The sequence below is a fragment of the Microcella sp. genome (assembly GCF_046293215.1).
In the GTDB taxonomy this organism is placed as follows: Bacteria; Actinomycetota; Actinomycetes; order Actinomycetales; family Microbacteriaceae; genus Microcella.
Genome location: NZ_JBKBPI010000010.1, coordinates 1 through 55,415 on the forward strand (window position 1 = coordinate 1; position 55,415 = coordinate 55,415).

Annotated in this window: 54 protein-coding genes (1 of these 54 running past the window's edge); 25 read left to right on the plus strand and 29 right to left on the minus strand. The window is 69.7% G+C overall.

Annotation, left to right across the window (positions count from 1 at the left end):
* Positions 1 to 78: 78 nt before the first annotated feature.
* Positions 79 to 1,032, minus strand: coding sequence for a prephenate dehydratase (gene pheA / locus ACK4SC_RS09550; RefSeq protein ID WP_409617409.1), 954 nt, complete (start codon positions 1,030 to 1,032; stop codon positions 79 to 81).
* Positions 1,033 to 1,171: 139 nt separating this feature from the next.
* On the opposite strand from pheA, the gene pgm reads away from it, so the two are divergent.
* Complete coding sequence (pgm, locus tag ACK4SC_RS09555) at positions 1,172 to 2,791, plus strand: phosphoglucomutase (alpha-D-glucose-1,6-bisphosphate-dependent) (protein ID WP_409617411.1); 1,620 nt, start codon at positions 1,172 to 1,174, stop codon at positions 2,789 to 2,791.
* 2 nt (positions 2,792 to 2,793) lie between these two features.
* Positions 2,794 to 4,011, plus strand: coding sequence for a MalY/PatB family protein (locus ACK4SC_RS09560; RefSeq protein ID WP_409617413.1), 1,218 nt, complete (start codon positions 2,794 to 2,796; stop codon positions 4,009 to 4,011).
* Here ACK4SC_RS09560 and ACK4SC_RS09565 read toward each other — a convergent pair.
* Positions 3,999 to 4,802 (minus strand): D-alanyl-D-alanine carboxypeptidase family protein, encoded by an 804-nt coding sequence (locus tag ACK4SC_RS09565; RefSeq protein WP_409617415.1) that lies wholly within the window; start codon positions 4,800 to 4,802, stop codon positions 3,999 to 4,001. The genes ACK4SC_RS09560 and ACK4SC_RS09565 overlap by 13 nt on opposite strands.
* 224 nt (positions 4,803 to 5,026) lie before the next feature.
* Here ACK4SC_RS09565 and ACK4SC_RS09570 point away from each other — a divergent pair, with 224 nt between their 5' ends.
* From ACK4SC_RS09570 to ACK4SC_RS09600, 7 genes are all read left to right on the plus strand, one after another.
* On the plus strand, positions 5,027 to 6,322 hold the full coding sequence (locus tag ACK4SC_RS09570; protein WP_409617417.1) for an ABC transporter substrate-binding protein: 1,296 nt from the start codon (positions 5,027 to 5,029) through the stop codon (positions 6,320 to 6,322).
* Positions 6,323 to 6,428: 106 nt separating this feature from the next.
* Positions 6,429 to 7,454: a carbohydrate ABC transporter permease gene (locus ACK4SC_RS09575; protein WP_409617419.1), complete on the plus strand. Its 1,026-nt coding sequence runs from the start codon at positions 6,429 to 6,431 to the stop codon at positions 7,452 to 7,454.
* Positions 7,451 to 8,410, plus strand: a complete 960-nt coding sequence (locus ACK4SC_RS09580; protein WP_409617421.1) for a carbohydrate ABC transporter permease — start codon at positions 7,451 to 7,453, stop codon at positions 8,408 to 8,410. Before ACK4SC_RS09575 ends, ACK4SC_RS09580 begins: the two co-directional genes overlap by 4 nt.
* Positions 8,407 to 9,858 carry a GH1 family beta-glucosidase gene (locus ACK4SC_RS09585; RefSeq protein ID WP_409617423.1) on the plus strand — a complete coding sequence of 484 codons (1,452 nt, stop codon included), beginning with the start codon at positions 8,407 to 8,409 and terminating at the stop codon, positions 9,856 to 9,858. The genes ACK4SC_RS09580 and ACK4SC_RS09585 overlap by 4 nt, the downstream gene beginning before the upstream one ends.
* Before the next feature lie 30 nt (positions 9,859 to 9,888).
* The gene (locus ACK4SC_RS09590; RefSeq protein WP_409617425.1) at positions 9,889 to 10,911 is read left to right on the plus strand and encodes a LacI family DNA-binding transcriptional regulator; all 1,023 of its coding nucleotides are present in this window, start codon (positions 9,889 to 9,891) and stop codon (positions 10,909 to 10,911) included.
* 15 nt (positions 10,912 to 10,926) lie between these two features.
* A complete protein-coding gene (locus ACK4SC_RS09595) occupies positions 10,927 to 11,478 on the plus strand; it encodes an HdeD family acid-resistance protein (protein ID WP_409617427.1) in 552 nt (183 codons plus the stop codon).
* A gap of 23 nt (positions 11,479 to 11,501) precedes the next feature.
* On the plus strand, positions 11,502 to 11,786 hold the full coding sequence (locus ACK4SC_RS09600; RefSeq protein ID WP_409617429.1) for a GNAT family N-acetyltransferase: 285 nt from the start codon (positions 11,502 to 11,504) through the stop codon (positions 11,784 to 11,786).
* A 9-nt stretch (positions 11,787 to 11,795) separates the two neighbouring features.
* Here ACK4SC_RS09600 and ACK4SC_RS09605 read toward each other — a convergent pair whose 3' ends face one another.
* The 4 genes from ACK4SC_RS09605 to ACK4SC_RS09620 are packed head-to-tail and all read right to left on the minus strand — an operon-like array spanning position 11,796 to position 15,577.
* Positions 11,796 to 12,626 carry a heme ABC transporter ATP-binding protein gene (locus ACK4SC_RS09605; protein WP_409617431.1) on the minus strand — a complete coding sequence of 277 codons (831 nt, stop codon included), beginning with the start codon at positions 12,624 to 12,626 and terminating at the stop codon, positions 11,796 to 11,798.
* A complete protein-coding gene (locus ACK4SC_RS09610; protein ID WP_409617618.1) occupies positions 12,626 to 13,684 on the minus strand; it encodes a FecCD family ABC transporter permease in 1,059 nt (352 codons plus the stop codon). The genes ACK4SC_RS09605 and ACK4SC_RS09610 overlap by 1 nt, the downstream gene beginning before the upstream one ends.
* A complete protein-coding gene (locus tag ACK4SC_RS09615; protein ID WP_409617620.1) occupies positions 13,663 to 14,712 on the minus strand; it encodes a lipoyl protein ligase domain-containing protein in 1,050 nt (349 codons plus the stop codon). Before ACK4SC_RS09615 ends, ACK4SC_RS09610 begins: the two co-directional genes overlap by 22 nt.
* 28 nt (positions 14,713 to 14,740) lie before the next feature.
* Positions 14,741 to 15,577 carry a sulfurtransferase gene (locus tag ACK4SC_RS09620; RefSeq protein ID WP_409617433.1) on the minus strand — a complete coding sequence of 279 codons (837 nt, stop codon included), beginning with the start codon at positions 15,575 to 15,577 and terminating at the stop codon, positions 14,741 to 14,743.
* 22 nt (positions 15,578 to 15,599) lie between these two features.
* Between ACK4SC_RS09620 and ACK4SC_RS09625 the strand changes: the two genes are divergently transcribed.
* Complete coding sequence (locus tag ACK4SC_RS09625; RefSeq protein ID WP_409617435.1) at positions 15,600 to 15,944, plus strand: cupin; 345 nt, start codon at positions 15,600 to 15,602, stop codon at positions 15,942 to 15,944.
* On the opposite strand, the gene ACK4SC_RS09630 is transcribed toward ACK4SC_RS09625, so the two are convergent.
* A complete protein-coding gene (locus ACK4SC_RS09630; protein ID WP_409617437.1) occupies positions 15,933 to 16,862 on the minus strand; it encodes an alpha/beta fold hydrolase in 930 nt (309 codons plus the stop codon). The two genes, ACK4SC_RS09625 and ACK4SC_RS09630, sit on opposite strands and share 12 nt — an antisense overlap.
* 74 nt (positions 16,863 to 16,936) lie before the next feature.
* Here ACK4SC_RS09630 and ACK4SC_RS09635 point away from each other — a divergent pair, with 74 nt between their 5' ends.
* Both ACK4SC_RS09635 and ACK4SC_RS09640 read left to right on the plus strand, forming a co-directional pair.
* Complete coding sequence (locus ACK4SC_RS09635; RefSeq protein ID WP_409617439.1) at positions 16,937 to 17,362, plus strand: MarR family winged helix-turn-helix transcriptional regulator; 426 nt, start codon at positions 16,937 to 16,939, stop codon at positions 17,360 to 17,362.
* A 5-nt stretch (positions 17,363 to 17,367) separates the two neighbouring features.
* Complete coding sequence (locus ACK4SC_RS09640; RefSeq protein WP_409617441.1) at positions 17,368 to 18,696, plus strand: MFS transporter; 1,329 nt, start codon at positions 17,368 to 17,370, stop codon at positions 18,694 to 18,696.
* Here ACK4SC_RS09640 and ACK4SC_RS09645 read toward each other — a convergent pair.
* From ACK4SC_RS09645 to xylA, 3 genes are all read right to left on the minus strand, one after another.
* Positions 18,693 to 19,487: an alpha-E domain-containing protein gene (locus ACK4SC_RS09645; protein WP_409617443.1), complete on the minus strand. Its 795-nt coding sequence runs from the start codon at positions 19,485 to 19,487 to the stop codon at positions 18,693 to 18,695. The genes ACK4SC_RS09640 and ACK4SC_RS09645 overlap by 4 nt on opposite strands.
* A 52-nt stretch (positions 19,488 to 19,539) precedes the next feature.
* Positions 19,540 to 21,090 carry a xylulokinase gene (locus ACK4SC_RS09650; protein ID WP_409617445.1) on the minus strand — a complete coding sequence of 517 codons (1,551 nt, stop codon included), beginning with the start codon at positions 21,088 to 21,090 and terminating at the stop codon, positions 19,540 to 19,542.
* A gap of 98 nt (positions 21,091 to 21,188) precedes the next feature.
* Positions 21,189 to 22,379, minus strand: coding sequence for a xylose isomerase (gene xylA, locus ACK4SC_RS09655; protein WP_409617621.1), 1,191 nt, complete (start codon positions 22,377 to 22,379; stop codon positions 21,189 to 21,191).
* Positions 22,380 to 22,488: 109 nt separating this feature from the next.
* On the opposite strand from xylA, the gene ACK4SC_RS09660 reads away from it, so the two are divergent.
* From ACK4SC_RS09660 to ACK4SC_RS09675, 4 genes are read left to right on the plus strand one after another with little or no spacing between them, the layout of a single operon-like run.
* The gene (locus tag ACK4SC_RS09660; protein ID WP_409617447.1) at positions 22,489 to 23,703 is read left to right on the plus strand and encodes an ROK family protein; all 1,215 of its coding nucleotides are present in this window, start codon (positions 22,489 to 22,491) and stop codon (positions 23,701 to 23,703) included.
* A gap of 23 nt (positions 23,704 to 23,726) precedes the next feature.
* Complete coding sequence (locus ACK4SC_RS09665) at positions 23,727 to 24,758, plus strand: LacI family DNA-binding transcriptional regulator (protein WP_409617449.1); 1,032 nt, start codon at positions 23,727 to 23,729, stop codon at positions 24,756 to 24,758.
* A gap of 22 nt (positions 24,759 to 24,780) precedes the next feature.
* A complete protein-coding gene (locus ACK4SC_RS09670; RefSeq protein ID WP_409617451.1) occupies positions 24,781 to 25,755 on the plus strand; it encodes a hypothetical protein in 975 nt (324 codons plus the stop codon).
* A gap of 44 nt (positions 25,756 to 25,799) precedes the next feature.
* Positions 25,800 to 26,645, plus strand: coding sequence for a class I SAM-dependent methyltransferase (locus tag ACK4SC_RS09675; RefSeq protein WP_409617453.1), 846 nt, complete (start codon positions 25,800 to 25,802; stop codon positions 26,643 to 26,645).
* A gap of 9 nt (positions 26,646 to 26,654) precedes the next feature.
* Here ACK4SC_RS09675 and ACK4SC_RS09680 read toward each other — a convergent pair whose 3' ends face one another.
* The 8 genes from ACK4SC_RS09680 to ACK4SC_RS09715 form a co-directional block, all read right to left on the minus strand.
* On the minus strand, positions 26,655 to 27,896 hold the full coding sequence (locus tag ACK4SC_RS09680; RefSeq protein WP_409617455.1) for an endo-1,4-beta-xylanase: 1,242 nt from the start codon (positions 27,894 to 27,896) through the stop codon (positions 26,655 to 26,657).
* Positions 27,893 to 30,268 (minus strand): beta-glucosidase, encoded by a 2,376-nt coding sequence (locus ACK4SC_RS09685; RefSeq protein ID WP_409617456.1) that lies wholly within the window; start codon positions 30,266 to 30,268, stop codon positions 27,893 to 27,895. Before ACK4SC_RS09685 ends, ACK4SC_RS09680 begins: the two co-directional genes overlap by 4 nt.
* Positions 30,265 to 31,179, minus strand: coding sequence for a carbohydrate ABC transporter permease (locus ACK4SC_RS09690; RefSeq protein WP_409617458.1), 915 nt, complete (start codon positions 31,177 to 31,179; stop codon positions 30,265 to 30,267). Before ACK4SC_RS09690 ends, ACK4SC_RS09685 begins: the two co-directional genes overlap by 4 nt.
* Before the next feature lie 4 nt (positions 31,180 to 31,183).
* Positions 31,184 to 32,167: a carbohydrate ABC transporter permease gene (locus tag ACK4SC_RS09695; protein WP_409617459.1), complete on the minus strand. Its 984-nt coding sequence runs from the start codon at positions 32,165 to 32,167 to the stop codon at positions 31,184 to 31,186.
* A 5-nt stretch (positions 32,168 to 32,172) separates the two neighbouring features.
* Positions 32,173 to 33,504, minus strand: a complete 1,332-nt coding sequence (locus ACK4SC_RS09700) for an ABC transporter substrate-binding protein (protein WP_409617460.1) — start codon at positions 33,502 to 33,504, stop codon at positions 32,173 to 32,175.
* Positions 33,505 to 33,711: 207 nt separating this feature from the next.
* Entirely contained in the window at positions 33,712 to 34,662 is a 951-nt protein-coding gene (locus ACK4SC_RS09705) for a 1-phosphofructokinase family hexose kinase (RefSeq protein WP_409617461.1), read from the minus strand.
* Between the two features lie 58 nt (positions 34,663 to 34,720).
* On the minus strand, positions 34,721 to 35,599 hold the full coding sequence (locus ACK4SC_RS09710) for an aldo/keto reductase (protein WP_409617463.1): 879 nt from the start codon (positions 35,597 to 35,599) through the stop codon (positions 34,721 to 34,723).
* An 86-nt stretch (positions 35,600 to 35,685) separates the two neighbouring features.
* A complete protein-coding gene (locus tag ACK4SC_RS09715; protein WP_409617465.1) occupies positions 35,686 to 36,651 on the minus strand; it encodes an SDR family NAD(P)-dependent oxidoreductase in 966 nt (321 codons plus the stop codon).
* A gap of 50 nt (positions 36,652 to 36,701) precedes the next feature.
* Between ACK4SC_RS09715 and ACK4SC_RS09720 the strand changes: the two genes are divergently transcribed.
* Positions 36,702 to 37,295: a TetR/AcrR family transcriptional regulator gene (locus tag ACK4SC_RS09720; protein WP_409617467.1), complete on the plus strand. Its 594-nt coding sequence runs from the start codon at positions 36,702 to 36,704 to the stop codon at positions 37,293 to 37,295.
* A gap of 177 nt (positions 37,296 to 37,472) precedes the next feature.
* Entirely contained in the window at positions 37,473 to 38,483 is a 1,011-nt protein-coding gene (locus ACK4SC_RS09725) for an isopenicillin N synthase family dioxygenase (RefSeq protein WP_409617469.1), read from the plus strand.
* A gap of 4 nt (positions 38,484 to 38,487) precedes the next feature.
* Here the strand turns inward: ACK4SC_RS09725 and ACK4SC_RS09730 are convergent, their stop codons facing one another.
* The 3 genes from ACK4SC_RS09730 to ACK4SC_RS09740 are packed head-to-tail and all read right to left on the minus strand — an operon-like array spanning position 38,488 to position 40,597.
* The gene (locus ACK4SC_RS09730; protein WP_409617470.1) at positions 38,488 to 38,934 is read right to left on the minus strand and encodes a MarR family winged helix-turn-helix transcriptional regulator; all 447 of its coding nucleotides are present in this window, start codon (positions 38,932 to 38,934) and stop codon (positions 38,488 to 38,490) included.
* 12 nt (positions 38,935 to 38,946) lie between these two features.
* On the minus strand, positions 38,947 to 39,579 hold the full coding sequence (locus ACK4SC_RS09735) for an NAD(P)-dependent oxidoreductase (protein WP_409617472.1): 633 nt from the start codon (positions 39,577 to 39,579) through the stop codon (positions 38,947 to 38,949).
* A gap of 55 nt (positions 39,580 to 39,634) precedes the next feature.
* Positions 39,635 to 40,597 (minus strand): sodium-dependent bicarbonate transport family permease, encoded by a 963-nt coding sequence (locus ACK4SC_RS09740; RefSeq protein ID WP_409617474.1) that lies wholly within the window; start codon positions 40,595 to 40,597, stop codon positions 39,635 to 39,637.
* A 161-nt stretch (positions 40,598 to 40,758) separates the two neighbouring features.
* Here ACK4SC_RS09740 and ACK4SC_RS09745 point away from each other — a divergent pair, with 161 nt between their 5' ends.
* The gene (locus ACK4SC_RS09745; RefSeq protein ID WP_409617476.1) at positions 40,759 to 41,739 is read left to right on the plus strand and encodes a serine hydrolase domain-containing protein; all 981 of its coding nucleotides are present in this window, start codon (positions 40,759 to 40,761) and stop codon (positions 41,737 to 41,739) included.
* Here the strand turns inward: ACK4SC_RS09745 and ACK4SC_RS09750 are convergent.
* Genes ACK4SC_RS09750 through ACK4SC_RS09760 form a run of 3 tightly spaced genes read right to left on the minus strand, consistent with a single transcriptional unit; the run spans position 41,720 to position 44,626 of the window.
* Positions 41,720 to 42,523, minus strand: coding sequence for a hypothetical protein (locus tag ACK4SC_RS09750; protein ID WP_409617478.1), 804 nt, complete (start codon positions 42,521 to 42,523; stop codon positions 41,720 to 41,722). The two genes, ACK4SC_RS09745 and ACK4SC_RS09750, sit on opposite strands and share 20 nt — an antisense overlap.
* Position 42,524: 1 nt before the next feature.
* On the minus strand, positions 42,525 to 43,418 hold the full coding sequence (locus ACK4SC_RS09755; protein WP_409617480.1) for an alpha/beta fold hydrolase: 894 nt from the start codon (positions 43,416 to 43,418) through the stop codon (positions 42,525 to 42,527).
* Positions 43,419 to 43,423: 5 nt separating this feature from the next.
* Positions 43,424 to 44,626: an acyl-CoA dehydrogenase family protein gene (locus tag ACK4SC_RS09760; protein ID WP_409617481.1), complete on the minus strand. Its 1,203-nt coding sequence runs from the start codon at positions 44,624 to 44,626 to the stop codon at positions 43,424 to 43,426.
* 104 nt (positions 44,627 to 44,730) lie between these two features.
* On the opposite strand from ACK4SC_RS09760, the gene ACK4SC_RS09765 reads away from it, so the two are divergent.
* Positions 44,731 to 45,714, plus strand: a complete 984-nt coding sequence (locus tag ACK4SC_RS09765) for an ATP-binding cassette domain-containing protein (protein WP_409617483.1) — start codon at positions 44,731 to 44,733, stop codon at positions 45,712 to 45,714.
* Between the two features lie 140 nt (positions 45,715 to 45,854).
* A complete protein-coding gene (locus ACK4SC_RS09770; protein WP_409617623.1) occupies positions 45,855 to 46,598 on the plus strand; it encodes an ABC transporter permease in 744 nt (247 codons plus the stop codon).
* 19 nt (positions 46,599 to 46,617) lie between these two features.
* On the opposite strand, the gene ACK4SC_RS09775 is transcribed toward ACK4SC_RS09770, so the two are convergent.
* The 4 genes from ACK4SC_RS09775 to ACK4SC_RS09790 are packed head-to-tail and all read right to left on the minus strand — an operon-like array spanning position 46,618 to position 50,951.
* Complete coding sequence (locus ACK4SC_RS09775) at positions 46,618 to 47,526, minus strand: carbohydrate ABC transporter permease (protein WP_409617485.1); 909 nt, start codon at positions 47,524 to 47,526, stop codon at positions 46,618 to 46,620.
* Positions 47,523 to 48,623, minus strand: a complete 1,101-nt coding sequence (locus ACK4SC_RS09780; protein WP_409617487.1) for a carbohydrate ABC transporter permease — start codon at positions 48,621 to 48,623, stop codon at positions 47,523 to 47,525. The genes ACK4SC_RS09775 and ACK4SC_RS09780 overlap by 4 nt, the downstream gene beginning before the upstream one ends.
* Entirely contained in the window at positions 48,623 to 49,870 is a 1,248-nt protein-coding gene (locus ACK4SC_RS09785) for an extracellular solute-binding protein (RefSeq protein ID WP_409617488.1), read from the minus strand. Before ACK4SC_RS09785 ends, ACK4SC_RS09780 begins: the two co-directional genes overlap by 1 nt.
* Before the next feature lie 34 nt (positions 49,871 to 49,904).
* On the minus strand, positions 49,905 to 50,951 hold the full coding sequence (locus tag ACK4SC_RS09790; protein ID WP_409617625.1) for a LacI family DNA-binding transcriptional regulator: 1,047 nt from the start codon (positions 50,949 to 50,951) through the stop codon (positions 49,905 to 49,907).
* Positions 50,952 to 51,150: 199 nt separating this feature from the next.
* On the opposite strand from ACK4SC_RS09790, the gene ACK4SC_RS09795 reads away from it, so the two are divergent.
* From ACK4SC_RS09795 to ACK4SC_RS09805, 3 genes are all read left to right on the plus strand, one after another.
* Entirely contained in the window at positions 51,151 to 53,172 is a 2,022-nt protein-coding gene (locus ACK4SC_RS09795; protein WP_409617490.1) for a glycogen debranching N-terminal domain-containing protein, read from the plus strand.
* 116 nt (positions 53,173 to 53,288) lie between these two features.
* Complete coding sequence (locus ACK4SC_RS09800; protein ID WP_409617492.1) at positions 53,289 to 53,582, plus strand: hypothetical protein; 294 nt, start codon at positions 53,289 to 53,291, stop codon at positions 53,580 to 53,582.
* Between the two features lie 49 nt (positions 53,583 to 53,631).
* Positions 53,632 to 53,889 (plus strand): hypothetical protein, encoded by a 258-nt coding sequence (locus ACK4SC_RS09805; RefSeq protein ID WP_409617494.1) that lies wholly within the window; start codon positions 53,632 to 53,634, stop codon positions 53,887 to 53,889.
* A gap of 37 nt (positions 53,890 to 53,926) precedes the next feature.
* Here ACK4SC_RS09805 and ACK4SC_RS09810 read toward each other — a convergent pair whose 3' ends face one another.
* Positions 53,927 to 55,141, minus strand: coding sequence for a kynureninase (locus ACK4SC_RS09810; RefSeq protein WP_409617496.1), 1,215 nt, complete (start codon positions 55,139 to 55,141; stop codon positions 53,927 to 53,929).
* Between the two features lie 77 nt (positions 55,142 to 55,218).
* On the opposite strand from ACK4SC_RS09810, the gene ACK4SC_RS09815 reads away from it, so the two are divergent.
* Positions 55,219 to 55,415: the 5' end (the start) of a glycoside hydrolase family 36 protein gene (locus tag ACK4SC_RS09815; protein WP_409617498.1), read on the plus strand. Its footprint extends 1,618 nt past the window's final position; the window shows 197 of its 1,815 coding nt (coding positions 1-197); the start codon lies at positions 55,219 to 55,221; the stop codon falls past the right edge of the window.

Consider the following 55,415-nt stretch of genomic DNA (forward strand, 5'->3'; position numbering starts at 1 on the left):
CTTCGATGGCGTTAGACACCACTCAGAATGAAGGCCTTCTCCTCAACTACGTGTCACCAACCTGCTGACCGAGTACACCTAGGCGAGCGGCGGCTCGCCCGACAGGATGCCGCGAAGCCAGTCGCGAGCATCCGTGAAGACGTCGTCCGAGTACTGCGGCACAAACTCAACCGGCCGCTTGTCGGCGCGCGGGTAGGAGCCGAGGAAGATCACGTTGGGACTGAAACGACGCAGGCCAAGCAACGCATCGGCCACCCGCTCGTCGTGAATGTGGCCATCGAGATCGATGACGAAGCGATAGCGCCCCAGAGCGTCACCGATCGGACGCGACTCAATCAGGCTCATGTTGACGCCGCGGGTGGCGAACTGCTCGAGCATCTCGAGCAAACGACCGGGCGCATCATCGGGCAGCTCCGCGATGATGCTGGTCTTGTCAGCGCCTGTGCGTTCGGGAAGTCCGAGCGTGCGGCTCACCAGCACGAAGCGGGTTACGGCATTGGGGTTGTCGCCGATGCTCTCGGCGAGCACCGTCAGCTCGTGGTGCTCGGTAATGTTCGGCGGCGCGATCGCCGCGTCGGCGAGGGTCGATTCGAGCAGCCCGGCGGCGGCGGCGACGTTCGAGGCGGAGGGGATGTGTCCGTGGCTCGGCAGCTGCGCCTCCAAGAACCGGCGACACTGCGCGTACGCCACGGGATGCGCGGAGACGGTGCGCACATCGGCGAGCGTTGTACCCGGTCGCGCGACGAGCACGAAGTTGACCGGCACCAGGTACTCACCGACGATGCGCAGCCCCGGCACGGTCGCAAGCGCGTCTTGCGTGGCGCTCACCCCGCCCTCGACGGAGTTCTCGATCGCGATCATGGCGCCAACGCTGCGGCCGCCCACGACGTCGTCGAGCGCTTCGCCGACGTTGGACACGCTGCGCCACGTCGCGCCGGCCGCCTCGGGCACCTGGCGCAGCGCCTCCCAGGTGAACGTGCCGACCGGCCCGAGGTACGAGTACGTCGGCGTCTCGGGCGCGGTGTCGCTCATAGGGCGAGTCTATTGCGGGCGGGATGCGTGACGTTTCTCAGGAGTAGACGGGCGATGGTGCGCCTCCTGCCCGTTGCTTTCGGGGTGAATTCGCCCACACTCCTGAGAAACGTGATGCCCCCGGTGGTTGGATGGGCGCATGACGTCTCGCGCCGGAACCCCCGCCCAGCCGCACGATCTGATCGACGTCGAGGCGCTCGTCGCCGCGTACGCCGACCGCTCCCCCGACATGGACGACCCCGCGCAGCGGGTCGCGTTCGGCACGAGCGGCCACCGCGGGTCGAGCCTCGACGGCGCCTTCACCGACACCCACATCGCCGCGATCACGCAGGCGATCGTGGAGTACCGCGCCCAGGCAGGCACGAGCGGCCCGGTCTTCGTCGGTGCCGACACCCATGCCCTGTCGGCCCCGGCGCAGCGCACGGCACTCGAGGTGCTCGCGGGCAACGGCGTGACCGCGCTCGTCGATGCGCGCGCCGACTACGTTCCGACGCCCGCTCTCAGCCACGCGATCATCCGTCACAACCGCGACACCGGCAGCGCGCAGGCGGATGGAATCGTCATCACGCCGAGCCACAATCCCCCTCGGGATGGCGGCTTCAAGTACAACCCGCCGCACGGCGGCCCGGCCGACTCCGACGCAACGGGCTGGATCGCCGACCGCGCCAACGCGATCATCCGCGGCGGAAACGCCGAGGTTAAGCGCTCGACGGTCGTCGATACGCAGAGCTACGACTACCGCAAGCACTACGTCGACGACCTGCGCCACATCGTGAACCTGGGCGCCGTGCGCGACGCCGGGCTGCGCATCGGTGCTGACCCGCTCGGCGGCGCGTCGGTGGACTACTGGGCGGCGATCGCCGACACGTACGGCATCGACCTGACCGTCGTGAATCCGGCCGTCGATCCGACCTGGGCGTTCATGACGCTCGACTGGGACGAGAAGATCCGCATGGATCCGTCAAGCCAGAGCGCGATGGCGAGCGTGCTCGCCCACCGCGATGACTTCGCCCTCCTGACGGGCAACGACGCCGACGCCGACCGGCACGGCATCGTGACTCCGGATGGCGGGCTGATGAATCCCAACCACTATCTGGCCGTCGCGATCGAATACCTCGCCACGCACCGCCCGCAGTGGCGACCGGACGCCGCGATCGGCAAGACCCTCGTGTCGTCGACCATGATCGACCGCGTCGTCGAAAGCCTCGGCCGACGGCTGTGGGAGGTGCCGGTCGGCTTCAAGTGGTTCGTCCCCGGCCTGATCGACGGCTCGGTGGCCTTCGGCGGCGAGGAGAGCGCGGGCGCGAGTTTCGTGCGCCACGACGGCACGGTGTGGACGACCGACAAGGACGGAATCCTCCTCGCCCTCCTCGCGAGCGAGATCGCGTCGGTGACCGGCAGCAGTCCCTCCGAGCTGTATCGCGCGCAGACCGAGCGCTTCGGCTCACCGGCGTACGAGCGCATCGATGCGGCGGCGACGCCCGAGCAGAAGGCGGCGCTGTCGAAGCTGTCGGGCGATGCCATCACGGCCGACACCCTCGCCGGTGAGGCGATCACCGCGCGTCTGAGCGAGGCGCCCGGCAACGGCGCCGCGATTGGCGGAGTGAAGGTCACGACCGAGAACGCGTGGTTCGCCGCCCGCCCGAGCGGTACCGAGAACGTCTACAAGATCTACGCAGAGTCGTTCCGTGGCGAGTCGCACCTGCGCGAGGTGCAGGCCGCGGCGAAGGCTATCGTCGACGCCGCCCTCGCTGGCTAGCCGTGGCCATCCCGATCGACACGGCGGCCCTCCACGCCGCCTGGGATGCGGTCACCGCCGACGAGCTTCATGCACGTGGGGGCATGAAGTGGTCGGCAAACCCGGGCGCGCTGGGCGCCTGGGTGGCCGAGAGCGATCTGGGCACGGCACCGGCCGTGACCGAGGCGCTGCACGTGGCCGTCGATCAGGCGCAGTTCGGCTACCTGCCGCGGCCCCTCGCCGCCGAGCTGCGCGAGGCAACAGCGGCGTGGATGCGCGAACGGTTCGGGTGGGAGGTGCCGCCCGCGCGCGTCCACCACCTGCCCGACGTGATTCACGGCCTCGAGGTCGCCATCGATCTCTTCACGCCGGAGGGCTCTGCGGTCATCGTGCCGACTCCGGCATATATGCCGTTTCTCACGGTTCCACCTCGACACGGACGCACCGTCATCGAAGTGCCGAACCTCGTGGATGCGCGTGGCCGCTGGTCGCTCGACCTCGCGGCGATCGACGCGGCGCTGACCGCCGGCGCCCGCCTTGTCGTGCTGTGCAACCCGCACAACCCTGGGGGCAGGGTCGTCGAGCGCGACGAGCTCGCAGCCCTGGCCGAGGTGGTCGCGCGCCACGACGGCGCGCGCGTGTTCGCCGACGAAGTGCACGCTCCCCTGCTGCTGGGTGACGCGCCCCACGTGCCGTACGCCACCGTGAGCGAGGCCGCCGCCCAGCAGGCGCTGACCGCCACCTCCGCTTCGAAGGCATTCACGCTGCCCGGTCTCAAGTGCGCACAGCTGATCGTCTCGAACGACGATGACCACCGCGTCGTTGCTGACCAGGGTCCGCTGTTCGGCCACGGCACGAGCACCCTGGGAGCTGTCGCCAACATTGCGGCCTACCGCGAGGGCGGCCCGTGGCTGGACGCGTTCGTCGACTACCTGCGCGGCACGGTTGCGGCGGTCGCAGACCGACTCGCAACGAGCATCCCGAACGCTCGATTCGTCGCGCCGGAGGGCAGCTATATCGGGTGGATCGACCTTCGCGACGTGGTGTTCCCCGGCGGAATCGACCCGCGCGAGACCGATCTTGGGCAGTGGTTCCGCCGCGAGGCCGCCGTCGCCCTGACCGACGGTCGCGCGTGCGGCGAGGCGGGTGCCGGTGGGGTACGGGTCATCCTCGCGACGCCGCGTCCGATCGCACTCGACATTGTCGACCGCATGGCCGACGCGCTCGCTCAGTCGACGTAGTCGGGAGCCGCCGGCAGGTCGAAAAACTCTTCGAGCGTCGCGACGCCCTGGGCCTGCATCTCTGTCGCGAGCTCGACACCGATGTACCGGAAGTGCCAGGGCTCGTAGTCGAAGCCGACGATCGGCTGCGCACCCTCGGGGTAGCGCAGCAGGAAACCGAAGCGGTGGGCGTTCTCGGCGAGCCAGATTCCCGCCGGCAACTCGCCGAAGCAGGCATCGAAGGCGCACTGCCCGCTCGGCACGCCCAGGTCGACGGCGAGCCCGGTCTGGTGCTCACTGTGGCCGGGCCGGGCGCTGAATCGGTCGGTGAACTCGACTCCGTTCGCGGCCACTCCGCTGTCGTAGATGGTGCGCTGAGTCGCGAGACTGCGGTAGGCGCTGAGTGACTGCAGCTCGATGCCCGCCTCACTCTGCGCCGCTGCGAACAGGGCAACGAGTGCCTCTGCCACCTCGGCGCGCACGGTCGCGGGGTTGGTGGCCGCGACGTCGGCCGTCACGAGGTCGGCGGGCGAGTAGTCGATGGGGTTGAGTGGCCGCAACTTGTTCACCACCACCCAGATGCTTGCGGGGTCGTCGATGGACCGCGCAGCGCGGTCGAATTCGGTGTCGTCCCCCGGGTCGCTACTGGGGCTCGCGGTGGGCGCGCTCGACGGCGACGGCGCGGCCGAGGGGATGCTCCCATCGCGATCTTCGGCGCGATCCACGCCGCCTGCACACCCGGCGACGAAAACGGCCACTACCGCGACCAGCGCAGCAGCGCGCGCGGTGCGTTGATACGCCGGAGTGCCCACGGACCGAGCCTAAGCGATGCCGGATCGCCGTCGAGAAACACCGCTCTGACCAGGGGTTTCACATTTTCTGTGGAATGTTGCTTGACAGTGCCACTCCGAGAGGCGTACGGTCGCGGCAAGTGTGAGAGCGCTCTCACGCCTCGCGAATGAGAGCGCTCTCACCCCGAGCCCCGCTCGCGCTCCACCCCGGAGCACCACCACATCCCACGCACAAAGGAGTGACCGTGAAGCTTTCACGCCGCACCACCGCGACGACCGCCGTTGCTGGCGCCGCCGCATTTGCCCTACTCGCCGCAGGTTGCGCCTCCGGCACCGGCAGCAACACGTCGACCGGTGAGCCCGCCTCGCCCGACAACCCGATCACGCTGACCGTCGCCACGTTCAACGACTTCGGCTACGCGGACGAGATGTTCCGCCAGTACGAGGCAGACAACCCCGGCATCACGATCGTGCACAACCGTGCCGCCACCTCGAACGAGGCCCGCGACAACTTCTTCACGAAGCTCGGCGCAGGCTCGGGCCTTGCCGACGTCGAGGCCGTCGAGGTCGACTGGTTCGCCGAGATGATGCAGTACAGCGACCGCCTCGCTGACCTGAGCGACCCGGCCGTCGAGGGCCGCTGGGTCGACTGGAAGACCGCCGCCGCCACCGACGCCGAGGGCCGCCTGGTGGCCTACGGCACCGACATCGGCCCCGAGGCCGTCTGCTACCGCGCCGACCTCTTCGAGGCGGCGGGCCTACCCACCGACCGCGACGAGGTTGCCGCCCTGCTTGAGGGCGACTGGGACCGCTACTTCGAGGTCGGCCAGCAGTACGTCGACGCGACCGGCGACGCCTGGTTCGACTCGGCCGGCGCCACCTACCAGGGCTGGATCAACCAGGTCGAGTTCGCGTACGAGCAGGCCGACGGCACCGTCATCGCCACCGAGAACGCTGAGGTTGAGGCCATCTACACCTCGGTGCTGGAGGCCAGCTCGACCCTCTCGGCCAAGCTCGGCCAGTGGAGCGACGACTGGTTCGCAGGGCTCGCCAACGGCGCTTTCGCCACCATGCTCTGCCCCGGCTGGATGCTCGGTGTGATCTCGGGCAACGCCCCCGACGTTGACGGCTGGGACGTGGCGAACGTCTTCCCCGGTGGCGGCGGCAACTGGGGCGGCTCGTACCTGACCGTTCCCGCCCAGGGCGCCAACATCGAGGAAGCGAAGAAGCTCGCCGCGTGGCTGACCGCGCCCGAGCAGCAGCTCACGGCCTTCGCCAACGCCGGCACCTTCCCGAGCCAGGTCGACGCGTACAGCGACGAGCTGCTCACCGGCGCCACCAACGAGTACTTCAACGACGCTCCCGTCGGCCAGATCCTGATCGACCGCTCGCAGGCGATCACGGTCGCGCCGTTCAAGAGCGTGAAGTACTTCCCCATCAATGACGCCATGCAGCGCGCTCTCACCCGTGTCGACGTCGACCAGACGCACACGGTCGAGCAGTCGTGGCAGCAGTGGGTCGACGAGGTGAACTCGCTCTAGCGAGCCGCCCCGAGCATCCGCTCATACCGGGGTGCTGCGCGCGAACGTGTGCCGCGCGCAGCACCCCACCCCCTTCGTTACCCGCCGCATCCACCCTGGAGCCCTCATGACCACCGCCGTTCGCGATGAGCGCCGCGAGACGAAGCAGGCCGAACGCCAGATTCGTCGCGTCGCGTTCTCGCAAAAGCTCTCGCGCTGGGACGTCAAGGTCTCGCCGTACCTCTACATCTCGCCGTTCTTCATCCTGTTCGCCATCACGGGCCTCTTCCCCCTCGTCTACACCGCGTGGGTGAGCGTCCACGAATGGAACCTCATCGGCGGTCAGGGCGACTTCGTCGGCTTCGACAACTTCGCCTTCGTGCTGAACCAGACACCGTTCTGGATCGCCCTGCGCAACACCTTCTCGATCTTCGTCATCTCGGCCGTGCCGCAGGTGGCCTTCGCCCTCGTGGTCGCCGCCGTGCTCGACCAGAACCTGCGCGCCAAGACGTTCTGGCGCATGGGTGTGCTGCTGCCCTTCGTCGTCGCCCCCGTCGCCGTGACGCTGATCTTCAGCAACATGTTCGGCGACCAGTACGGCCTCATCAACACGCTGCTCGGCAACGTCGGCATCGACCCCATCGGCTGGCACAGCGACGTGCTGGCGAGCCACATCGCGATCGCGACCATGGTGAACTTCCGCTGGACCGGCTACACCGCGCTGATCCTGCTCGCGGCGATGCAGGCGATTCCGCGCGACTACTACGAGGCCGCCGCCATCGACGGGGCGGGCCCTGTGCGCCGCTTCTTCTCGATCACGATTCCGCAGCTGCGCCCGACCCTGATCTTCGTCGTCGTCACCTCGACCATCGGTGGTCTGCAGATCTTCGACGAGCCGCGCCTCTACGACCAGTTCGGCCAGGGCGGCGCCAACAGCCAGTGGATGACCATCACGCTCTACCTCTACAACCTCGGCTGGGGCCAGCTGAACTTCGGCCGTGCCGCCGCGGTCGCCTGGCTGCTCTTCCTCATCATCGTGATCGTCGGTCTCATCAACCTGGCGATCACCCGCACCATCGCCAGCTCGTCGAGCATCACCGCCGCCCAGAAGCGCGCGGTGAAGCGAGCATCCCGTTCGGGGGCCCCCGCATGAGCGCGCCTGTCCTTCCCGTCGCCCCCGCCCCCGAGGCGGCGGCAGACACGATCACCCAGGATGCTCGCCCCGGCTCGCCATGGAACGCGCGCCTGAAAGAGGCGAACCGTCGCCGCCGGCGTGCCCAGGTCACGGGGCAGCGCCCGGGCTGGTTCAGCTACACGTTCCTGATCGTGGTGCTGCTGGCCTCGATGTTCCCGCTCTACTGGTCGTTCCTCATCGGCTCGGGCGACGCGTCGACGATCACCCGCCGCGAGATCGTGTGGTGGCCGGGCGGCAACTTCCTGTCGAACGCCGCCGCGGTGCTGAACGACCCGAGCGTCAACTTCTGGCGCGCGATCCGCAACTCGATCATCGTGTCGACCGTCGTCGCCGCGAGCGTGGTCTGGTTTTCGACGCTCGCCGGCTTCGCGTTCGCCAAGCTGCGCTTTCGCGGCAAGAACGGCCTGCTGATCTTCGTCATCGCCACGATGGCCGTGCCGACGCAGCTCGGCGTCGTGCCGCTGTTCATCGCGATGAGCGAGCTGCGCCTCGCCGGCACGCTCGGTGCCGTCATCCTGCCCGCCATCGTCAGTGCGTTCGGAGTGTTCTGGATGACGCAGTACCTGTCACAGGCGCTGCCCTACGAGCTCATCGAGGCCGCCCGCGTTGACGGCGCCAGCATGATCCGCACCTTCTGGTCGGTGGCGCTTCCCGCAGCCCGACCCGCCGCCGCCATGCTCGGCCTGTTCATCTTCATCGCCACGTGGACGAACTTCTTCTGGCCGTTCATCGTGCTCGACCGTCAAGACCCGACGCTGCCCGTGGCCCTGTCACTGCTGCAGAGCAACTGGTTCGTCGACTACTCGATCGTCATGGCCGGCGTGCTGCTGTCCACGACTCCGCTACTGATTCTGTTCGCCGTCGCCGGCCGCCACCTGGTCAGCGGCATCATGCAGGGAGCTGTCAAGGGATGACCCTCATCACCCCCGCGCCACACGGCGCGACCTCAACCATGCGCGCATTCCCGGCCGGCTTCCGGTTCGGGGTCGCCACCGCCGCCTACCAGATTGAGGGAGCCAGCGACCGCGACGGTCGACGCGACGCGATCTGGGATGCGTTCGCGCGCATCCCCGGGGCCGTCGTCGGCGGCGACGACGGGTCGCGCGCCTGCGAGCACTACGACCGCTACCGCGAGGACGTCGCGCTCATGAAGGAACTCGGCGTCGACACCTACCGCTTCTCGACGTCGTGGGCGCGGGTGCAGCCCGATGGACAGTCGACGAACGCGGCGGGCCTCGACTTCTACTCGCGCCTCGTCGACGAGCTGCTCGGCGCCGGCATCACCCCGTGGCTGACGCTGTACCACTGGGACCTGCCGCAGGCGCTCGAAGAGCGGGGCGGCTGGCCGGCGCGCGACACCGCGCTGCGCTTCGTCGACTATGCGCTCGCGGTGCATGACGTGCTCGGCGACCGCATCGAGCACTGGACGACGCTCAACGAACCGTGGTGCTCGGCATTCCTCGGCTACCTGTCGGGCGAGCACGCCCCCGGCCGGCAGGACCCGCAGGCGGCGCTCGATGCCGCCCACCACCTGTTGCTTGGCCATGGTCTGACCATTCAGGCCCTGCGCGAGCGGGATGCGTTGCTGAAGCTCGGGGTGACGCTCAACATGACCGTGCCTGATCCGGTCGACCCGAGCCACCCGGGAGACGTCGACGCAGCCCGCCGCATCGACGCGCAGCACAACCGCCTGTTCATCGACCCGATCGTGCGGGGCTCCTATCCGAGCGACCTGCTCGACGACCTCGCCGTGGCCGGGCTGTCGCTGCCGGTGCAGGACGGCGATCTTCGGGCCATCAGTGCGCCCATCGACGCGCTGGGCATCAACTACTACCACGGCGGTGCGCTCAGCGATCGGCCCGATCCGAGCGCGGGGCTGTCGACAGCGGCACCGTCGGAGCGGCCGAAGCTCTCCCCCTTCCCCGTCGCCGACGGCGTCTACTGGCACTCGCGCCAGCTGCCGACGACGGCCATGGGCTGGGAGGTACAGCCGGAAGGACTCACGCGTCTGCTCGTGCGCGTGCACGAGGAGTACACGCGCGATGCGGGCATCGACCTCTACGTCACCGAGAACGGCGCGGCCTACACCGACGTGGTCTCACCCGACGGCAGCGTCGACGACCCCGAGCGCGCGGCGTTCCTCGAGCAGCACCTCACCGCGGTGCTCGACGCTATCGACGCCGGTGCGCCCGTGCACGGTTACTTCTACTGGTCGCTCATGGACAACTACGAGTGGGCGTGGGGCTACGACAAGCGCTTCGGGCTCGTCCGGGTCGACTACGACACACAGGTGCGCACCGTGAAGACGAGCGGTCGCCGGTATCAGCGAGTGATCGCGGACCGCGCGATCGCGCTCGGCTGAGCCGCGCATCCCGCACCGTAAACTGCGCTCATGACCTCCGCCCCCACGACACCGCGCGTTGCGCCGACCCTCGAGATGGTGGCGGCCGAGGCCGGCGTCTCGCGGGCGACGGTGTCGCGCGTCGTGAACGGCTCGCCCAAGGTGAGCCCCGAGGTCATCGAAAGCGTGCAGGCCGCGATCGCCCGGCTCGGGTACACCCCGAACCGGGCGGCCCGGTCGCTCGCCAACCGGCGCTCGATGGTGATCGCGCTCGTCGTGCCCGAAGACACGTCGCGCCTGTTCGGTGACCCGTACTTCGCGGCGATCGTGAAGGGCATCACCGACGAGCTCGACGCGTCGGACTACGTGCTGAACCTGCACCTTGCGCGCTCTGAGGCGGCCCAGAAGACACTCGCATACCTGACCGGCGGCAACGTCGACGGAGCCCTCGTCGTCTCGCACCACGTGGGTGACGATTTCCTGTCGACCCTCGGGCGCCACCTGCCGGTCGTGTTCGGTGGTCGCCCCATCGACCCCAACGCCGCCGACAGCGTCTTCGTCGACATCGACAACGTGGCGGCCGCCGCAGACGGCACGCGCTATCTCATTGATGCGGGATGCACGCGGATCGCCTCGATCACCGGCCCACTCGACATGCCCGCCGGCATCGACCGTCTGGCCGGATTCCAGCAGGCGATGGCCGCTGCCGGGCTCGACGCCTCGCTCGTCGAGGACGGCGACTTCACCATGACCGGTGGGGCCCGGGCCGCCCGGGCACTCCTCGACCGCGGCGAGCGCTTCGACGGGCTGTTTGTCGCGAGCGACCTGATGGCCGTGGGCGCCGTCACGGCGCTGCGCGAGCGTGGGCTGCGGATTCCTGCCGACGTGCGCGTGATGGGCTTTGATGACAGCCCAGCCGCCCTGACCAGCGAGGTCGAGTTGACGACCGTTCGGCAGCCGTCAGAGGAACAGGGTCGCCTGCTCGCCCGCACCCTGCTGCACATTCTGCGGGGAGACGAGCCCGCGCGGCGCATCATTATGCCGACCGATATCGTTGTGCGCGCGTCGGCCTAGGAGGATGATGGCGCCATGAGCGCTATCTCCACCCCCACACCGTCTCCCGTCGTTCTCGAGCGTGGATTCGTGCTCGCCTCCGCGATCACCGCCATCGTCATGGGTGTCATCGCCCTGTTCTGGCCGGGCGTCACCCTGCTCACCGTGGCACTGCTGTTCGGCGCGTACCTCATCGTCGCGGGCGTGTTCCGCCTTGTACTGGCGATCACCTCGACCGCGCTTGGCACGGGTGCCCGCTGGTTCATCGGCATCTTGGGCGTTCTCGTCCTGGTCGCGGGTGTCATCGCGCTCGCGAACCCCGCCGAGTCGCTCGTCGTGCTCGCCCTCGTCATCGGTATCGGATGGATCGTCGATGGCATCGCCTCGGTCGTCGCCGGGTTCACCGGACGTACGGCGCTGCCCCGCTGGCTCGCCGTCGTCACGGGCGTCGTCTCCGTGATCGGTGGCATCGTGATCTTCACCCTGCCGGGCCTGGCCATCGCCACGTTCGTGCTCATCGGTGGATGGATCCTCATCGCCATCGGCGTGGCGACGCTGTTCTCGCTGCCGCCGAAGTCAGCCGCCTAGCTCAGCCGGGTAGGGTGCCCGGCATGAGCCTCACCGTGACCCACGAGCCCGATGCCTCCCGCTACTCCGTGCACCGCGGCGACGAATTGCAGGGCTGGATCGACTACGACGTCGCCGGCGGCACCCTGCGCTTGTTGCACGCCGAAGTGCCCCCGCTCATGCGCAACAAGGGCGTGGGCGGCGAGGTCGTGCAGGCGATCCTCGACGAGGTGCGCGACTCACGCGCCGAACCGGTGCAGCCGGTGTGCGGATTCGTACGTATGTGGATGCGCCGGCATCCCGAATACGACGAGGTGACCCGGCGGTAGGAAGCGCGGCTAGTCGCGCAGCGGGAGGATGACCGGCCGCGAACCCGGCGTGGGGTGGTACACCCGCACACCCAGGCCGTAGGCGCGGCCGACGCGCTCGGCGGTCAGCACCTCGTTCGGGGTGCCGATTGCGGCAAGGGTTCCGCCGGTGAGCATGCCGATGCGGTCGGCGTAGGCGGCCGCGAGCGACAGGTCGTGCAGCACCACGACGACGGCGCGCCCCGCGCGGGCGAGAGCCAGGGATGCGCGCATCACGTCTTCCTGGTGGCGCAAGTCGAGTGCGGCGGTCGGCTCATCGAGGAACACGATCTCGGTGCGTTGGGCGAGCACGCGCGCGAGAGACACCCGTGCGCGTTCGCCCCCCGACAGCGCCGTGAAGCGGCGCTCGACCAGGTGAGCGACGTCGGCGGTGCGGATCGCCTCAGCGATGGCCTGCTCGTCGTCATCGAACTGCGGGGTGCGCACCCAGGGGTTGCGCCCCATGGCCACGATCTCGCTCACGAGGAAAGGGAAGCTGACCTCGTTCGCCTGGTTCAGCACAGCACGACGCCGCGCCAGCTCGAGTGTGCGGTAGTCGCCGAGACGCTTGCCGTCGAGCACCACGGTGCCGTGGTCGTAGTCGAGTTCGCCGCTGAGTGCCCCGAGCAGGGTCGACTTGCCGGCGCCGTTGGGGCCGACGAGCGCCAGCACTTCGCCGGTGCGCACCTCGAGGTTGACGTCGCGCAAGATCTGCCGGCCGTCACGCGTCACCCCGACGCCGCGCGCCTCGAGCACGACGCGACTCTCGGCCGGGTGGGCAGGAATCGACCCGGTGACGGGCGTTCCGGGCAAGTCGCTCATCACGCCCACCCCCCGCTGCGCCTGCGCTGCCGGTAGAGCAAGTAGAAGAAGAACGGCCCGCCGACCAGCGAGGTGAGCATGCCGATCGGCAGCTCTGCCCCGGCGATCAGGGTTCGCGTCATGAGGTCAGCGATGACGAGCAGGGCACCGCCGCCGACCGCGCTGGCGAGAATCAGACCTCGGTGAGCGGGCCCGATGATCATGCGGATGATGTGCGGCACGACGAGCCCCACGAAGGCGATGATGCCGGTGAAGGCGACGGCGGCGCCGGTGAGCAGGGCGACGAGCACGATCGCGATGATGCGCAGTCGCTCGACGTTCACCCCCAGCTGTCGGGCGTTGCGCTCGCCGAGCGCGAGTAGGTCGAGTCGGCGGGCGAGGAAGAGCGCGGCGAGCGTACCGAACAGCGCGACGACGGCGACGATCAGTACCTGGTTCCACATCGACCCGGCGATCGAGCCGAGCTGCCAGAACACGATCTGCTCGCGGCTGGCCGAGTCGGCGATGAACAGCACGAAGGCGATGCCAGCCTGGGCGAAGGCGTTGATCGCGATACCGGTCAACAGCAGGGTGACGACCTCGGTGCGCCCCCCTGCCCGCGCGACCGCGTAGACGAGCAGCGTGGCAACCAGCCCGCCGAGGAAGGCGAAGACTGCGACGCCCGGGCCACCGAGCACGCTGGCGCCGATCGTGATGGCAATGGATGCGCCGAGTGCGGCCCCCGAAGACACCCCGACAACGCCCGGCTCGGCGAGCGGGTTGCCGAAGATGGCCTGCATGACGGCGCCCGCGACGGCGAGCGCAGCCCCCACCATGAGGCCCATGACGATGCGCGGGAAGCGCACGACCCACAGGGTGGACTCGACGATCGGGTCGGTGGGCGCCCAGGCGGTGTCGATGCCGATGGCGCGCAGCAGGGAGCCGAGCACCTCGGTCGGGGCGACGGCTAGCTGCCCGGTGACGGCGCTCGCGATGATGCCCCCGACCAGGAGGCCGGCGAGCAGCAGGACGAGCGCGGTCGCGCGCAGGCGCGACCTCACGGAACCCGGTGCACCCAGTCGTGCGTGCCGAACTTCTCGGCCACGAGCTGCTCGACGCGGGCGCTTTCCTCCGCGGTGATGGCGCCCTCGGTCAGCCCGTACAGCCGGTCGAAGGTGTCGACGAGCGAGTCGATGATCGCGTCGCGGGTCATGCCGGTCTGCGACTTCAGAGGGTCGACGCGCTTGTTGGCGCTCGCGATGCCCTTGTCGCTCAGCTTTTCGCGCCCGATGCGCAGCACCTGGGTCATGCGGTCGCCGTCCATGTCGTAGGCCATGGTCGTGTGGTGCAGCACGGCTCCGGCGCCGAGCCGCTTCTGGGCGGCGCCGCCGATCTTGCCGGCGGGGCTCGCGATGTCGTTGAGCGGCACGTAACTCGCGTCGATGCCGAGGTCGTGCAGGGCGGTCAGCACCCAGCTGTCAAGAAAGGCGTACGACTCCGCGAAGCTCATTCCCTTCACGAGGTCGACGGGAGCGTAGAGCGAGTAGGTGATCGCCGACTGCGGCTCGATGAACATGGCGCCGCCGCCCGAGACGCGGCGCACGACCTCGAAGCCGTAGGCGGCAGCGTTGTCGAGGTCGACCTCGTTCTTCACGCTCTGGAACGATCCGATGACGACGGCCGGGCTCGCCCACTCCCAGATGCGCAGGGTCGGCCCGCGCCGCCCGGCCCCCACCTCCTCGGTGAGCACCTGGTCGGTCGCCATCTGCTGCACGGGCTGCAGCGCCGGCCCGCGCACGAGCTGCCAGTCGTGGTCGGCGAAGGTAGTGGCGCTGTTCACGGCGCGTCGGATCGTCGTCGCCACGGCCTCGGGGCTGAACCCGAGCAGCTGCGCCCCGGTCGGCACCGCGGCGGCGAGCTCCCGCGTGAGGGCGACGGCGTCGCTGTCGGCGCGCATCCCGGTGACGGCGCGTTCCATCTCGTGAACGGTCTCGTCGGGTTCGACGAAGAAATCACCCGCGATCCGGATGCTCGCGATCGCGTCGTTCTCGACCGTCAGGTCGACGACGACCAGCTTTCCGCCGGGAACCTTGTATTCGCCGTGCAGGGGGCTCTCACCGCTCATGCGGGCAAGCCTACTGAGCGGTGGCTACGGGAAGGCCGGGAGCGGCCGCGTACTGCGACCACGAGCCGGGGTACAAGCGCCCGGCGGGAAGGCCCGCGTACTCGAGCGCGATCAGCGTGTGGCAGGCGGTGACGCCCGAGCCGCAGTAGGCGATGACTTCGCGCCCGGTCGCGCCGGCCGCCGCGAAGCGCTCGCGCAGCACCTCCGGCGCGAGGTGCAGGCCGTCGGGGCCGACGTGGTCGCGCGTGGGCAGGTTCACCGCACCGGGAATGTGGCCGGCGCGGGCGTCGACGGGCTCCTCGTCGCCGCGGTACCGCTCGGGCGCGCGGGCGTCGACCAGCAGAGGCCCCTCATCGGCGGATGCTCGGCTCACCTCGTCGAGGTCGGCCAGCCGCTCGGCGGGCCATGCGCGGGTCGACAGCGACCGCGGCCGTGCCTCCACCGGGCCGGTCTCGAGCGCAGCCTCCCCATTCGTGGCGACCCACGCATCCAGGCCGCCGTCGAGAAGGGCGGCATCGTGACCGACGGCCCGGAGCATCCAGACCAGGCGTGCGGCGATGACGCCGCCGGCGTCGTCGTACGCAACCACCGCGTCACCGTCGCCGATGCCGAGCGCTCCGAGCCCCATCGCGAAGACCGCCGGGTCGGGCAGCGGGTGCCGGCCGTCGGCCGCCGTCGCGGGGGAGGCGAGCCACGCGTCGAGGTCGACAAACACGGCGCCGGGGATGTGGCCGGCCTCGTGCGCCTCGCGCCCCGACCGCCCGTCGAGGTACCAGCGCACGTCGGCGACCACGACCTCGTCGCGGTGCTCGGCGAACCAGGCGGGAGAAACGATCGGCGGCAACATGCACTCAGGCTAGGGTGCGGCCATGGACGCCGTCATCACTCAGCTCGCTGGACTCACCGCCGCGCTCAACGCCGCCGCCGCAGAGTCACCGCGGGGTGTCGCGGTTCAATGGCTGACATCGCCGAACGATCGACTGCGAATCGCGGGAATCGGTCTCACCGCGGGATCAGAGCTTGCGGAACACGACAATCCGGGAGACGCCGTTCTCCAGGTGCTGAGCGGTGCTGTCACCGTGTTTGCGAGCGGCGACGAAGTTGATGTTCTCGCTGACGAAATCCTGGAGCTCCCGCACGCTCGGCACCGAGTAGTCGCGCTCGGCCCGAGCACGCTGCTGTTGATACAGGTCGTGCGCGACTCAGTCGCCTGAGGTCGCCGTCGCGTCAGCCGCGTCAGACCCTCCCGCGACGCTCGGCGTTGTCTCGCCGAGCAGGCGCTCGTCGAGCCAGGCCATGAGGTCGTCCCGCACCTCCTGCTGGTTCGTCTCGTTGAAGATCTCGTGGCGCGCACCCGGGTAGACGATCAGCTGCACGTCGCTGAGACCCCCGCGACCGACGTAGTCGTTGGCGAGCTTCGCCGCGCTCTCTTCGCCGCCGAGCGGGTCGTCGTCGCCCACCATGATGAGCAGCGGCACGTCGCGGTCGAGCTTCTTCGGGCGGCCATACAGCCGCAGCGCGTCGAACAGGCCGAACAGCTTCAGCACCTTCGCGTCGGTCGTGAGCTCGTCGGCGACGAACGCGGCGGCGACCTCGGGGTCGCGGCTCAGCCACTCGGCCCCGGTGTCGCCGAGGTGCGCGTGGCGAGCGTTCAACTCGCCCGAGTTCATGCCCCACGGCGTGCGGTGGGCGGTGCCCGTGAGCACGACGGCGTCCCACGGCTGGCGGCCCGCGTTCAGCAGGTTCTGCGCCATGAGCGAGCCCCACGAGTGGGCGACGAGCGCGAGCGGCATTCCGGCACGCTCTCGACGGATGATCGTGGCCAGGTCTCGCAGGTTTTGCTGCGTCGCGCGCAGCCCGCCCACGCCCAGCTTGCCGATCTTCGTCAGGTCGCCCGACCACTGCTCGACGCCGGTGGCCCCGTGGCCGCGGTGATCGTCGGCGTAGACGGCGTAGCCCCGGTTCACCAGGTCTTGCGCGAGCGCTTCATAGCGCAGCGCGTGCTCGCCGACACCGTGTGCAATCTGGACGACGCCGCGGGGCTTCCCGGGCGACCAGACGTAGAAGTGCACGGTCACGCCGTGGTCGTCGACGAACGTGCGGTGATCGCGCTCGGCGATGAATTTCACCATCGATGGCCTCCTTGGGGCCAGCGTACGCGCATCCATTCGTTACCCAGGTTAATGACCTAGGGTAATGAGTTGCCATGACGACCTCCGCAACCGACCCCGACGAAGAACTGCGCGTACTCATTCAGAAACTCGCGCGGCGCATCCGCAACGAGCGCGGAGGCGAAGGCATCACCGACAGCCAGCTCGGCGTGCTCTGGCTCTTGACGAGCGAAGGGCGCTCGACGCCCGGGCAGCTCGCCGACCGCGAGCGGGTGAGCGCTCCGGCCATGAACCGCACCATCAACGCGCTCGAGTCCGCCGGGCTCGTCGCCCGCACGCCGAGCGACGAGGACGCACGGTGCGTGTGGGTGGCGCTCACCGACGAGGGTGAGCAGGTTGTCGCCGAGACGCGGCGCCTGCGCACCCAATGGTTCCACGACCGGCTCGACGAGTTGAGCGACGACGAGCGCGCCGCCCTGGAGGCCGCCCGACCGGTGCTGCGGAAGCTGGCCGACAGTTGAACGCGATGTTCCGCTCGCTCGCGGGCGTGAACTACCGCATCTGGTTCGCGGGCGCGCTGATCTCGAACATCGGCGCCTGGATGCAGCGCACCGCCCAAGACTGGTACGTGCTGACCGAGCTCACCGACAACGACGCGGTCGCGGTCGGCATCACGATGGCGCTGCAGTTCGGGCCGGCCCTGCTGATCGGGCCGTACGCGGGGATCCTCGCCGACCGCATTCCGGGGCGTCGCCTCCTGGCCGCCACCCAGATCACGCTCGCCCTGCTCGCCCTCGGGCTCGGCGCGATCATCGTCGCGGGCGTCGCCGAACTGTGGATGGTCTACCTCTTCGCTCTCGGGCTCGGCATCACGACCGCGATCGACGCGCCCGCCCGGCAGACGTTCGTCGGCGAACTGGTCGGCACGAAAGACCTGCCGAACGCCGTCGCACTGAACTCGGCCTCGTTCAACACCGCGCGCCTCATCGGCCCCGCCGTCGCGGGCCTGCTGACGGTCGTCATCGGCGCCGGTTGGGTCATCGTCATCAACGCCGTCACCTTCCTCGCAATGCTTCTCGCCCTGTATCTGCTGCGCGAGAGCGAACTGCATCCCATGACAAAGGAGGCGAAGTCCCGCGGTCAGTTCCGCGCCGGCCTCGCCTACGTCCGCCGCCGCGGCGACCTCATGGCCATCTTCGCGATGGTCTTCTTGATGGGCACCTTCGGCTTCAACTTCGCCATCTTCACCGCGACGATGGCGAGCGTCGAGTTCGGCCGCGGGGCCGGCGAGTTCGGCCTCATGTCGTCGATCGTCGCCGTCGGCTCGGTCATCGGAGCGCTCGGCTCGGCGCGCCGCGACCGTCCCCGTTTGCGCGTCATCGTCGGCTCGGCGCTCGGGTTCTCGGCGACCATGGTGGTCGCCGCCCTCATGCCGACCTTCCCACTGTTCCTACTCGCCCTCGCCCCCATCGGCTTCTTCGCCCTCACGATGATCACCTCGGCGAACGCGTACGTGCAGACCACGACCCGGCCCGCGATCCGCGGACGCGTCATGTCGCTCTACCTCATGATCTTCATGGGCGGCACCCCGCTCGGCGGGCCGCTGCTCGGCCTCATCGCCAACGAGCTCGGCCCGCGCTGGGCGATCGCCGTCGGCGCGCTCGCCGGCATCGCGGCGGCGACCGTCACCGTCATCTGGATGCGCGCCACACGCAATCTGCGCATCCGCCGGTCGGGTGGGCGGCAGCGCTGGTACCGGCCGAAGTGGCACGTGCGCTACGACGGCGACGGCCTCGACCGCGAGACCGCGACGCGCGAGATCGCGATCGTCGAGGCCGGGTCGCGGCGCATCTAGCGGCGCACGCTCTTCAGCAACGTCTCGTCGGCATCGCGAACGTCGACTGCGGCGGACTCCACGCGGTGCGCGACCGCATCGCGAATCTCCGGCAACCCGCCGAGCGTCAATTGCGGCGGAAGTCGACGCGGCACAGCCCCCGACGGGCGCTGCACGAGGCGGAGTGCGTTCAGAGCTCGATCCATCGTGGCGAGCGTGTACGGCAGCCCGTGCGGCACCCCCTCATCGTGTAACAACAGGCTTTCGATATCGGCAAGGCTGGGATCACCCGAGCCCCGCGCGCGGAACGTCTCGAGAGCGCCGCAGGCCCTCAGCAGCGACGCCGCGTCAGCCGCGTCAGCCACCGACGGCACGCGCTCCGCGAGTGTGCGCACCGTCATGAGCGCCCGCGTGCTCGCGCGGCCGAGTGTGAACAGGTAGTAGGCGTCGTCTCGGGGCGCCGACGCCTCCACGATCCCGGTGATGAGCGACGCCCGCTCACGCGTCCACGACAAGAACTCGTGCAGGCGGGCGGAGGCCACTTTGCGCGGCATGCGGGCGCGCGTTGCGTCGAGCGCCTCGCGAACGTCAGCTCCGAGCATCCCCCGGGCCCGCCGCGCGTGCTCGCGGGCACCCGCGAAAGCCGAGGCGATCGAGTCGGGTCGCGCGCGGTCCACGACGGCGGCGGCGAGCGCCGTGGCGTCGCTGTCGTCTGCGCGGGCGCGGTCGGCGTCCACGATGAGCGCGCAGGCATCGGCGCGTTCCACGAGAGCGCCGACGGTGTACACGCTCTCGGCGACCCGAGTCGGCATCTGACCCCCTCCCGTACACGGGCGAGGGTAGAGGGGTCGTGTTGCGGCGGTGTTACCGCCCGGTGACAGCGCGCGCCGCGTACTGCTCGCGGATCACCGGCTGCGGGTCGGCGGGCAGCTCGGCCCACGTGTCGATCGGCCACGCGGGGCGCGCGCCGGTGAGCGCCCAGGCGGCCTGCACGGCGGCGCCGCGGGCCACGTACTCGCCCGGCTCGGGGATCACGACGGGCAGGCCGAACACCTGGGCGGCGACGGCGCCCACCGCGCGGCTGCGCGCGGCGCCCCCCACCAGGCGGATGCTCGCGGCCGGCACCCCGAGGCGCGTCACCGCGTCGAGGCCGTCGGCCAGCCCACACAGCATGCCCTCGACGGCGGCACGGGCGAGGTTCTCGCGGGTGGTGCTCGCGAGCGTCAGGCCGAAGAGGCTCGCGGTCGCGTCGGGCAGGTTGGGAGTGCGCTCGCCCTCGAAGTAGGGCTGCAACACGACACCGCCCGCGCCCGGCTCAGCCGCGAGGGCCAGCTCGGCGAGCTCGTCGTGGTCGACGCCGAGGAGGCGGGCGACGGCCTCCAGCACGCGGGCCGCGTTGAGCGTTGCGACGAGGGGGAGGAACGCCCCGGAGGCATCGGCGAAGCCCGCAACCGCACCGCTCGGGTCGGCGACCGGCTCGGGACTGACCGCGAAGACGGTGCCGCTGGTACCGATCGAGACGACGACGTCGCCCTCACGGGCATCCAAACCGAGGGCCGCGGCGGCGTTGTCGCCGGCGCCGGCTGCGACGCGGGTGCCGGGGCGAGGCGCCCAGTTCTCAGGAAAACTGGCGTCGACGGGCACGGATTCTGCGGGAGCCAGCACGCGCGGCAGCACAATTCCTGAGAAGTGGTACGCCTCGGTCGACGTCGCGTCTTCGACGGGAGGCGCACCGTCTGCAGGCAGTGCCCCGTCGGCGGGCAGCACGGCGGCGCGACCCGGCTGCGCGACGCGGGCGGGACGCCCGAGCGCCCGCTCGAACAGCTCGAAGTCGTACTCGCCGGTCGCGCCCGAGAAGTAGGCGGTGCCGCTCGCATCGGAGCGGTCGGTGACGAACTCGTCGAGCACGGGGCCGAGCGGGCTCTCGCCCTCCGGCCCGTAACCGCGCAGGCGCCACGTGAGCCAGTCATGCGGCAGCGCAACCGCGGCGACGCGGGCAGCATTGTCGGGCTCGGCATCGCGCAGCCAGCGCAACTTCGTCGCTGTGAACGAGGCGACCGGCACGACGCCGGTGCGGCGCGCGTACTCCTCCGCGCCGACCTCGGCGATCAACTCGGCCGCGGCCGCCGCGGATCGCGTGTCGTTCCAGAGCAGGGCGTCGCGGATGACGCGACCCTCAGCATCCAGCGCAACCATGCCGTGCTGCTGGCCGCCGATGGCGATCGCGTCGACGTCGGCGAGCCCGCCGGCGGCGTCGATTGCCTCGGCGAGCGCCCGCCACCACGCCTCAGGCGGCACCGAGGTGCCGTCGGGGTGCGCGGCGCGGCCCTCCCGCACGAGGCGCCCCGTGTCGGCGTCGACGATCAGTACTTTGCAGCTCTGGGTCGACGAGTCGACTCCGGCGACGAGGGTCATGCGCTCCTCCGATGGGCGGGGGGTGGTCCGGCGGGCCGGGCGTGCGCGGCTGAACGGTACTGCGCGCACCCGGCCCGTCGGGGTCGTGAGGCTCGGTTCTAGCGGGCACCCATGAGGTGCTCGGTGGCGAGCTGCTGCAGGCGCACGAAGCCGAAGCCCTTGCCATTGAAGTAGGCACTCGGGTCGAACTCTTCGTACGCCGAGGTGTCGGCGAGCAGAGCGTCGATCGACTCACCCTCGCCGAGGGTCGGCTGCGACAGCTCGGCGACGCGGGCGGCGGCGAGCGCCTCCTGCACCTCGGGGTCGGCGCGGAAGGCGGCGGCGCGCTCCTTCAGGAGGAGGTACGTGCGCATGTTGGCCTTGGCCGACTCCCACACGCCAGTCTCGTCTTCGGTGCGCGACGGCTTGTAGTCGAAGTGGCGGGGGCCGTCGTAGGCCGAGCCGCCGTTGGGCCCGCCGTTTTCGAGCAGATCAACGAGCGAGAACGCGTTGTGCAGGTCGCCGTGGCCGAACACGAGGTCTTGGTCGTACTTGATGCCGCGCTGGCCGTTCAGGTCGATGTGGAACAGCTTGCCCGCCTCGAGCGCCTGCGCGATGCCGGCCGTGAAGTTGAGGCCGGCCATCTGCTCGTGCCCGACCTCGGGGTTGAGGCCGACGAGCTCGGGGTGCTCGAGCGTTTCGATGAACGCCATCGCGTGGCCAACGGTCGGCAGCAGGATGTCTCCGCGCGGCTCGTTCGGCTTCGGCTCGATGGCGAAGCGAATGCCGTAGCCCTTGTCGGTGACGTACTGGGTCAGGATGTTGACGGCTTCGCGGTAGCGCTCGATGGCGGCGCCGACGTTCTTCGCGGCGTCGTATTCGGCACCCTCGCGACCACCCCACATGACGAAGGTGTGCGCGCCCAGCTCGGCGGCCAGGTCGAGGTTGCGCAGCACCTTGCGCAGCGCGAAGCGCCGCACGGCGCGGTCGTTGGAGGTGAATCCGCCGTCTTTGAAGACGGGCGCGCTGAACAGGTTCGTGGTGATCATCGGCACCTGGATACCCGTGGCCGCTTTCGCGTCGATCAGGCGGTCGATCTGCTTCCGCCGGTCGGCGTCGGACGAGCCGAAGGCGAACAGGTCGTCGTCGTGCAGCGTGAGGCCGTACGCGCCAAGCTCGGCGAGCTTCTCGACGACGTGCACGACGTCGAGCGCGGCACGAGTGGGACCACCGAAGGGGTCGGCTCCGTTGTAGCCGACGGTCCAGAGGCCGAAGGTGAACTTGTCTGCGGGGGTGGGCGTCGGGGCCATGGTGGCGTTGTCCTCCAGTGCGCGGGCGCGTCGCTGCGACACCGCGGGATGTATTTGTTGGTTGACACAACGTATCACGCGCGAGACGATTACCGCCAGACTGGAACGCATGACCCCGAGGAAGCCGACCCCCATGGATGCTGGAGCGCTGCGCCGCCGCAATCTGTCGGCCGTGCTCGACCTCGTGCACCGCCACGGAGGGGTCACCCGCGCCGACCTCACTCGGGCCCTCGGGCTCAACCGGTCGACGATCGGCGACCTCGTCGCGGTTCTCGTCGAGCACGGATGGGTTGACGAACGCGACGATGCCCCGCGCTCAGGCGTCGGGCGCCCCAGCCCCCGCGTGGCCCCCAGCGAGTCCCGCGTCGTCGCGGCCGTCAACCCCGAGCTCGACGTCGTCGACGTGGCGCTCGTCTCGCTGGGCGGGCAGATCGTCGCCCGCCGCCGCGTCGACCTCGACCACGTGCCGACCGTCGCCGAGACCGTCGCCCTGACGACGCAGACCGTGCGCGAGCTCGCCGCCGAGAACCCGGGCGTGCAGGTGCTCGCCGCCGGCGTCGCCGTGCCCGGGCTCGTGCGCGGCCGCGACGGGCACGTGCGCCTCGCCCCGCACCTCGGCTGGCGCGAAGAACCGCTCGCCGCCCCGCTCTCCGCCGCCCTCGGGATGCCCGTCGCCGCCTCCAACGACGCCCACCTCGGCTGCCGCGCCGAGCAGACGTTCGGCGCCGGGGTCGGCACCGGCACGATGCTGTACCTCAACGGCGGCCCGTCCGGCATCGGTGGCGGCCTCGTCGTCGACGGCCGACCCATGGACGGCACGGCCGGCTACGCCGGGGAACTCGGACACCTCGGCCTCGACCCCGAGGGCCCCGCGTGCGCCTGCGGTGCGCGCGGCTGCCTCGAAGCGCTCGCGCCTCGCGACGCGCTCGTGCAGGCGGTCGGCCTCGAGCATCCCGATGACGACGCCCTCGAGGCGGCGCTCGTCGCGGCCGTCGCCGAGCAGGCTGGCGGTGACGCGGCCCGCGCCGAGGTCGCGCGACAACTGCGCTGGCTCGGCTTCGCGTTGCGCGGCGCGATCAACCTCCTGAATCCCGAGCGGATCGTGCTCGGCGGGCACCTCGCCGCGCTGTGGCGCTGTTCCGACGAGGCTCAGCGCGCATCCCTGATCGCGGATGCACTGCCCGCGTCGGCGGCGGAGGTCACGATCGAGCCCGCCGCGCTCGGTTCGCAGCGCCTGCTCATCGGCGCCGCCGAATTGGCCTGGGACGGGCTCCTCGCCGACCCGATTGAGGCGGTGCAGGGCGCCGCCGTCGTGCCGGCGTAACTTTCGAGAGTAGGCTTCGAAACATGTCGACCGCAGCCCCCTCTGCCGGCCCACGGGTCACGCTCTCCGCCGTGGCAGCCGAGGCCGGGGTGTCGCTTGCGACCATCTCGAAAGTCCTGAACGGGCGGCCCGATGTGTCGCCGTCGACCCGCGCGCGCGTGGAGACACTGCTCGCCGAGCACGGCTACCAGCGCCGCACGGGGGCGGCCACCGCGAAGGCCGAACTGATCGAGCTGGTCTTTCACGAACTGGACCGCATCTGGTCGATGGAACTCATCGATGGCGTCGAATCGGTCGCCAAAGATCAGGGGCTCAGCGTCGTGCTCACGGTCACGGGCGACCGCCACTCCCCCGGCAGCGAGTGGCTAGAAGGCGTGCTTCGCCGCCGCCCGGCCGGCGTCGTGCTCGTGTTCAGCGACCTTCCCCCCGAACTCCGCGAGCGCCTGCGCTCGCGCGCGATCCCGTTTGTGATCGTTGACCCCGCCGGTGACCCATCGCCCGATGTTCCCTCGGTGGGCTCGGCGAACTGGTCGGGCGGACTCGCCGCCACCCGCCACCTCATCGAACTCGGCCACACCCGCATCGCCGCGATCACCGGCCCGGCCGACATGATGTGCTCACTTGCCCGCCTCGACGGGTATCGCTCAGCGATGAACTCGGCAGGGCTCGAGATCGAGAACGAGTGGGTGCGCTTCGGCAACTTCCACGTGGAGGGGGGTCGAGCACAGGCCATCGCGCTGCTCGATCGACCCGATCGGCCCACAGCTATCTTCGCCGGAAGCGACCTGCAGGCTCTCGGGGCACTCGAAGCGGCTCGAGCACTCGGGCTCTCGGTGCCCGGCGACGTGTCGATCGTCGGCTACGACGACATTCCGCTCAGCCGCTGGGTCAGCCCGCGGCTCACGACCGTCCACCAGCCGCTGCGCCAGATGGGCGTCGAGGCGGCGAAGCTCGTGCTCGCTGCAGCACGCGGCGAGGATGCTCCTGGCACCCCCCGCATGGACCTCGCGACGAGCCTCGTCGTGCGCGATTCGACAGCCCCTCCCGCGCGCTGAGCGCAGCCACTAGGGTGGCGCGATGGCCCGCGACGCGCACGATTGGCTCATCAAGGTCGACCCGTCGATGGAATGGCAGGTGCTGCGCGACCTCGACGACGAGCCCAAAGAGCGGTACCTGATCGCGCGGGCGCGCATCCCCCACTCCGGCTGGGGCGAGGCGCTGCTCGCGCGCCAGCGACCCGACGGCTCGTGGGCGGCCGATGAGCCGAGCGGCTGGGCCGACTCTCCCGACGGGTCGGCCACGTACGCGCTCGCGATCCTGCGCCTTTTTCAGATCGATCCGGCTGACTCCGTGGTGCGCGAGGCAGTCGATCGCGTGCACGAGAACGTCACGTATATCTATCAGGACCGCACGCCCTACTTCGGCGGCGAAACCGAGGTCTGCGTGAACGGCATGGTGCTCGCGAATGCCGGCTATTTCCGCGTCGACGACGAGGGGCCGGCGCGCATCGCCGACCGATTGCTCGGGCAGCAGCTGGCAGATGGCGGCTGGAACTGTGACGCCCCCGGCAGTCGGCGCGGCTCGTTCCACTCGACGCTGTGCGTCCTCGAGGGCCTGCTGGAGTGGAATCGATGGCGACCCGATCCGCGCCTGCGTGAGGCCCTGGAGACCGGCATCAGCTATCTCATGGATCGCGGGGTCATGCACCGGCTGTCCACTGGCGAGGTCGCTGATCCGGCGTTCCTGCAGCCCGCGTCCCCACCCGGGTGGCACTACGACATCGTGCGCGCACTCGACTTCCTTCGTGACGCTGGTGTCGACGCCGACGAGCGCCTCGACGCCGCGCTCGACCACCTCGAGTCGCTGCGTACGCCGGAGGGTCGTTGGGCGCAGGGCGCGCTGCATCCCGGTCTCGACGGCGAGCGCGAGCGCGAGCACTGGGCGACCCTCGCGCCCGGCGTCGGCGAGGCCGTCGGCGACGACAGCCCGGTGATCACCCTCCGGGCGTTGCGCATCCTGCGGTGGGCGGGTCGGGGCGTCGCCGGGCACTGAGCCGTCCCCGTGCCCCGCGGGCACGCCGCCCCTAGGCTGACGCCATGTCGGAGACCATCGACCCCGCCCCGTGGGCCACGGCCCGCGACGCCAACCTCGCGAACTGGGAAGAACGCGTCGCCCTGCACGAGGTCGGCTACGGCCTGGACGCGTTCGACGACCCCACGCACCTGAGCGACGTCGTACGCGCCGACCTGCCAGCTCTGACCGCGCATCTGCCGGGCGGCACGGTGAGCGGCCTCGACCTCTGCCACCTGCAATGCCACATCGGCACCGACACCCTGTCGTTCGCGCGCCTCGGCGCCCGGGTCACCGGCGTCGACTTCTCCCCCGCCGCTCTCGAATCGGCGAAGCGCCTCGCCGCACGGCTCGGCCTGGAGGCGACGTGGGTCGAGGCTGATGTGCAGGCCGCGCGCGCCGCGGTGACGGGCGACTTCGACGTCGTGTACACGAGCATCGGCACCATCACGTGGTTCCCCGACCTCGCCACGTGGGCGCGTCAGATCTCCGCCCTACTGCGCCCCGGCGGGGTCTTCTACATCCGCGACGGGCACCCGATGCTCTACGCGCTCGACGATGAGGCCGACGCCCCCGTCGTGCGCTACCCCTACTTCGGCGGGGGCGACCCCATCGTGTTCGACGAAGACACCACCTACGTCGGCGAGGGCACGGTCAAGAACTCGCGCACCTACCAGTGGATCCACCCGATCTCGTCGGTGATGACCGCCCTCCTCGACGCGGGGTTACGCATCACCGCCGTCGACGAGGGCCGCATCCTCCCGTGGCAGTTCGCCGCGCGAATGATCGAGGTGCCCGGCGGCTGGGTGTGGCCGGAGGCGGAGCGCGACCTGATCCCGTGCACGGTGACGATTGTTGCGCGCCGCGACTGACCGCAGTCGTTACGGCGCGAGCGCGACCCGCGCCGACGATGAGCCGGTGGACAGCGAGAACGCACCCCGAGCATCCCCTGCGCTGACGCGATAGTCGCCGGCGAAGCCCGCGACGCGCACCCGGCCTGCCTCGTCGGTGCGCACCGCTGTCGGCGCGACCCACCACTCGCCCTTGATGAGCCGACGCAGCGCCTCGTAGCCGGGCTTGCGGCGGCCGTCGGCGCGCACGAGGCCGACGGGGGCGCCGAGCCAGGCTCCGCGATCGGTGATGCCCCAGTAGGTGATCGACGCGACGTTCGGGTGGCCGACGAGCATGCGGTAGTGCTGCTCGAGCTCGCGGGCCTGCCGCGCCTCCCCATCGGGGGTCGACGGCCACTCGTCGACCACGTAGTCGTTCAGGTCGACGACGTCGGCCGGCATCAGGTCGCCCGACAGGATCGTCGTCTCGGTGAAGTGCACGGGCAGACCGAAGCGGCCGAAGCGGTCGGCCAGCTCGAGCAGCTGCGCCCCGCGGAACCCCTGGTGCATGTGGGTCTGCACGCCGATCGCGTCGAGCCGCACACCCGCTTCGAGCACCTGCTCGATGAGGCGCTCATAGTCGACGCTGAGGTCGAAGTCGTTCAGCAGCAGCCGCACACCCGGGTCGGATGCACGGGCCTCGTCGACGGCGAGACGCACCATCTCGACGCGGCCGAGCTCGCGCGCGAGCCGCGAGACGGCGTTCGGAACGCCGTCGGGCTCGTTGACGAAGTCGGGCATGATGACGACCTCGTTGATCGCGTCCCACTCGTCGATGAGGCCGGCGAAGTCGCGCACCTCGCGGCGGACGCGCTCGCGCACGAGCCGCTCGACCTCCTCGGTCGGCAACTGATCGAGCCATGCGGCTTTCACCGTGTGCCAGACGAGCGGGTGGCCCTTCACGCGCACCCCGCGCTCACCGAACCAGCGCGCGGCCTGCTGCAGCCGTGCCGTGTCGGGCTTGCCACGCTCGGGCTCGAACATGCCCCAGTAGAACGGCAGCACGGCGAGGTTGAACAGCCCCAGCCAGTCAGCGGCGAGGTGCCGCTCGTCGGCCGTGCCGTTGGCGTGGTCGATCAGGTCGAAACCGATGCACCCGAACGCGAACTCGTGCCCGGTCTGCTCGATCACGACCTCGGTGTTCGCGAGCGGCTCGCCGTCGACACCGAGCACGGTGACGTCGGCCTCGCCGCGGCGGTGCGCGACGGGGCTCGCCGGGTCGGTCGGGGTCACGCTCCGATCACCTGGAAACGCGCGTGCACGGCGCGGTCAGCGCCGAGCTCGCGAACGGCGCCGGTCACCTGCACGCGGTGCACGAGCGGAATGTTCCCGCTCGAGCGCCCGAAACCCAGGTCGACGACGCCGGGCTCGACGATGCGGCGACCGTCGCGTCCGGTGAACCCGAGCAGATCCATCGGGACGCTCACGGCGACGCGCACCGCGGCCCCCGCCGGGATCGTCACGCGCTGATAGCCAATGAGCCGCTGCACCGGGCGCACGACGCTCGCGACGGGATCGTGCACATACAACTGCACCACCTCGTGCGCCTCGCGGGTACCGCGGTTCACGAGTCGCAACGACAGGACGGCCTCGCCGTCGGTCGCGACCTCGTGGTCGGGGCTCTCGAGGTCGGTCCACACCACATCGGAGTAGCCGAGGCCGTGTCCAAACGGGTATGCGGCGGTCGGGTCGACGTTCGACACGTCGGTCTTCCGCGCGAGCGGCGCTGCCAAGTAGGTCGACGGCTGCACGCCCGGGTGCGCGGGAATGCTCACGGGGAGGCGCCCGGCCGGCTCGACCCGGCCGCTGATGACGCCGGCGATCGCGCCGGCCCCCTCCTCGCCCGGGAAGAAGGCCTGGATGATCGCGGCAGCCTTTTCGGGAGCGTCGCCGAGCGCATACGGCCGCCCGGTCAGCAGCACGACGACGGTCGGCGTTCCCGTGGCGAGTACCGCGTCGAGCAGCTGCTGCTGCGCGCCGGGCAGCGTCAGGTCGCCCGCGTCGCAGCCTTCACCGCTCGTGCCGCGACCGAACAGGCCCGCACGGTCGCCGAGCACGAGGATCACCACGTCGGCGCTCTTCGCCGTCTCGGCCGCGGTGCCGATGGCAGCGGTCGCCCCGTCATCGATGCCGGTGCCGGCCAGGTGCGTGACGCGGGCGTCCGCGAATTCGGTACGCACAGCATCCAGCACGGTGTCGATCTGGATGCCCATCTCGACCCCCGGATGCTGGCTCACGACGTGCGTCGGGAACGAATAGCACCCGAGCATCGCGTACCGCTCGTCGGCGTTGGGCCCGATGACGGCGACCCGCTGCGGCGCGGCGAGCGGCAGCAACCCGTCGTTCTTCACGAGGACGATGGACTGCTCGGCCAGGGTGCGCGCGAGCGCCCGGTTCTCGGGGCTGTCGAGGTCGATCGAGCCCCGCACGCTGTCGGCGTCGGTGAACGCGACGTCGCGCAGCGCCTCGGGCACGGGATCGTAGTCAGCCTCGAGCAGGCCCAGCTCGAGCTTCTGCGCGAGCACGCGCCGCAGCGCCGTGTCGACGAGGGCCTCGTCGACGACCCCCTCGTCGATGGCGCGCCGCAGCGGCTCGCCGAAGGTCTTCACCGTAGGCAGCTCGACGTCGATGCCCGCCTCGAGCGCGGCGCCGGCGGCCTCGGCCCACGAGTCGGCGGTGCCGTGCAACAGCTTGAGGAACGCGATCGCGAAGTAGTCGGCCACGACGGTGCCCGTGAAGCCCCACTCGTCGCGCAGCAGCTCAGTGAGGAGGCGACGGTCAGACGCCGAGGGCACGCCGTCGAGGTCGGTGTACGAGTTCATGACGCTACGCGCCCCGCCCTCGCGAACGGCCATCTCGAACGGCGGCAGCAGCACGTCGGCGAGCTCGCGAGGGCCGACCGAGACGGGGGCGAGGTTGCGGCCCGCGCGCGACGCCGAGTACCCGACGAAGTGCTTGAGCGTGGCGACGATGCCCGCCGTCTCGAGCCCGCGCACGTACGCACTGCCGACCGTGGCGACGAGATACGGGTCCTCGCCGATCGTCTCTTCGACGCGACCCCAGCGGGCGTCGCGCACGACGTCGAGCACGGGCGCGAGGCCCTGGTGCACGCCGACCGAGCGCATGTCGGCGCCGATCCGCGTCGCCATCTGCTCGACCAGCTCGGGGTTGAACGTGGCGCCCCATGACAGAGGAACCGGGTAGGCGGTTGCGCCCCACGCGGCGAAGCCCGCGAGGCACTCCTCGTGTGCGAGCGCGGGAATGCCGAAGCGGTTCTCGGCGACGATGCGGCGCTGGGTCGTGAGGAGACTCAGCGCGCCGACCCCCGCATCCACCGGTGCCGTGCCGAACGGGCGCGTCAACTGGCCGAGCCCGTCGGGCAGAACCTCGTCGAGGTCGATCTCGTCGTCGAGGTCGTGCTGGTGCGGGGCGACGTCGCCGCCGTCCGCGCCGGCACCGACCCACACGCCGTAGAGCTGTGCGATCTTCTCGCGCAGTGTCATGGCGGCGATGAGCGCCTCGACGCGAGCCTGGGGCTCGAGAGCGCGGTCGTGCCAGGGTGCTCCGCCGTCGACGGTGACGGCGGACGGGGTGTGAATGGTCATCCCTTCACTGCTCCTGTCAGCCCGCCGACGATGCGGCGCTGGGCGAGGGTGAAGAACAGCAGGGCGGGCAGCATCGCGATCGACGTGAAGGCGAGCACCCCCGCGGTGTCCTGCGAGTAGGCGGTCGAGAAGTACTGCACGCCGACCGGCAACGTCGCGGTCGCCGGGTTGCCGAGCAGCAGCAGGGGAAGTAGATAGGCGTTCCAGCTGGCGACGAAGGCGAGCACGCCCACCGTGATGAGCCCCGGCCACGACAGCGGAAGCAGCACGCGCCAGAAGAACGTGAAGCGACCGGCCCCGTCGATCAGCGCCGCGTCTTCCAACTCGGCGGGGATCGCGCGGAGGAACGGGACGAGGATGATGATCGTCACCGGGAGGGCGAACGCGATCTGCGGGGCGATCACCGCGAGCAGATTGCCGAGCAGCCCGAACGAGCGGAGCATCGTGAACAGCGGAAGCACCGCGACCGTCAGCGGGAACAGCAGGCCCGCCACGAACAATGAGAACAGGAACGTGCGCCCGTAGAACTCGTAGCGTGCGATCACGAAAGCGGCCATCACGCCGAGGATCACGACACCCCCGGTCGTCGCCACAGCGACGATCGTCGAGTTCGCGAACTGCGTCCAGAAGTTCGGGTCCTGGAACACCCCAAGATACCGGTCGAACACCCACGGGTCGGGAAGCCCGGCAGGGTCACGGTTGATCTGCGCCGTCGTGCGGAACCCGCCCAGGATCACGTAGATGACCGGCGCGACCGTGATGCCGCAGATGACGAGAGCGACGATGTACGCGAACGGCGTGGCGAGGTCGCGCTTCTTGCGCCGCGAGGGCGGCGGGTCGTCGAGCGAGACGCGGGGTGAGCCCGGTGTGGGCGCGTTGGGCGCCGCCCCGGGAGTGAGTGTGGCGGTCATGAGGTTAGCCCCTCGTGATCGCGCCGCGCATGTCGCGACGCAGGACGTAGCGCTGATAGAGCAGCGCGATGACTAGAGAGACGACGAACAGGATGACGGCGACGGCGCTGCCGTAGCCGATCTGCGAGCGGCCGTTGCCGTACTCGACCATGTAGGTCGCCATCGTTTCGGTGGCGTTCAGCGGACCGCCACCAGTGAGGATCCACACCATGTCGAACAGCTGAAGGGAGCCGATCATCGACAGGAACGCCCAGATGCGGATGGTCGGACCGAGCAGCGGCAGTGTGATGTGCCGCTGGGTCTGCCACCAGCTGGCACCGTCGATCGCGGCCGCCTCGCTGAGCTCTTCCGGCACACCCTGGAGGCCGGCGAGCATGAGAATGATCGCGAAGCCCAGGTACTTCCAGGTGATGACGGCGAACAGGGTCCAGAAGGCGACGTCGGGATCGGCGAGCCAGAGCGGCTTCTCCCCCGTCCAGCCAACCGAGGTGAGCAGAGAGTCGAGCGGCCCGCCCGGCGGAAGCATGAGACGGAACGCGAGACCCGCGACGACCTCGCTCAGCACGTAGGGAACGAACACGAGGGTGCGAATCAGCGCTCGACCGCGCAGGGGGCGGTTGAGCAGCAGCGCGATACCGATCGCCAGCGGACCCTGGATCAGTAGCGACAGGACGACGATCAGGAAGTTGTTCGTCATCGCGCCGAGGAAGATCGGGTCGGTCAGTGCTCGCACATAGTTGTCGAAGCCGATGAAGCGGTCGAGGGCGCCGAGACCGTTCCAGTTGAAGAAGCTGTAGACGGCGGCCAGCGCGACCGGCACCAGCACGAACGTCACGTAGACGATGAGTGCCGGAGCGACGAACACCCAGATGAGCAGCAGGCCGCGCGACTTCTGTCGCGACCGGGATGCACGGGGCGGGGCAGGTGAGGGGGGCACCGGGCCCGCGGCGGTGGCCGCGGACCCGGTGCTCGTGGTGGTGAGGCTCATGAGGGTTACAGCGTCGCCGCGGCGTTCCTCATGTTGTCGACGATCGCCGTGGGCGAGCCCTGGCCGCCGAACAGGTTGACGATGCCCTCGTTCATGGCGCCGCCGACCGTCGGGCCGTAGGCCGTGTCGAGCCACAGCTGCACGTAGGTCGAGGCCTGGAGGCCCTCAAGCACCTGCAGCAGGTTGACGTCGGAGATACCAGCCTCGGAGCCCGGGGTCACCGGGATACCGGCGCCGATCTCACCGAAGCGGGTCTGCACCTCAACGCTCGTGATGTAGTTCAGCAGGTCGGTGCACTCCGGCGGCGACCACGCGGTGCACGAGAAGCCGTCGCCGCCGCCGAGCGCGGCCGTCGGGTCACCCTGCGCACCGTCAATGGCCGGGAAGTTGAACCAGCCGAGGAACTCCGGCGGGGTGGCGTTCTCGTCGCCGGTCTCCTCCTGGAGGATGCCGCCCATGACGCCCGGGTTCCAGTGACCCATGAGCTCCATGGCAGCGGCGCCGGTCGCGACCTGGCCGGCCGAGCTACCCGCACCCTGCTGGGCGCTGGTGGCGAGGAATCCGGGGTTGAACGGCTCGGAGGCGATGAACTCCTCGAGCAGCTCGCCCGCGGTCTCGAAGCACGGGTCGTCGAAGGTGTACGAGACCTGGGCCTCCTGCAAGATCTCCGGCGAGCACGACTTCAAGGCGAAGTGGTACCAGTAGTGCGCGGCGGGCCAGCCGTCACCGGCACCGACCGCGATCGGCACGATGCCGGCGGCCTTCAGCGCGTCGATGGCGTCGTAGAGCTCATCAAGGGTCTCGGGCGTGCCCTCGATGCCCGCCTCGGCGAACAGCTCGGTGTTGTACCAGAAGCCCGAGATGCCGAAGTTGAAGGGCAGGCCGTAGGTCGCACCCTCGAACTGCCACGGGGCGACAACGCCACCGAGCTGGTCGACGCGCTCGCTGACCTCGGCGCTGATGTCCTTGACGAAGCCGGCCTCGACCTGGGCGGCCAGCTCGCCGGCGCCCCACTGCTGGTAGAGGTCGAGTCCGCCGCCGGTGCGCAGCTGGTTCGGGATCAGCGTGCGCTGCAGTTCCTCGTTCTGGTAGGCGGTCACGTTGACGCGAACGCCCGGGTTGGCATCTTCGAACTCGGCGGCAACGTCTTCCCAGAAGCCCAGCAGGGGCTCACCCGTTCCGTTGTGCCACCAGGTCAGAACGACCTCGTCGCCACTGCCCGAACCGCCGTTGCCACCGGTGCCGGGCTCGGCACTCGGGGAGCACGCGGCGAGGGCGCCGATGGTGAGGCCGGAGAGGGCAATTGCCGCCCAGCGCCTCGGTGCTCGTCTGTTCATCTTTGAACCTCTCGAAAGTTTCGGCGTCTATGCCGAAAGTGATGGGGACGGTTTGACTATAGGTCGGTCGCCGTTTGTGGTCAAGCACAACATATTTCGAAGCGGTAACGAGCACCGCACGGCGAGCGCGGGCGCATCGGAGCGACGCGTGAGAATCGCGCGGGCGCATCGCGAGCATCCCGCTGACGGCAGGATGCGCGGGGCGCGTCAGGCGGCGAGGCTCGCTTCCAGCCGCAGCACGTCGGCCGCGTGGCACAGCTCGGTCGCCTCGGTCATCGCGGTGGCGGCACCGCACGCCACACCCGCACGGAATGCGTCGGCGAGGGAGCGACCCTCGGCGAGCCGCAGCACCATGCCGGCAAGGAACGAATCTCCCGCGCCCACCGTCGAGTGCACCTCGATCGGGGGTGGGGTGAGCCGCAGCGTTTCGTCGCGCGTCGCGAGCACCGCGCCGTCGCCGCCCAGGGTCAGCGCCACGACCTCGACGCGCCCGCGCCGCACGAGCTCCTCGGCCGCGGCGATGCGCTCGTCGATGGTCGACAGCGTCGCGCCGACGAGTTCGCCCAACTCGCGCCCACTCGGCTTGATCAGGTACACGCCCTCGTCCAGCGCCGCGGCCAGGGCTTCTCCCGAGGCATCGACGACGACCCGCGCCCCCGAGCCGTGGGCCGCGTGCGTGACCCGCGCGTAGTAATCGTCCGGCACGCCGGGCGCCAACGACCCGCTCGGAACGACGTACCCCCCGTGCCGCGCCGCCGAAACCGTGGCATCGAGGGCGGCCTGCCACTCGGCCTCGCTCAGTTCGGGGCCCTGCAGCACGAAGCGAAACTGCTTGCCCGTCGAGGTCTCGTCGATCGTGATGTTCTCGCGCGTAGACCCGGCGATCGGCACAGCGCGACCCACGATGCCCTCCGCTTCGAGCAGCTGGCGGTACGCCTGCCCGGTCGGACCGCCGACGGCGTAGATGGCGGTGGACTGGCCGCCGAGGCGGGAAATGACGCGGCTGACGTTGACTCCCCCGCCGCCCGGGTCGAGGCGGTTCGGCCCGCAGCGCATTTTGTGCTCGGGCATGACGGTGGCCGTCGACGTGCTCACGTCGAGCGCCGGATTGATCGTCAGCGTCGTGATCGGCAGCGGCGGCGCGGGATGCTCGGACATGCTCCCCAGGCTAGTGACGCGGACGGATGCGCGGCAGGCCCCGACCCCGATGGTCGGACTACTCCGCCCCCACCTCACTGAGCCCCGGCAGCGGCACATCGCGGCTGCGCATGTCTTCGGCGAAGGCGCTCCGCAGGTCATCGTCGACCTCGTCGCGCCCGGCGGCGGCCGCGTCAGCCGCGCTCTCGACACGCGTCGGCCCAACGACCGGCCACAGGCCGGGCAGAGCATCGATCAGCGCGGCGAGTGTCAGGCGGTGCACCGATGTTTCGCGGGCGATTGCGAGGGCGGCGACACGCGGCACCCGCGTCGCTAGCGGTGCGGCCTGGGGGCCGCCGAACGGCGCGTAGGCGAGGAAGGCGATGTCGTTGTCAGCGCAGTACCGGTACTCCTCAAAGTTGTCGACACCCAGCCCCAGGCGGTTCTCGACGGCATTGATGTGCGTGATGGCGCTGACCTGTTCCAGCATTTCGATGCTCGCGTTGGACAGGCCGATCGTCTCGACGACGCCCTCGTCGCGCAGCTCGGCGAGCGTGCGCACCGACTCCTCGATGTCGCGGACTCGGTCGGCGCGGTGCAACAGCAGCAACGACGGCGGAGCCCCAAACACTTCGCGACTAACCTCCGCGTCGTGACGCAACCGTTCGGCGCTTCCGTCGGCGTCCCACGCCGAGGTAGCGATGCGGAAGTGTCCGGCCTTGGTGATGATGGGCAGGCCCGGCCGAGCGTCGCGGGCGACCTTGGCGAGCCGCTCGCCCACCGCCTCATCGTCGACGGTGGCGTAGGCCCGCGCCGTATCGATCGCCACCGCGCCCGCGGCCACGCCCGCGCGCACGACGTCCTCGGCACGCTCGGCGGTCATCCCCTCTTTCAGCACGAGGGAAGCGACGCCCAGCACCACGCCGCGCTCGCCGAGGACCTGCGTCACGGCATCCATGGGGCGAGCCTAGGGGTAGGAGAGCCCGACACGCACCCCCTTGCGGGCAATCCGCCGCCGGAGTAAACCGCGTCGATGGCTTCCCGTCACCCCGCGATCACGGGCGCAATGGCCTCGTCGAGCCACGCGAGCAGTTGCTGCTGTCGCAGGTGGTCATGGGTGATCGGTTCGGCCTCAGTGATCTTTCCGATCTCGACGTAGGCATCGTGCAGGGTCGGATGCACGTCTCCGAGGGCGAGATCGGCGAGGTGCCGGCCGGTAACGCGGGGCACCGTCGCCTTCGGGTGCACGGCCAGCACCGGCATGAGGTACTTCCAGAGCCAGTAGCGGAACGCGGGCATCTCGCGCACGAGCCCCGTACCGACGACGAGACCCGGATCGTAGGTGTTCAGTCGTCGCCCGTCCCCGGCAAGCCGGTCGGCCCATGCGTGCGCCAGCGTGACGAGGGCAAGCTTGCTCGTGGCATACGCGACTCCCCCGTGTTCACGCTCGGTCGCCGTATTCACCGAACCGGTTGCGGGCGGCATCGGTACGGCGAGCTCGGCCGGCGAACGCCACTCGGGGTCGGGAATCAGATTGAAGGAGTAGCGCTTGCCGCGGTGGGTCGATGAGCCAAGAAGGACGACGTGACTACGCGGCGCCAGCCTGTTCTCGAGCGCACGCAGCAGAGCGTGCTGGGCGATGACGTTCACCGCGAAGGTGCGCTCGAAACCCTGAGCGCTGGTGAGCCGGCGACTCATGAACTGCGCCCCGGCGTTGAGCACGAGAGCGTCGAGGGGGCCAACGTGCCCCTCGTCGATGAGTCGGCCAACATCTGCCGCGGCCGTGCGCACGCTGGCAAGGTCGGCGAGATCCAGCCCGACGCCGTGGGCGTCACGACCCGCCGAACGTGCGGCGGCCACGGAATCCGCGAGCGCGCGGGGGTCGCGGCCCAGCAGCACGAGGCGCGGGCGAGCAGGGTTCTCGATGAGGTGCCGCAGGGTGGCGGCTCCGATGCCACTGGTGGGACCGGTGAGAAGCACGGTGGGTCGGGTGATGTCATGAACTGTCATGACACCAGAGTATGTGATGTCAGAAACTGACACAAGAGTAGAGTGGGCCTATGCCCCGCTGGCCCGAAGACACTCGCGAACGCCTGGTCGACGCCGCGATCGCGCTCTTCACGGAGCACGGCTATCCCGCAACGACGATCGATCAGATCGCCGACCGTGCGGGCGTGAGCGCCCGAACCTTCTTTCGTCACTTCGGTGACAAAGAAGAGGTGCTGTTCGCCGACGATGACGCGCTGCTGCCTCTGTTGCTGACGACCATTGCGACGGCCGACAGCGACAACCTCCGGGATGCCGAAACCCTCATGCACCACGCGCTCGGCTCTCTCGCCGACGCGATGGAGCCCGGCCGGGCCACCCTCGCCGCGCGCCAGCGCATTGTCGACTCCGACGTCGCGCTATCGGGCCGCGAACTCGCGAAGCAAGCCCGCTGGCAATCCGCCGTGGCCGACGCACTCATCGACCGCGGCTTTCACACCGACGATGCGGACGTACTCGCCGCGATCGGGTTCGCCCTGTTTCGCCGTGCCCTGCACGCGTGGCTCGCACGCGAGCAGGGCACGCTTCGCGCGCACATTGAGGAGGCGCTACCGCGCATCCGCACCGTCCTGGATGCGCAGCCCCGGTCATCCCGTCACACGGCGTAACAAACGTGGCCGGGGGCAAAACGGCGCGGATACCGTGATCGCATCATGAGCATCCGCCTCTGTTGTTGCTGTTGTCGCTAGCGCGAATCTCCCCCGCTAGACCCCCTCGCGCGCTCTGCGCACCCGCGGCCCCGCCCGCGTCGACAACCCGCAACTTCATGCATAAGGATTAAACCCATGACCTCCGCCGCCCTCCCCATCATCGACCTCTCGCTGCTCGACGGCTCGGCCGACGACCAGGCCCGCTTCCGCGACGAGCTGCGTCGCGCCACCCACGAGGTGGGTTTCTTCTACCTCGTCGGCCACGGCGTCAGCGATGCACAGTTCGCCGAGATGATCGAGCTGTCGAAGCGCTTCTTCGCCCTGCCGGAGGAGGAGAAGCTCGCGATCGAGAACACGCTGAGCCCGCACTTCCGCGGCTACACGCGCGTGGGCGGCGAGCTCACCCTCGGCAAGCAGGACTGGCGCGAGCAGATCGACATCGGCGCCGAGCGCGACGCCGTGCCCGCCGGCGACGGCGTCGAGGACTTTTGGGTGCTTGACGGGCCGAACCTGTGGCCCGAGAACCTCCCCGAGCTGAAGACGGCGGCCCTCGCCTGGATCGATCGCCTCAACGGCATCGGCGCGCGGTTGCTCAGCGCCTGGGCCGAGGCTCTCGGCGCCCCGGCCGACCACTTCGACGCCGCCTTCGGCGAGCGCCCTAGCCCGAACATGAAGATCGTGCGCTACCCCGGCAAGTCGGGCCCTCAGCCCGAGCAGGGCGTCGGCGCCCACAAAGACCTCGGGGTGCTCACTCTGCTCTACGTGGAGGAGGGCAAGGGTGGCCTGCAGGTTGAGAAAGACGGCGAGTGGATCGACGCCCCGCCGGTGCCCGGCGCCTTCGTGGTGAACATCGGCGAGCTGCTCGAGGTCGCGACCGACGGGTACCTGAAGGCGACCCTGCACCGCGTCGTCTCACCGTCCGAGGGCGATGAGCGCATCTCGATCCCGTACTTCCACGGTCCGGCGCTCGACGCCGAGATCCCCCACATCGATCTGCCCGCCGAGCTCGCCGCCGAGGCGCGCGGCGTCACCCTCGATCCGAACAACCCGATCCACGCTGTGTTCGGCCGCAACTGGTTGAAGAGCCGCGTGCGGGCGCACCCGAACGTGGTCGAGGCGCACCACCCGCACCTCGCGGCGAAGTAGCGGATTAGCGCTCGAGCGGGGCGACCCGCTCGAGCGCTTCGGCGAGCCGCGCGAGCGCGGCGTCGTCCAGCGCGCCGAACCTGTCGGCCAGATGCGCGCGCACGGCGGCCTCGAAGTCGCCGATGCGCCCGGTCGCGTCCTCCGTCAGCGTCAGTAGCCGTGAGCGCGCATCATCCGGATGCGCGCGACGCTCGACCAGCGACCTCTCGACGAGCGGGTCCACCAGCTGGGTGACGGCGCCGGCCGTCACGCCCAGCGTCTCGGCAAGCGCCGACGGCGTCATGCCGATGCCTGAGCGCGCGAGCACGAACAGCGCGTCGACCTGCCTGCCCGATAGGCCATCCGCCGCGAAGGGCGATGACCGCATCCGCCTTACCTGCCTCGTGAGCTCGGCAGCGGCCGCGAGGATCCGGCCGATATCGGCGTCACGGTTGCGGGATGCGTCGCTCACCCCGCCAGCCTCTCACGCGCTGACGAACGGCATGCGGCCGACGAACTGACGGTCGTCGATCTGCGTGACGATGAAGTCGGCAAGGTCGTCGCGGCTGATGACGGTGCTCGCATTGACCCCCACCCCGCCGACACGGTGGTGTCCTGTGCCCGGCTTCTCGGTGAGGCGGGGCCCGCGCACGATGGTCCAGTCGAGTCCGCTCCCACGCAGGACCTCGAGGTGCCCTTCGGCGTCGGCAAGCACCTCGCCCTGCAGTCGGCGCAGCAGGAAGGTGATCACGCGGTCAGCGGCCTTGGGTCGGTCGGCCGGGTCGGCGAGCCCCCCTCCAGACAGGGACACGATGCGGACCACGCCCTCCGTCCGCATGGCCTCGACGATGTTCGCCGTGCCGTCTGTTTGCACGCGCGCGGGCGACCCGGCGACGTGGCCGAACACACTCACGACCGCGTCCGCGCCGGCAACGGTCGCGTGCACGGCGGCCGGGTCGAGCACGTCGCCGGTCACGATCGTGAGGTCAGGATGCTCGTGGTCGAGGCGCGCCGGATCACGCACGAGAGCGCGCACGGCGTGTCCAGCATCCAGCAGTCGGGTCAGGACGCGGCGGCCGGTCTTGCCGGTGGCGCCGAAGAGAGCGATCGTCGTCATGCATTTAGTTTAGCAACTAAAGCAAGTGGGCCACGCGCCGTCAGCGCGCCAGGCGTCACGCCCCGATCGTGGTCGCCAGCAGCGTCAGCAGCGGGATGCCCGCCAGCAGATTCAGGGGGAAGGTCACGCCAAGGCTCGCCGACAACGGATACGTCAAGTTCGCGTCAGGGAGCGCGAAGCGAACCGCCGCCGGTGCGGCAATGTAGGACGCGCTGCCGCACAGGATGCCGAGCACCACGGCGCCACCGACCGACATACCGATCGCCGTGGCGGCGAGAACGCCGAGCGACCCCGCGAGCAGCGGGAACACCAGCGCGAACACGATGAGCCCGAATCCTGCCTGCTTCAGCGAGCCCAGGCGGAGTCCCACCTCGAGCCCCAGTGCCAGCAGGAACAGCGTCAGCACGCCGGTGAGCGGGTCGACGAAGAACGGTTGCAGGGGCGCGTACCCCCGTTCGCCGATCGCGGCGCCGACCGCGAGTCCGCCGAGCAGCAGAATGATCGACTTGCCCGCCATGACGTCGCGCAGCGCCCGCCACCCGGTCGAGGCTTCCGCCGAGTGCCGCATCGCCAGCAGTACGCCGATGATGATGCCGGGAATCTCGAGCACGGCAAGAAGGGTGGGTGCGTACCCGGGGTAGCCGAGTCCGGCGAGGTCGAGAAACACGAGAGCCGCCGTAAAGGTGACCAGGGAGGTGGAGCCGTAGTGGGCCGCGATCGAACCGCGATCGAGGGGGCCGAGGGGGGTCGCGACGCGCAGTGCGAGGTAGGCGGCGAACGGAATCACAATGCCCAACGCGAGCGCGAGCAGAATCGGCCCCAGCACCTCGCCCGGATCCGCCGATCGCAGCGCGACGCCTCCCTTGAGACCGATGGCCAGCAGGAGGTAGATCGACACCGACTGCGTGAGCGCATCGGGCACGCGCAGATCGCTCTTCACCACCACGGCGATGATGCCGATCAAGAAGGCCAGCACGGGTGGCGATAGCAGGTTCTGCAGGGCAAGTTCGATGCTCACGTGGTGACCTTCCGAATGATCGGGAGCGTGTCGGGGCGCACATCGCCCGGCCCGAAGTTACATGAATCACAGTTCATGCAAAAGTTCGTGTCCCACAATGACACCTTCCGCGCCAGCCACCCGTAGGCTCGACACCCGTCACCACCACACAAGGAGGCCCCGTGTCGACCCTCGCAGCCCCCGCCATCGATTGGATGCGCGCCCGCGTCTCCGCAGGCCAGCTTCCGACCGCGGTTATCGGTATCGCCACCGCCGACGGAGTCGTGGACATCGCGGCGGCAGGGTCCGATGCTGCGGGAGCCGCGCATCCCGAATCGCGGTACTGCCTGTATTCGGTGACGAAGCCGCTGAGCGGGCTCGCCGCGATGCGTGCCGTCGAGCGCGGCCTGCTCACGGTTGACCAGACGCTCGGCTCGCTCGTGCCGGGCGTGGCGACGCCGCAGGTCACGCTCGGGCAACTGCTCAGTCATACGTCAGGACTCAGCGACGTGTCACTCTCGAGCACGGCGGTGCTTCGCAACGTATTGCTGGCCGCAGAACTCGAGTTCGTGCCCGGCACCGCGCGGCGCTACAACAACATCGCCTGGGAGGGCGTCGCGGCCATGGTGGAGTCGGTGACCGACACCGCGTTCACCGCGCAGATCGAGGCGCTCGCGCGCGACGCAGGGGCCGCGAGCCTGTCGTTCGACGCCTCCGACGCGCGACCCGTCTACGACGCTGACATCGTCGGGCACGACCATGACGCGCTGATGCCACTGCGCCACCCCGCCGGAGGAGCCGTGGCGAGTGTGCACGACCTCCTCGCTATCGGCCAATCGCTGCTGCGCGGCGACGGCCGCACCGTGCGACCAGCAACACTCAGCGCCATGCTGCGCAATCGCACTCAGGGGCTGTACGTGATCGACCCTGATCCGACCAAAACAGACGAAGACTTCGGCCTCGCCTTCAACCTGCCTCGACGTCCCGGGCTGATTGACCACAGCTGGTTCGGGCACGACGGATGGACGTCGACGCAGTTCTGGATATCTCCCGCCGCGGGCGTCGTGCTGGTTCTTCTCACCAACCGCTTCGCCGCGTGGCGCCCGGAGGTCGGGGTCGCCTTCGATCAGCTACGCAACGTGGTCACGACCGCGTTCGGGTAAGCCCCATCCGACGACGCGCATCCATGACGCGGATGACGAGCGTCGACGCCCACAGGATGCTGACCGCCACGATCGCGAGGCTCCAGAGAAGGGTGAGCTGCGCATCCGCGGTGCTGATGCCGACGCCAATCAGCGCGTAGGTGACGGTCAGCCCATAGACGATCGAGCCGCGCGACACGACGGCGAAGAGCACGGCGAGCCCCGCGGCGGCGGCCAGAACGAGAGCCTGCCAGGTGATCCCCCACTCAGTGTCGTACGGCGCACCGGCACCCTGGACAACCGTGCCGATCTGTACGAAGAATGCCATCGACACCCAGCCCGAATACACGCCAATGGTGAGGTACAGCAGGCCGCGCTCGACGACGTTCCACGTCGCGATCTCGTCACGGGCGGCGACCACGCGGCGCCAGGCAACGATGAACGCCACCAGGTAGACGACGAAGACGGCCAGACCAAGCGGATTGTCTTGGCCGAAGGCGGCAGTCGCAAGCCAGAGGGCAAAACCGGCGAAGACGATCGCGAACGGCCCGGCAAGGCGGTCGCGGATGCTCGTAGCCGGCCGGATCGTCGATGGACGCACCTGCGCGATCGCCCACGCGATGCTCGCCACGATGATCAGCCCCCAGATGGCGAACCACGGACCCGGCGGAATGAGCGGAGAGAACTCGGGCCCCGACTCCATCATCTCGTCCGACAACAGGTCGAACAGCAGCGACGACACCGGCTGGCCGATGGCGAGAATGAGGACGGTGTACCGCCAGGCTCGATGCTGGTTAATCGTCATCTCACAAGCCAATCACATCGGCGATCCAGCGCACGGCCGCCTCGGTTCCGCGCTCGTCGTCGGCGAGGGCCGAGATGTGCCCCTCGCCGTCGAGCTCCCACAGGGTCGCCCCCGGGACAGCGTCGGCGAGCCAGCGGGCGTGCGCAACGGGCACAACCCGGTCGTCAGAACCATGCACCACCAGTGTCGGCGCCGTCACGCGCTGAAGGTCGACGCCCCACGGTGCAACGTAGGCGAGGTCGTCGTCGACGATGCCGTCAATTCCCGTCGCGACCGCTGCGGCGGCCACCGTCGCCAACCACGCCCACGAGCCGGCGAGCGCCGCCCAATCACGGAGGCCGAAGTCGATGCCTTCGCCGCCCGACTCCTCGTGCGCCCGTTTGCGGTCCTCACCCTCTAGCGCCGCGCGGAGCGACGCGGAACTGATCGGCCCCATGCCGTCGAACCAGGCCTCAGCGTCCAGGCCCGCCTGCGCCCCAGCGTCGTCGGGCTCGTCGCTGCTCTGACTCCGGTACGGGGCGAGCGAACCGCTCACCGCCACGGCCGAGACTCGGTCGGACAGTTCGGCAGCGCAGGCCAGTGCGTGCGGCCCTCCGCCCGAATGACCGAAGACGGCGAACCGCTCGAGCCCGAGCGCGTCGGCGAGCTGCTCGACGTCGGCGGCCACCGACCCGACGGAGCGCCCACGGTTTCGCGTCGATCCGGCGTAGGCGGGCCGGTCGAACGACACCCAGCGAAGCCCCGCCTTCTTGGCGGCACGCATCAGCGGCTCGGGGGGCGAGCCCACGTTGGGCGTGCCGTGGTGCCAGATGATCGGAAACCGCGACGATCGCCACCCCGTCTCGTAGACGTGCAGAGTGCGCCCGTCGGCGAGCTCGATGTCGCGCTCGCGCACCCGGGTCACGGCAGCGGCCCGAGCAGGTCGGCGGCGACCGCGGCCTGCACGCTCTCGGGGTCGCTCGGGTGGTAGATGCCCGCGAGCACGTCGCGCTGCAGGCGGCTCAGTTCGGCCGTCGAGCGGTAGCCCGCTCCCCCGACCGCGTGCATGCACTGGTCGACCACGTCGCGCGCCGTCTGCACGCAGCGCTGCTTGAGCCCCGTCAGGTCGCGGAACCATCGCAGCCCGCGATCGACCCCGGCGTCGCGGGCTGCGGTGACCGCCTCGAGCTGCGGCGCGAGCGCGTCGAGGGCGATCGCCGCATCCGCGATGCGCCGGCGGATGTCGGGGTCGTGCGCGTACGGCGCCCCGCCGAGCTTCATGCCCGTGCGGGTCTGCGCCGACTCAACGGCGAGCTCGAGCGCGCGGTCGGCGATCCCCGCGTAGACCGCGCCGATGAGCGTCAAGAAGTTGGCGAAGATCGCCAGCGTGTACTGGTCGCCGGGCGACCCCGCGGGCAGGATGCGCGCCACGTGCTCATCGCGGATGATCGCCCCGTCGAGGTGCGTCGTGTGCGACTGGGTGGCGCGCATGCCGAGCGTGTCCCAGTCCGGGGTGACGGTGACGCCGGGCGGTGTCGCGGTCGGGTCGCCCTGCGGGTCGTCGCGCATAAGGAAGCCGTGGACGATAACCGGGTCGCCGCTCTCTCCGCGCGCGGGGTCGGGGTCGTGCCGGGCGAGGGTGCCGAGACGAGTCCACGCGGGCGAGAGGGTGGTGAAGATCTTCATGCCGGTGAGGGCCCAGCCGCCGTCGACCCGGTCGGCCCGGGTGAGCGAGTCGCTCATCACTCGGTCGTTGCCGCGCTCGCTGATTGCGAAGGCGAACACCTCGCCGGCGGCCGCGTCGTCGAGCACCCACTGCAGCGAGTCGTCGCCGGCGGCGGCGAGGTCGCGGGCGACCCCCATCCAGACGAGGTGCATGGTGAGGCCGAGCGCCGTCGCGGGGCCGTGCGCGGCGAGCAGTCGCTGGTCGCGCATCGCCGCCGTCAGGCTGCGCGGGGCGAGGTAGCCGTGGGCGCGCAGCTCGGCGAGGTCGTCGGTGAAGAACGCGTTGTCGCGGTCATACTGCGGCGCCCTCTCCCGGATGCGCGCGAGCATGCCCGCATCGCGGCTCGCGTCGAGCGCGCGGTCGCCTCCGCGAGCATCCAGGATCGGTGCGTCAGCCATGCCGGCAACGCTACTCCGCGCGCCTGGCGGGGCCCCGAGCATCCGTCACACGCTCTCGGCGAACGCTTAACCGCACCGTCGCACGACGGGAGTAGGTTCAGCCCATGGCATTCATCGAGGCCCGCGACCTCGTCAAGACCTACACCCCGAAGGGCGCCCCCGTCGTGCGCGCCCTCGACGGCCTTGACCTCGACGTCGCCCAGGGAACCGTCACCGCACTGCTCGGCCCGAACGGCGCCGGCAAGACCACCACCGTCAAGGTGCTCACCACCCTCATCAAGCCCGACTCCGGCACCGCCGTCATCGACGGCGTCGACGTGCTGCGCGACCCCGACCGGGTGCGGCGCATGATCGGCGCAAGCGGCCAGTACGCCGCCGTCGACGAGAACCTCACCGGCTTCGAGAACCTCATGATGGTCGGCAAGCTCTACCACCTGGGGTCGAAGGTCGCCAGGCAGCGGGCGACCGAACTCATCGAACTGTTCGACCTGGTCGACGCGGCGAACCGGCCGGTGAAGGGGTTCTCGGGCGGCATGCGGCGACGCATCGACCTCGCCGGGGCCCTCGTCATTAACCCGCCCGTGCTGTTTCTGGACGAGCCGACGACCGGCCTCGACCCGCGCAGCCGCCTCGCCCTGTGGGACATCATCGAGTCGCTCGTCGCCGGGGGCACCACCGTGCTGCTCACGACCCAGTACCTCGAAGAGGCCGACCGCCTGGCCGATGCCATTTCGGTGATCGACAACGGCCGCGTCATCGCCAAGGGCACCGCCGACGAGCTGAAGGCCTCGGTCGGCGGCCAGCGCGTCGCCGTCACCCTCGTCAGCGAATCGGATGCTCGTGCTCTGACCGAGATCATGTCTCGCTTCGGATCGGGAGCGCCTGTCGAAGGCGGCGGCGGGCGCACCTTCGTCGTACCCGTCGACAACGGACCCGTCGCGCTGAGCGCGATTGTCGGGGCCGCCGCCGAGCAGGGCATCGCCCTGCACGACGCCGGAATGCGCCGACCCACCCTGGACGACGTCTTCCTCCAACTCACCGGACACACGGCCGAACAGGCCGACGATGCCGAAGGAGCCGCCGCGTGACCGCCGAACTGAATCCCACGAGCGTCGGGGCTACCGCGTCGGGCGGCAGCCGGGGCACAGCCGCCACGCTGCAGCCGCTTCCCGGCAGCGCGATCTCGCGGTTCCTCTCCGACGGGTGGGTGACCACCTGGCGCAACCTGATGAAGATCATCCGGGTGCCCGAGATCCTGCTGTTCAGCCTCATTCAGCCGATCATGTTCGTCCTGCTGTTCACCTACGTGTTCGGCGCCGCGATCGACATCCCCGGCGACGGCTACACGTCCTTCCTCATGGCGGGCATCTTCGCCCAGACCGTGGTCTTCGGCTCGACGTACTCGGGCTCGGCAATGGCGCAAGACCTGAAAGACGGCATCATCGACCGGTTCCGCACGCTGCCGATGAGCGGGGCCGCGGTGCTGGTCGGCCGCACGAACGGCGACCTCGTCATCAATGCGCTGTCGATGACGGTGATGATGGGGACGGGCTTCGTCGTCGGCTGGCGCGTGAACTCGTCGCCGCTCGAGTTCGTCGCCGGCGTGGCCCTGCTGCTGCTGTTCGCTTACGCCTTCTCGTGGGTGATGGCGTTCCTCGGGCTCGCCGTGCGCAGCCCCGAGATCATCAACAACGCCTCGTTCCTCATCCTCTTCCCGCTCACGTTCATCTCGAACGCGTTCGTGCCGAGCGAGAACCTCCCGACGCCCTTGCGCGTCTTCGCCGAGTGGAACCCCGTGTCGGCGCTCGTGCAGTCGGCGCGCGAACTGTTCGGCAATGTGCCTCCCGGCACGGTCGTCGGCGACGCGTGGACGGCGCAGAACCCGATCGCGACGGTGCTGCTCGGCACCGCGGTGATGCTGCTGATCTTCGTGCCGCTGTCGATCAAGCGCTTCCAGACGCTGAGCCGGTAGGGGCTGCCCGCATCCCCCGTCACCCCTTTTCGGCTCCGGCTGTGGTGTTCATGATGCGGCGCTGGAAGATGAAGAACAGCACCACGACGGGGATGCTCATCAGCACGGCCGCGGCCAACTGCAGCGGGAACTGCTTGCCCGCACCCAGCTGTCCCGACACGAGCTGAGCGACACCGACGGTCAGCGTGTTCAGCTCGGGGCTCTGCCGCGCCACGATGAAGTGACCAAGCTCATTCCACGAACCCTGGAAGCTCAGGATGAAGATGGTCACGAGCGCGGGCGTTGCCATGGGCAAGACGACCGACCAGAAACGCCGGAACGTTCCCGCCCCGTCGATCTTCGCCGCCTCCTCGATCGACTCCGGGATCGAGTCGAAGAACTGCTTCATGATGAACACCCCCGCAGCCGTCGACAGCAGCGGGATGATCATGCCGCCGTACGTGTCGTAGAGCCCCAGCTCGCTGAGGATCAGGAAGCGCGGGATCAGCAGCACGACCCCCGGCACCGACAGCACGGCAATGAAGGCGGCGAAGATGACCGTGCGTCCGCGGAACCGCAGGCGCGACAGCGCGTAGCCGGCCATCGAGTCGAACAGCACGCGGCCGACCGTCACGCACACGGCGACCAGCATCGAGTTGCCCGCCCACAGCGCGAAGGGCTCGCGCGTGAACAGGCGCTCGTACGCGGCGAAGGTGATGGTCTGCGGGATCAGGCCGAGCGCATCCTGCGTCGCCTCCGCATCCGTCTTCAGCGAGCCCGAGATGGAGATGAGGAAGGGGTAGATGTAGATCAGCGCCAGGCCGATCAGGATCAGGTAGCCGAGCAGCATGTTGCTGCGCGCCTTCGCCCCGATCTTCTTGCGCCGCTTCGGAGCGACGGCACGCCGACGGTTGGGGGCCGAGGGCACCTCGGGTGCGTGGGCGGTCATCGGATGCCCCCTTCGGTTAGGTTGCGCGCAGACGCCCGCTGTGCAAAGCCCCGCTTCTTCGGCGAGCGCTCACGGAGGATCCACCGTTGGAGCAGCGTCAGCACGATGATGAAGACGAACAGGATGAACGCGATCGCGGCCCCCTGCCCCCATCGGAACTCGTTGAACGACGTCTCGTACGACAGGTATGCGGGCGTCAGGATGCTCGCCCCACCCCCCAACACGTAGATCTGGTCGAACACCTGCCACGACCCGATGAGCCCCAGCGTGAGCACGGTGAACAGCGTCGGTCGCAACATCGGCAGGGTGATGGAGAAGAACTTGCGCAGGGGTTTTGCCCCGTCCATCAAGGCCGCTTCGTCGATCTCGGAGCCGATGTTTTGCAGGGCCGCGAGGAACAGCAGCATGAAGGTGCCGGAGGTGGTGAAGATCGCCAGGATGATGAGCACAGTCATGGCGACCGACGGGCCGGCGAGCCATTCCCACCAGCTAATGCCGAGCATCCCGCCGTCGGCGAGCGCGGAGGGCGGCGTGTCGGCGCCGAACGCGCCGTAGACGATGTGCAGCACGCCGCGGGAGTCGTTCAGCCAGTTCGGGCCTTGCACACCGAAGGCGCGCAGCACCTGGTTCACGGCGCCGGTGCCGAGGAACAGGAACTGGAAGACGATGACGATCGCGACGGAGCTCGTGACCGACGGGAAGTAGAAGGCGGTGCGGAAGAACCCGCGGCCACGCAGCACCGCACGGTTGACCTGCACGGCGAGGAAGAGTGACAGCGCTGTCTGCAGCGGCACGACGAGCAGCACGTAGTAGAGGTTGTTGCGCACTGCTCGACCGAAGTTGCGCTGGGCGAGACCATCCTCGGTCGTGATGGCCGCGTAGTTGTCGGCGCCGACGAAGTTAACGCGCGGGTTCAGGGGCGATTGGAAGCCGTTCCAGTCGCTGAGACTCACCCAGAAGGCGAGCGCGATCGGGATCAGCAGGAACACCGCGGCGATGACTACCGCGGGGGTGACGAAGAGGTAGCCCGCGCGGGCCTCGCCGCGGCGGATTCCTCCGCCGCGACGGGGGCGCGCGCTGGCGCGGGTGGTGGACATCAGCCGCGGGCGCTGTCCAGGGCCGACTGCAGGTTGGCCTGCAGGCTGGCCAGCAGTGCCGACGGGTTGGCGGTCGCGATGTTCTCGAGTTCGGTGTTGAACTCGCTCACCGCGGCGGCGGCGCCGGCGAAGGCGACGGGGCTGACCGCGTAGTCGACACCGGCGACGAAGGCCGCGTTCTCGGGGAACTGGCTCGCGTAGGTGTCCGCACCGGCCGAGGTCGACGGGATCACACCGAACGCCTCAGCGGCGAGCAGCTGCTCCTCCGGCGTCGTGATGAACTCGACGAACGCGACGGCCGAGCCGCGCGTGTCGCTGTCGACCGGCATGCCCCAGCAGGTCGCGAACGAGTACGTCGACGGGCCGCCGGGTCCGGCCGGCAGCTCGACCGAGATGAACTCTCGGTCGGGGAAGTCGTTCGCCATGGCTCCGTTGATCCACGGACCCTCGACGACCATCGCGGCACGGCCGAGGCCGAACGCCTCGCCACCCCATCCGGCCTCGAGGTCGGGCGGGAAGACGAGCGAACCGTCGGCGATGAGACCCTGAAGGTACTCAAGGCCCGCGGCGTTCTCGGGAGTGTCGGCGGTGACGGTGTCGCCGTCGACCAACTGGCCGCCCGCCTGGTTCATGAAGACGCCGACGCGCGCGTACTCACGTCCCATCGACAGGCCGACCTGGTCAGCGTCGGTCAGCGCCTCGGCGACGGTGGCGAGTTCATCCCACGTCGTGGGCACGTCCGCGTCGGTTAACCCCGCGGCCTCCCACGCCTCCGTGTTGATCTGCAGCCCGAGGGTCGAGAAGTCTTTCGGCGCGCAGTAGAACTCGTCGTTGTAGCTGAACTGCTCGACGAGCGCCGGCAAGAAGTCGCCCGCGTTGGCGAGGTCGCCCGCGTACGGCTCAAGGAAGCCCTGGCTGGCGTAGGTCTCAAACTGGTCCCAGGGCAAGTAGAAGAGGTCGGGCGGGTTGTTGCCCGCGAAACCCTGACCCAGCTGCTGGATGAGGTCGTTCGCGACAACGATCTCAACCTCGGTGCCCGTCGCCTCGGTGAATCGGGCGGCGGCCTCCTGGTAGTAGCCGGCTTCAGCCGGTCCCGACGATGCGATGAGCACGCTCAGCGAGTCGCCGCCGTTCGCGCCCGTGCCACCGTTGTCACCGCCGTTGCCCTCGCCGTTCGGCGCGCAGGCGGTTAGAGTGACGGCGAGCGCCCCGGTCAACCCGAGGGCGGTCCATTGTGATGCCTTCACAGTGATTCCTTTCGATGAGTGATTGCCGGAGCCCCTAGGCGCCGGTGATTCCGCCGAGCGCAAGGTGGCTAGACCTGCGCTCGACGAGTCGAGGCACGAGGAGCCGATTCGTCGGCTCCTCGTTGCTGTCTGGATTCGGCCGCACCTGGCCGCCGCTTTCGCCGAAGAGCAGCTCAAGAGCTGCCGCAACGACCTCGTCCAGCGGCTGGTCGATGCTCGAGAGGCCGACGGCACTGGCGACCGGGGTGTTGTCGAAGCCCACGATGGGTAGGTCGGGTCGACCGGCAGCAGTGGCGGCCATCAGTGCACCCAGGGCGAGGGAGTCGCTCGCGCAGACGATCGCGTCGGGCGCGGTCGAGCCACTCAACAGGTCGCGGGCGAGTGCCGCGCCCTGGTCGACGCCGTCCTCTGTCGAGCGCGAGAGCGCAGCCCGGGTCACCCCGTCGAGTCCGCACGCCTCGGACCAGCCGGCGCGTCGCTCATCTCCGGTTCCCGACGGGCTCGGCCAGCCGATCCACGCAACGCGCTCGGCACCGGATGCTCGCAGCCGGTTGACGGCGTCGCGAACGCCCGCGCGCCCGTCAACGTCGACCCACCGGTGCCGCGGGTCGGTGAGATCGCCACCCCAGGGCCGACCAAAGGAGACGAACGGCACGGCGTGGTCGATCAACCACTGTTGGCGAACGTCGCCGTGCACGGTACCGATGAGCACGAACGCATCGACATCGGAACCGTCATGCAGGCGGCGAATATGGGCGAGCTCGTCTTCTGGCCCATCGGCGGTGAAGATCATGACCCGCAGGTCGCGGGCGTCGGCCTGTTCGGCCAGCTTGTGCACGAAGCGGTCGAGCACCGCGCCCGAGATGCCATCGCGCAGCGGATCGAGCCGAATGCCGATCGTCGAAGACCGCCGCGTGCGTAACCTCCGCGCCGAGGCGTGCGGGCGGTAGCCGAGATCGGCGATCGCCCGCTCGACGCGCTCTCGAGTGGTCTCGCGCACGATGGCGGGGCTGTTAAGCACGTTCGAGACGGTCTGGCGAGAGACTCCCGCCGCCTGCGCGACGTCATCGACGGTCGGCATGCGTCCCACGTGCGCCCCCTTTGGCCCAGTGCTCGGATCGAATCAGCGATCGGATGTTCGTGATGAGAACGTGAATTGGATCGATCATTTTGATCGTTCTAATTCTTCGGTAGTGTGTCCCACACCAGACGCCGGTGTCAAGCCCTCGGCCCCCCACCGGCCCGACCATTGGCCCCCGGATCCGAGGAGCAGACTCGCCGTGACCCCTCCCCGCCAACCGCTGCTGCACGACGCCCTCACGGTCTTGCGCGCACCCACGCAGGTCTGGTCCGCCCCGTCCGGCGCCATGGGCGCCGCCCCGATCCACGGTGTGTACCTGGCCGACGTGCGCATCGTGCGCGGTCTCGAACTCTCAGTGGGCGGTGCGGTGCCCGAGCACATCGCGACGGGGGCCCCGAGCGCCAGTGAGGCGTGCATCCAGTTCCTGCTGCGCGATCTCGACGACCCCACCCCCGACCCGGGCGTGCGGCTCGACATCACCCGTACCGTCGACGCAAACGGCATGACCGAAACCCTGCGGCTCAGCTCCCGCCAGCCGCACGAGCTCACCACCCGCATACGCGTCGCGCTCACAGCCGACGCGAGCCTCATGGAATCGATCAAGCAGGGCCGTCCCGAGCACGCTGCCGTCGCGCCCGTCGTGACCAACGGTGTCGCGACGTGGTCGGGCGAGAGCGTCGACGTATGCCTCTCGAGCGACGGCTTCGCGCTCGCGGCGGCCGACGGCTCGATCACCCTCACCGCCGACATCACCGTGCCGGCCCGGGGCGAGACCACGCTGAGCTGGCGGCTCGATGCGTCAGACCGCATCGCCGCCGTGCGCGGGGCCGACGGACCGGCGCCGTGGTCGACTCCCGACATCGCCGCCGGTGACGCGCGCCTGGCACGCTGGGTCGCCCAGTCGTTGACCGACCTCGACGCCCTCCGCATGACGACGACCTCGCGGCCCGATCAGCAATTCCTCGCCGCCGGAGCTCCCTGGTTCTTCACCCTGTTCGGGCGCGACTCGCTGTGGGCGGCCCGCTTCCTCCTGCCCCTGGGCACCGGGCTCGCGGCTGACACGCTGCGCGTGCTCGCCGGTCTGCAGGGAACCGCAATGGTCGACGACACGGCAGAGGAACCCGGCAAGATCATGCACGAGTTGCGGCGCCAGACGCTCGTGGTGGACGACGCGACCTCGCTGCCCCCGCTGTACTACGGCACGGTCGATGCGACCGCTTTGTGGATCTGCCTGCTGCACGATGCCTGGCGCTGGGGTATGCCCGACGACGACGTCCGCGCGCTGCTGCCGTCGCTCGAGCGCGCCCTCGAGTGGATGCGCGACCACGGGGACGCCGATGGCGACGGGCTGCTCGAGTACGTTGATCGCTCCGGCCACGGCCTGGCAAATCAGGGGTGGAAAGACTCGGGCGACAGTGTGCAGTGGCGCGATGGCAGCCTGGCCGATGGCCCGATCGCGCTGTGCGAGGTGCAGGCGTACGCCTACGAGGCCGCCATGCACGGCGCCGAGCTACTCGACGCGTTTGGGCGCGACGGCGGCGACACCTGGCGCGCCTGGGCCACCGAACTGAAGCGGCTCTTCCACGACACGTTCTGGATCACCGACCCCGCCCTCACGGGCGACCTCGGCCCCTACCCGGCGATCGCGCTGGATGCTCACAAGCGCCCCGTCGACACGGTCACGTCGAACATCGGCCACCTTCTCGGAACGGGTCTGCTCGACGCCGAGCAGAGCGCACTCATCGCGCGCCGGCTTGCCGACCCGGCCATGAGCTCGGGCTATGGCCTGCGCACCATGGCCACTGACTCGGGCGGCTACTGGCCGCTCAGCTACCACGGCGGCGCGGTCTGGACCCACGACACCGCAATCGCCGTACTCGGGCTGGCCCGCGATGGTCACGCCGCCGAGGCGGCGGAGCTCATCTCGGGCCTGCTGCGCGCCGCCGAAGGCTTCGCCTACCGGGTGCCCGAACTGCACTCCGGCGACGGTCTCGACCAGGTGGCCTCCCCCGTGCCGTACCCGGCGGCCTGTCGGCCCCAAGCCTGGTCGGCCGCGTCCGCCGTCGCCGTGCTGCAGGCCGTCCTCGGCATGGAGCCGGCAGAGGACGGGGCTGTGACCGTGCGACCCCTCGACGTCGCCGGCGCCGTGCGCGTTGACGGGGTGATGCGGGGCAGCCAGCGCCTGCGCGTGGACAGCTCTGGGGCGGTCACCGCCTCCTGAGCCGCCCCTGGCTCCTTCCTGGGCGTCCCCTGATTTTGGTGACGAAGCGCGGGCGTAATGCGTCTGACTAGAAGACGCGCGTTCGGCCCGATCACCGGCGCGCGGGAAGGAGAAGCATGAACAGGAACGTCCTCATCGTCGGTGGTACGGCGGTCGCCGCGTACGTGTTGGGAACGCGCGCGAACCGCCCGACGCTCGCCGAACATCCCGAGACGCTGCGCCATCAGGTCGAGCGTCTCTGGACGGATCCGCAGGCGAAGAAGCGCCGTGCGAAGTTCCGCAAGCAGCGGGCGAAGGATGCGCGCGCCGCGAAGAAGGCGCTGCAAAAGCAGACCGCGAAGGCCCGCAAGAACATCGGTAAGCGCGCCGATCGCGCCGCGAAGAAGGTGCGCTCGGCGGTCGCCTCGTAGCGACTCAGCGCCACCCACCCGATCACATGACACGACAAGGAGACCCAGGATGAACGAGCAGCTGAAGAAGACCACGGACGACCTGATTGACGCTGGCCGAGACGCCGTGCGCGACGGCGAGAACGTTGTCGGCGATGCGGTCGACGACCACCGCGACGAGCCCCTCGTCATGCGCGAGGCCCGCAAGGTAGGCCGCCGCGTCGACCAGTACCGCGAGGACTACCCGACCGCGTTCGGCGTGGCCGTGGGCGCCGTGGCAGTCGCGCTCGTCGGCGTGCTCGTCGGCGTCGTCGCGGGTCGACGCTAGGAGCGCACCCGCACCACACGCACGATCAGCGCCGAGGTCAGGCGAGCGCGGCGGCGAGCGATCGCACGCCGCGCTCGACCTCGGCGAAGGTCGTGCTGAGCGGCGACAGCCCGATGCGCACCCCGCTCGGGTGCCGGAAGTCGGGAATCACGCCCTCGCCCCACAGCGTCTGCACCGCCCGCGCCGAGGTCGGGTGGTCGACCGTGATGTGGGAACCACGGCGCGCGGCGTCCCTCGGCGAGGCGAGGCGAGCATCCGGAATGAGCTCGTCGATCAGCTCGATCGCGAACGAGGTGAGCGCCACCGACTTCTCGCGAATCGCCGCGATGCCGGCGCGCTCGATCAGCGACAGCATGTCGGCGAGCGGCACCATGCCGACGATCGGCGGCGTTCCGCTCACGAGCCGGCGGATGCCCATCGCCGGCTCGTAGCCGCGTGTCATCGCGAACGGCTCGCGCGCGCCCAGCCAGCCCGGAATCGGGTTGACCAGCTGCTCCTGGTGCCGCGCCGCGACGTACGCCCAGGCGGGCGCCCCGGGCCCGCCGTTCAGGTACTTGTACGAGCATCCGACCGCCATGTCGACGCCCCACGCGTCGAGCTCGAGCGGCACCGAGCCGACAGCGTGCGAGCAGTCCCAGATCATGAGCGCGCCGTGCGACTGCACCACGCCGGTGACCGCCGGCATGTCGGCCCACCATGCGCTGCGGTAGGCGACGCCGCTGAACAGTGCCGCGGCCGTGCGCTCGCTGACGTGCTCGGCGGCCAGCTCGGGCGTGATTCCGCCGTCGTGCGGCGCGCTCACCCAGCGCACCGTGAGCCCCTGGTCAGCCGCCACCTTCTCGACGATGAAGCGGTCGGTTGGGAACTCATCGCCGAGGATCGCGAGTTCGGTGCGGCCCGGACGCATCGCAACGGATGCGCGCAGCACCTTGTAGATCATGATCGTCGTCGAGTCGCCCACGATGGTCTGGCCGGCGGCCGCGCCCAGGCACGCTGCACCGATGCGGTCGCCTAGTTCTTCGGCGCGGACGAGCCACTGTTCATCCCAGCCGCGAATCAGCCAGTCACCCCACTCGCGTTCGACGAGGCGTCTCATGCTCTCGAGGGTGCGGGCGAGCGGGCGGCCCAGAGAGTTCCCATCCAGGTAAGCGACGAGGTCAGCGCCGGGAAGAAAGTGCTGTGTGAGCGGAGCAAGCGGGTCGCCGTCGTCGAGGTCGCGTGAGCGGTTGCGGAGTCGAGCGTCGTCGATCATGGCGTGAGCCTAGTCGCGCGCGCCCGCAGCTATAGGTATGATGAATCGTCATCGGCCACTGGCGATCGGGGGTGCTCATGATCAGTGCACCACCGCTGACGCCTCTGCCTACGGTGTGTGCCGACGACGAGCTCGGAACGCTGCTCGCTCGGCAGGAGCTTTCCGGGTGGACCGACATCACGGTTCGCATCCTTCGCCCATTCAGTTGGGATGCGAAGCACCGAGGGCTGACCGTCGTGACATTGCCCGTCGCCGAGAACACGGATCGGCTGCT

What these genes read in the sequence shown, in the direction of transcription:
- pheA (WP_409617409.1), bottom strand. Translation starts at nt 1,032, where the DNA reads ATGAGCGACACCGCGCCCGAGACGCCGACGTACTCGTACCTCGGGCCG.
- pgm (WP_409617411.1), top strand. Translation starts at nt 1,172, where the DNA reads ATGACGTCTCGCGCCGGAACCCCCGCCCAGCCGCACGATCTGATCGAC.
- ACK4SC_RS09575 (WP_409617419.1), top strand. Translation starts at nt 6,429, where the DNA reads ATGACCACCGCCGTTCGCGATGAGCGCCGCGAGACGAAGCAGGCCGAA.
- ACK4SC_RS09580 (WP_409617421.1), top strand. Translation starts at nt 7,451, where the DNA reads ATGAGCGCGCCTGTCCTTCCCGTCGCCCCCGCCCCCGAGGCGGCGGCA.
- ACK4SC_RS09585 (WP_409617423.1), top strand. Translation starts at nt 8,407, where the DNA reads ATGACCCTCATCACCCCCGCGCCACACGGCGCGACCTCAACCATGCGC.
- ACK4SC_RS09590 (WP_409617425.1), top strand. Translation starts at nt 9,889, where the DNA reads ATGACCTCCGCCCCCACGACACCGCGCGTTGCGCCGACCCTCGAGATG.
- ACK4SC_RS09595 (WP_409617427.1), top strand. Translation starts at nt 10,927, where the DNA reads ATGAGCGCTATCTCCACCCCCACACCGTCTCCCGTCGTTCTCGAGCGT.
- ACK4SC_RS09600 (WP_409617429.1), top strand. Translation starts at nt 11,502, where the DNA reads ATGAGCCTCACCGTGACCCACGAGCCCGATGCCTCCCGCTACTCCGTG.
- ACK4SC_RS09605 (WP_409617431.1), bottom strand. Translation starts at nt 12,626, where the DNA reads ATGAGCGACTTGCCCGGAACGCCCGTCACCGGGTCGATTCCTGCCCAC.
- ACK4SC_RS09620 (WP_409617433.1), bottom strand. Translation starts at nt 15,577, where the DNA reads ATGTTGCCGCCGATCGTTTCTCCCGCCTGGTTCGCCGAGCACCGCGAC.
- ACK4SC_RS09625 (WP_409617435.1), top strand. Translation starts at nt 15,600, where the DNA reads ATGGACGCCGTCATCACTCAGCTCGCTGGACTCACCGCCGCGCTCAAC.
- ACK4SC_RS09630 (WP_409617437.1), bottom strand. Translation starts at nt 16,862, where the DNA reads ATGGTGAAATTCATCGCCGAGCGCGATCACCGCACGTTCGTCGACGAC.
- ACK4SC_RS09635 (WP_409617439.1), top strand. Translation starts at nt 16,937, where the DNA reads ATGACGACCTCCGCAACCGACCCCGACGAAGAACTGCGCGTACTCATT.
- ACK4SC_RS09640 (WP_409617441.1), top strand. Translation starts at nt 17,368, where the DNA reads ATGTTCCGCTCGCTCGCGGGCGTGAACTACCGCATCTGGTTCGCGGGC.
- ACK4SC_RS09645 (WP_409617443.1), bottom strand. Translation starts at nt 19,487, where the DNA reads ATGCCGACTCGGGTCGCCGAGAGCGTGTACACCGTCGGCGCTCTCGTG.
- ACK4SC_RS09650 (WP_409617445.1), bottom strand. Translation starts at nt 21,090, where the DNA reads ATGACCCTCGTCGCCGGAGTCGACTCGTCGACCCAGAGCTGCAAAGTA.
- xylA (WP_409617621.1), bottom strand. Translation starts at nt 22,379, where the DNA reads ATGGCCCCGACGCCCACCCCCGCAGACAAGTTCACCTTCGGCCTCTGG.
- ACK4SC_RS09660 (WP_409617447.1), top strand. Translation starts at nt 22,489, where the DNA reads ATGACCCCGAGGAAGCCGACCCCCATGGATGCTGGAGCGCTGCGCCGC.
- ACK4SC_RS09665 (WP_409617449.1), top strand. Translation starts at nt 23,727, where the DNA reads ATGTCGACCGCAGCCCCCTCTGCCGGCCCACGGGTCACGCTCTCCGCC.
- ACK4SC_RS09670 (WP_409617451.1), top strand. Translation starts at nt 24,781, where the DNA reads ATGGCCCGCGACGCGCACGATTGGCTCATCAAGGTCGACCCGTCGATG.
- ACK4SC_RS09675 (WP_409617453.1), top strand. Translation starts at nt 25,800, where the DNA reads ATGTCGGAGACCATCGACCCCGCCCCGTGGGCCACGGCCCGCGACGCC.
- ACK4SC_RS09685 (WP_409617456.1), bottom strand. Translation starts at nt 30,268, where the DNA reads ATGACCATTCACACCCCGTCCGCCGTCACCGTCGACGGCGGAGCACCC.
- ACK4SC_RS09690 (WP_409617458.1), bottom strand. Translation starts at nt 31,179, where the DNA reads ATGACCGCCACACTCACTCCCGGGGCGGCGCCCAACGCGCCCACACCG.
- ACK4SC_RS09695 (WP_409617459.1), bottom strand. Translation starts at nt 32,167, where the DNA reads ATGAGCCTCACCACCACGAGCACCGGGTCCGCGGCCACCGCCGCGGGC.
- ACK4SC_RS09700 (WP_409617460.1), bottom strand. Translation starts at nt 33,504, where the DNA reads ATGAACAGACGAGCACCGAGGCGCTGGGCGGCAATTGCCCTCTCCGGC.
- ACK4SC_RS09705 (WP_409617461.1), bottom strand. Translation starts at nt 34,662, where the DNA reads ATGTCCGAGCATCCCGCGCCGCCGCTGCCGATCACGACGCTGACGATC.
- ACK4SC_RS09710 (WP_409617463.1), bottom strand. Translation starts at nt 35,599, where the DNA reads ATGGATGCCGTGACGCAGGTCCTCGGCGAGCGCGGCGTGGTGCTGGGC.
- ACK4SC_RS09715 (WP_409617465.1), bottom strand. Translation starts at nt 36,651, where the DNA reads ATGACAGTTCATGACATCACCCGACCCACCGTGCTTCTCACCGGTCCC.
- ACK4SC_RS09720 (WP_409617467.1), top strand. Translation starts at nt 36,702, where the DNA reads ATGCCCCGCTGGCCCGAAGACACTCGCGAACGCCTGGTCGACGCCGCG.
- ACK4SC_RS09725 (WP_409617469.1), top strand. Translation starts at nt 37,473, where the DNA reads ATGACCTCCGCCGCCCTCCCCATCATCGACCTCTCGCTGCTCGACGGC.
- ACK4SC_RS09735 (WP_409617472.1), bottom strand. Translation starts at nt 39,579, where the DNA reads ATGACGACGATCGCTCTCTTCGGCGCCACCGGCAAGACCGGCCGCCGC.
- ACK4SC_RS09750 (WP_409617478.1), bottom strand. Translation starts at nt 42,523, where the DNA reads ATGACGATTAACCAGCATCGAGCCTGGCGGTACACCGTCCTCATTCTC.
- ACK4SC_RS09760 (WP_409617481.1), bottom strand. Translation starts at nt 44,626, where the DNA reads ATGGCTGACGCACCGATCCTGGATGCTCGCGGAGGCGACCGCGCGCTC.
- ACK4SC_RS09765 (WP_409617483.1), top strand. Translation starts at nt 44,731, where the DNA reads ATGGCATTCATCGAGGCCCGCGACCTCGTCAAGACCTACACCCCGAAG.
- ACK4SC_RS09770 (WP_409617623.1), top strand. Translation starts at nt 45,855, where the DNA reads ATGAAGATCATCCGGGTGCCCGAGATCCTGCTGTTCAGCCTCATTCAG.
- ACK4SC_RS09775 (WP_409617485.1), bottom strand. Translation starts at nt 47,526, where the DNA reads ATGACCGCCCACGCACCCGAGGTGCCCTCGGCCCCCAACCGTCGGCGT.
- ACK4SC_RS09780 (WP_409617487.1), bottom strand. Translation starts at nt 48,623, where the DNA reads ATGTCCACCACCCGCGCCAGCGCGCGCCCCCGTCGCGGCGGAGGAATC.
- ACK4SC_RS09790 (WP_409617625.1), bottom strand. Translation starts at nt 50,951, where the DNA reads ATGCCGACCGTCGATGACGTCGCGCAGGCGGCGGGAGTCTCTCGCCAG.
- ACK4SC_RS09800 (WP_409617492.1), top strand. Translation starts at nt 53,289, where the DNA reads ATGAACAGGAACGTCCTCATCGTCGGTGGTACGGCGGTCGCCGCGTAC.
- ACK4SC_RS09805 (WP_409617494.1), top strand. Translation starts at nt 53,632, where the DNA reads ATGAACGAGCAGCTGAAGAAGACCACGGACGACCTGATTGACGCTGGC.
- ACK4SC_RS09810 (WP_409617496.1), bottom strand. Translation starts at nt 55,141, where the DNA reads ATGATCGACGACGCTCGACTCCGCAACCGCTCACGCGACCTCGACGAC.